Source organism: Arthrobacter sp. SE2 (genome assembly GCF_058244265.1).
Genome location: NZ_JBZAYA010000009.1, coordinates 168,835 through 211,601 on the forward strand (window position 1 = coordinate 168,835; position 42,767 = coordinate 211,601).

The window sequence follows — 42,767 nt, forward strand, 5'->3', positions numbered from 1 at the left end:
ACTGTCACTTTGCGTGCTCTGATTGATTCTCAGTTGGGGACATCGGACTTCGGTTGTCAAAGTGAGGATCAGGCATGCAGGCGACAGGAAAAGCGGGAACGGGTGGGCCGCGCGTTGAGCGTCGTTCCATTGACTTTGTCCCGGAAAATGAACGCCATGGTTCGCCTGGCCAGCAGTTCACGCTCTGGTTCGGGGCGAACATGCAGATTACGGCCATTGTCGACGGCGCCTTGGCAGTACTGTTCGGCGCGGATGCGCTGTGGGCGATCATCGGCCTCCTGGTCGGAAACCTCTTGGGCGGCGCAGTCATGGCGCTCCACGCGGCCCAGGGGCCGAAGCTCGGCTTGCCGCAGATGATTTCCAGCCGGGCGCAGTTCGGAATCTTCGGGGCGGTGATTCCCTTGGTACTGGTGGTCGTGATGTACCTCGGCTTCGCCGCAACCGGTACTGTCCTCTCCGGACAGGCAATCAGCCTCATCCTCCACACGGGCACCCCTGCCGTCGGCATGATCGTCTTCGGGGTGCTGACCATCATCGTGGCGACCCTGGGCTACAAGTACATCCACATGTTGGGCCGCATTGCGACCGTCGTCGGTATCCTCGGCTTCACTTACCTGGGCATCAGGTTGTTGGCCAGCCAGGACGTCGGTGCACTCTTGGGAGCCGGCGGTTTCGAGTTTCCGACCTTCCTGCTCGCCATTTCGCTTGGCGCCGGATGGCAGCTGACGTACGGTCCGTACGTGGCCGACTACTCCCGGTACCTGCCTTCCAAAACCCCAGCACACAAGACCTTCATGTCGGCATACTTCGGCACCGTGATTGGTTCCCAGTGGTCCATGACCCTGGGCGCGCTCTTCGCTGCCCTCGCATTGCCCAAAGGCGCACGGTTCCTGGACGGCCAAGTCGCTTTCCTCGGGAACCTGAGTGGTGGCGGACTGATCGCGGTGGTCATCTACCTGGTCATCGTGACCGGAAAACTGACCGTTAACACGCTGAACGCATATGGCGGCTACATGACCATGCTTACCTCGGTCACGGCGTTCACCCGCAAGTCTGCGGTGGCGTCATGGACCCGGTTCGCCTATGTGATCGGCTTTATCGGACTCTCGGTGCTCATCGCGGTCCTTGCTTCCCCCGACTTCATCGCCAACTTCAAGAACTTCGTCCTTCTCCTGCTGATGGTATTCATCCCCTGGAGCTCGATTAACCTCGTGGACTACTACCTGGTTTCCAAGGAAAAGGTGGACATTCCGGCCCTCTATGACCTGAACGGGCGCTACGGACGTTGGAACAAGACCGCGCTGTTCAGCTACGCGATCGGCATCGTCGTCCAGATCCCATTCCTGGCGCAGACCCTCTACACCGGACCGATGACCGACCTTCTGGGCGGGGCGGATATCTCTTGGCTCGTAGGCCTCGTGGTCACGGCAATCGTGTTCTACCCGCTGGCGAAGAGAAACTCCAACGCTCCGGCCGAGATGGTCTACCCGACTGAACCAGGCTCGGAGGCAGTAGCTCCAGTGGTCGGCTCAGTGCCGAACGCCGCAGCTGTTTAGCCTTTGCGCCGTTCCCCTTCGGACGCTCGCTCACTTTTGGGGTGTTTCCGGCGGACGCTCGCTCACATCATGTGAGCGAGCGTCCTGGCATTTGGCCATATATGTGAGCGAGCGTCTCCTGCACGTATGAAACTACGCCGGCATCAGGCCTGGGTGCCCAGCCTGCGGGAAATCTCCCTGGCGCATCTGGTCACTTCAGGAATCCACTCCCGGGCGACGTCTTCAATGCGGACCGCCCGTTCCTCGGCGGTCTCGGCGTCTTTGGCCCGGTGCCGGGTGCCTCCGCCGGGAAACGCCCGGTTCGACACCGTCAATGTCACGCTGGCCACCGGATAGCGCTGCCGGTCGAGGACGGCGACGGCAACTGAGGAAAACCCCTCGGTGACTTCGTCCTGCTCCCACGCATATCCGAGTGAACGCGCCCGAGCCAACAGATCCTGCAACGCGGGCAAGGACTGCGGGCCTTTGCTGTGGCGCTCCGCGAACGCTTCCGGTCCAGGGAAAAGCGCAGCCACCTGGGCGGGATCCATCTGGGCCATCATCGCCCTGCCGCTGGCGGTCAGATGGGCCGGAAGCCGGACCCCGGTGTCTGTGACAAGGGGGCTTTGCCGCGGAGCCCGCTCCTCGATCACGTAAACGACGTCGCGCCCGTGCATCACGGCAAGATGGGCAGTCCGGCGGGTCCGGGCAACGAGCCGGGACAGGGGGAACCGGGCAATCCGCTGGATGGGAGCTTGCCGCGAATACCCTGTCCCCAACTCATGGGCGGTCACTCCCAAGGCATACTTGCGCTCCTCGGGAAGGTGGACCAGAAAGCCGTCATCGATCAGTGAGGAGATGAGCTGATATGTCGTTGACCGGGGCAAACCAACATCGCGCGCAATGATGGACGCGCTGACCGGGCCGGCTTGGCCTGCGACGTATCTGAGAACCGCCAGCACTTGGGCCGCAGCCGGTGCCTTGGGCCGCACGGATTGACTGTACATTCTCCTAGAATACGCGGCGGAATGTCCGGTATACCGGACGTTGATGCCACGCCCCGTTCTAGGACAATCCCTCCAAGCGGGCCCGCGCCGTTTCCGCGCTCCGGCGTTCCCGGGCGGCTAGCCGGGCTGCCAGTTTGCGGTTCCGCTCGGCCAGGGTGATCGCCCACTCCGTCGAAGCGAGCTCCTGCTGCAACCCAGCCAGCTTGTCTTTGGCAGCTTTGACTTGGACGGCGAGGTGCTCGCTCCGGCCCACGGCCTCGGACCTTTCGCGCTCGGCCTGGGCGAGTTCCAGGTCAGCCTTGTCCGCGTTGCGCTCAGCCTCCACGAGCGCGGTTTGTGCCTTCTCGCGTTCGCGCTCCGAGTCGGCGCGTGCGCCCTCCGAGTCTGCCCGCCTGCGCTGCCGGCCGCCGTCGTCGGGCTCTTCGATGGTGGTACCCGCCGCGGGAAGTGCGCCGGAAATCGCCACCGCGCCCGTGAGGTCCACGGGTTCCAATCCGTTCGTGGCGAGCGAACGCACCAGCTGCCCGCTGCGGAGCGCGGCCGCAGCGCCGGGATCGGTCATGGCGGCCCTCAACGTGGCCTCGATCTCCATCGCGGCGGCGCCACTGACCTTGACGCCCAGACCTTCCGCCACTGCCCGGGCCTGCTCGACGGCGGCGCCCAGGACGCGCGGGCGCTGTTGGCCGAGCGTGCGGAGACGCCCGTGATCCTGCTGCTCCTGGGCGCTCCCGAGCGATGCCCCCAGCTCCAGGACGCCCGCGAATTCCTTGGTGCCGTGCCGGACGAGCATGTTAACGGCCCACGCCGCCGTCGAAGGCTTGGGCAACTGGGCGATCTGTTTCGCCAGTTCGGCGTGCCCCGCGGACTTGGCTTCCTTGGCCCGCGCGGTGCGGGCCGCCGTGAAGGCCGAGGGACCCAGTGTGTAAAGTTCGACGGCGATCGCGGCTAGTTCCATGGTGGAAGCGTGTGCCGTATTACTCGGCGAGGAATTCAGCGAGTGCGTCAGCCATGACTCCGGGTTCCCAGCTGTGGTTGGCGCCCGGAATGGTGGCTTTCCGGGCACTCGGGATATTGGCCACGATGGAGTCGGCCGCTTTCGGCATGATCGGGATGGTTTGCTCGCCGACGATCGAAAGGGTGGGCTGGGTGATGCCGGACCATAGCTGGGCGCGTGGCGCGGACTGGGTCCACGCGAGGGATTCGGCGTCGGCTGAAAGGCTGGGGCCCATTTCGAGCATGATGGGCCATCCTGGGCTGTTCTTGGCGCCTTCCAGCCACTCCGGCGGCATGTCCTTCATGTAGTACTCGATGGTGCTGGCCTTGTCGCCGGATGCGATCCGTTCCTGGAGCCCGGCGAAGAATTCAGCCCCGCCGGTGCCGAGTTCATCGCTCAGGGGAGTCTCCCACAGGGCCAGCTTCGTGACGGGTAGTCCTGCTGCGGCCGCTGCCAGGGAGATCGAGCCACCGGAAGAGCTCCCGAAGAGCGCAGCCTTGCCGCCTGCGATGTCGATGAGCGTGGCGAGATCGTCGAGGTTGTCCTTCAGGCTGAATGACGGGGCCTCGACGCTTTCCCCGCGGCCGCGCCTGTCGTAGTTGAGGACCGTGAACCTCTTCGCGGCCAGGAGCTTGGCCATTTCCACGGTGTTGGGGTCGAAGCCCCTGAATTGCATCGCACCGCCGACCAGGATCACGGCAGGTCCCTCGCCGTACTGGTCATACCCGATGCGGGTACCGTCTTTCGAGATCGCAAATTCGGACATCCCAGATCCTTTGATTTGGCGGACAGTAGGTTCCTAAACTCTGGGGCTCAGCCACTTGCGGGTCAAGGGGAGAGGGGCTCTGAGCAGGAGTTCTTAAGAGCTTCTTAAGTGCCGCCCGCGAGAGTGGAAGCAGGCCTCACAACGGCCTCCACACCCGAACTGGAGATTTCATGTCATCGCACGCCAAGCAGAACACTTCCGCGGAAGTCCGCACTTCCGCCGTCGTCGGTCACGGTGTGCCGTTGCTTCCACAGCCTCGGTATTGGCTCCTGTGGGGCATTGTGCTCGCCGCGGCAGTCCTTGCCATTGGCTTCAGCGTGCAGTCGGTAGCAGGCGTGACCACCAGCGAATTCGGAGTTGACCAGGAACTCAGCCGCCATCACGTGGGCGCACTGACCACCGTGGCCATGGCGCTGAACTTCCTCTTCGCCCCGGTAGCCGGAGTGTGCATTGTCCTGGTGATCGGCTTGTTCGTTTTCCTGGTTCGGAAGTCCTTCGTACCGGCGGTCATGTTTGTGCTCTTCGCATGTTCGGGCTGGGTTGCCAGCGAGGTGTTCAAACTTATCGTTGCCCGCCACCGGCCCAATCCTGCGCTTCTTTTCGACCCCCTGGCCCCGGAAACGGGTTCCAACAGCTTTCCTAGCGGACACACCGCCTTCGCCGTAGCGCTCGCCTTCGCCTTGTACTTCCTGGTCAGGGGCACACGATGGGGCGTCATCACCGCGTGGGCCGGCGCCGTCCTGGCCGTGGTGGTGGCGTGGTCCCGGATCTATATCGGAGTCCACTACCCCAGCGACGTTGTGGCGTCGTTCCTGGCCACCACCGCCATAGTCATCGTTTTGGCCGGGCTCTGGAACCGGTACGTACCACGAGTCATCGGGCGGCTGCCATTTGGCGTTGCGTCAGAAGCAACCTCGTCAGAAGCAACCGCCTCGGACGCGGCCGCAACCCAAGCACACGGATCCTGAGGAGGACCCCATGCACGTACTTTCTGCCATGCCCGCATTCCTTGATCCCACCACCCTCCTTCAGGGCTTGGGTCCCGCGGCGCTGGGCGTCGTGGCGTTGATCGTCTTCATCGAATCCGGTCTCCTTTTCCCGTTCCTGCCCGGGGACTCTTTGCTATTCACTACCGGCCTGCTTCACCAGCAACTGCAGCTCGAATTGCCGGTGTTGATCGCCGTCGTTTCCGCCGCCGCAATCGCCGGAGACCAGATCGGCTACATGCTCGGGCGCAAGTTCGGGCGGCGCTGGTTCAAGGACGATGCCAGGGTCCTGAAGACCGCGCACCTGGATACGGCCGAGGAATTCTTCAAGCGCCGCGGCGGCCCCGCGATCGTCCTGGCCCGCTTTGTCCCCATCGTGCGGACATTTGCCCCGCTGAGCGCAGGCATCGCCCGCTACAACTACAAATCCTTCACCCTGTGGAACATCGCCGGCGCCGTCATTTGGGGAACCTCCGTGACGCTCCTGGGCTCCTGGTTGGGACACTACGAGTTCATCGCGAAGAACATTGACGCCATCGCCGTGATCATGGTTTTGGTCTCCGTATTGCCGTGGGGAGTCGAGTTCCTCAAAAAACGGCGCAAGGCCAAGGTGGGCGCCACAAACGGGCACGCCGGGGAAGAATAGACAGCATGACAACAGCTGAGCGGCCGTCCCTCCTCCTGGTCGAAGACGACGCCGCTCTGGGACCGCTCATCAGCGAACTCCTCGAGCCGGACTTCTCCGTTCACCTGGCTGTCAATGGGCGTGACGGCCTCCACCTCGGCTTGACCCGGAGTTGGGATGCGATGGTCATTGACCGGGGGCTGCCCATCATGGACGGCATCGCCTTGATCAAAGCCCTTCGGGCCAAGGGGATCGCCACCCCGATCCTCATCCTGACGGCCCTCGGTGCCACCGATGAGAAGATCCGGGGCCTCGATGCGGGGGCTAACGACTACATGGGCAAACCGTTCGACGCCATGGAGTTGGCCGCCCGCTTGCGAGCCCTGACCAGGACATACGCCCAGCCGCCCACGACTCTGGGAATCGGGGATTGGGAGCTCGACGCCGCTGCCCGCTCCATGCGCTCCGTGTACAGTTCCGTGGTCACCCTGACGGCGAAGGAAGCCGGGCTCCTCGAAACCTTGGCCGGCGAACCCGAACGTGTCTTCACCCGTGAAGACCTCATCAGCACTTTGTTCCACCCCACGGACCAGCCGGGCGTGATCGACACCTACGTCCACCACCTGCGCCGTAAGATCTCCAAAACGGTGATCCGGACGGTCCACGGCCTCGGATACCAGATCGGCGACCCCCATGACTGAGAACAATTCCCATGACTGAAAACCCGGACCAGGCGACGCTCCGCAAAGCGTCGCTGAAGATCGCGGTACGGATCAGCGCGGCATGCGCGATTTTGGTTCTTTGCCTGCTGGCGGCCGCCGCGATCTACCTCTTCAACCAGGCACAGCATCCAACGCTGCCTGGACCAGGCGAAACCGACTCCGCGTACGCGTACCTGGACACAAAGGACCTCCTGAAGGCCATGATCGTTGCCGGCATTGCGGGGATCATCCTTGCCGGGGCCATCGGCTGGCTCAGCGCGCGGAGTGCCATCCGGCCCCTGGGAGAAGCGCTCGCACTGCAGCGACGCTTCGTGCAGGACGCCAGCCACGAACTGCGCACACCCCTGGCCATCCTGGATGCACGCGTCCAGCTCGCCCAGCGCGATGCCCCCGCGGACTCCAGAACCGGGGAAGCACTCGCCCGCATCCGCAACGACACCGCGACCCTCACCGGCATCGTCAACGAATTGCTTGTCGCGGCCACCGGCTCGCCCCCGGACGCCGCCGCAGAGCCGAGCGATCTCGCCAAGGTGGCGGGCGCCGTCGTCGAGAGCTTGCAACAGCTCGCGGGAGAGAAAAACGTCCGCGTCGCCCTGACGGAAAAGGACCGCCCCTTCGCGCTCATTGACAGCAATGGCTTCCGCCGTGCCCTCCTTGCCCTGGCCGACAATGCGCTGGCGCACACTCCCGCTGGTGGCCAAGTGGGGATCACGACGGCGGTGCTCGGTAACCGCGCGGTGGTCACCGTCTCGGATTCCGGGGCCGGGATCAAGGGCGTGGACCAGACCAGGATCTTTGACCGCTTCGTGAGGACACACAGCCCCGAGGGCGCACCGGGCCAGCGCAGCTTCGGAATCGGCTTGGCTTTGGTCCGTGAAATCATCACCGGCGCCCGCGGCACCGTGGAGGTTGAGCGCAGCGGTCCGCGGGGCACGGTCATGAGGATCACGCTGCCACTTGCCCCGAAAGACACGGCGCCGAGTGACATGGCGCCAGGCTCGGCATAGCTTTCTCAGGCGGCTTGGAGTTCTGTGCCGTGGGCGTACCTCAACGCTTTGGCGCGGTGTCGTAGCCGGCGGCGGTGGCGCCTGGAACGCGCAGGTTGAATTTCCGGCTCATGGGTTCCGGGCAGGGGTGGGGCTGTGGATCGGTAGGTATGTCCGGTGGGGGTGCGGATGTCGAGGGCATGCCGTGTCCCGGGGCGTGTTGTTGCTGTCCGGGTTCGTGTTGTCCAGCCGTTGAGTTCTTTGGTGTGGTTGCAGGCTTCGCACAGGCCCGCCCCGTTCGTCAGGCTCGTTGTGCCGCCGTCGTGCCAGGGGATGATGTGGTCGAAATGCCGGATCGGTGCGTCGCAGTAGGGGGTGCGGCAGGTGTCGTCGCGGGCTTGGATGAAGCGCCGCATGCCCGCCGGGTAAAGCCGCGCCCTCGAGTCGACGGCGACAAGGTCTCCGGTCCCGGGGGCGGTGAAGAGACGCCGGAGCCAGAGCTTGAAAGCCTGATCGCACTCAGGCTCGCCGGGACCGGCCTGGCCGGGTTCATTGTTGCTGCCGGATCCCCCGGCCAGAAGTGTCCTTGCCCAGCCGGCGGGGACGATGCCGTAGCCGGGGAGCCGGGCTGGCTCGGCATCGCCCTGGAAGAGGGTGCGGTCGGTCATGACGAGCTGGACCTCGACACCGCTGATCCCTGCGGGGGTCCCGGTGGTGCGTTCGACCAGGGTGTCGGCCATGATCTGGCCCCGGGACCGGGTCTCCCCTCCGGCGCGGAGGGTGTCGGCGTGCCGGGTCAGGGCCGCATGCACGGCCACGCCCTGGGCGACCGGGAGCAGGGCGGTCAGGTAGGTCATGGTGTCCGGTGCCGGGCGCAGGCTGACATGACGTTCGGCCGCCGCGTGGCTGGCGCGTTGCGTGACCGAGCGCGGGTCCCGCCGGTAGGCCGCGTTCCTGGCCGCGGCGATGATGGCCTTGTCTCCGGCGCCGTCGAAGACTCCGGTGTCGGCGGCCAACTCCTCGTCCACGGCGCAGCGGTCCTCGGCGGACAGGCAGGCTGTTTCCTTCACCAGCAGGGTGGCCCGCCATTCGTTCAGCCGCCCGGCGTCCAGGGCGGCGAGGGTGTGGGGCATTTCGGTGACGAGGGCTTTCGCGAGTCCGTGGAGCCGGGATCCGCGGGCAGGGGATTCCCGCCGGGCCAAAGCTACCTGTGCTCCGCCGCCGCGTCCCTGCTCGTCGGCCGGTACACCGGCCGCCGCGTCGGCGCTGCGCTGGGCGGTATCGAACGCGACGGCGATCCGGGCCTGCGCGGCCGCGGCCGCGGACTTCAGATCCTCAAGGGCACGCAACAGGTCAATCAACTCGGCGCTGCCGGCCGGTTCGGTGCCCACGGCGCATGGCCTGAACGAGGCAACGGTATCGATCAATTCCCGTACCCAGGCACCTGACACCGGAGCATCCGGGACCGCGCCGCCCGACGGCGCGCCTGGTCCGATCAGCTGTGTTCCCCGGTTTCCGACCATAATCAAAGCTTCGCAAAGGGGTCTGACATTATTAGGTCGAAGATCACCTGCCCGCCGAAAAACCCGGAAATCGGCAGAACTTTTTCATAGCGGACCGCTCCCGCCCAGCTCTGGCGTGCGTCGCCGAAGCAGACGAGAATGGCCTCGTGGTTCCCCCTCGTCCTGGCCGGGACAGCACCTTGATGAACCCCGCCGCCAGAAAGATTCAAAGCATCTTTCTCACGTTGACCCTTGGCAATACCCTTGCGGCCTCGTTCATTTGGGGGATCAATACCCTCTTCCTGCTGGATGCGGGACTCAGCAACCTCGAGGCCTTTGCAGCGAACGCCTTCTTCACGGCCGGGATGGTGGTCTTCGAAGTGCCGACTGGAGTGGTGGCCGATGGTTGGGGACGCCGCGTTTCGTTCCTTCTTGGCACTGTGACACTGGCCGGATCCACCTACCTCTACTTTCTGCTCTGGCAGCTTTCCGCCCCGTTCTGGTGGTGGGCCGTGGTATCGGTATTGCTCGGTCTGGGCTTCACCTTCTTCTCGGGTGCCGTGGAGGCCTGGCTCGTCGACGCGTTGCGCTTCACTGGATATGAGGGCGGCTTGGAGACGGTGCTCGGGCGCGGACAGATGGTGTCGGGTGCCGCCATGCTTGCGGGCTCAGTGGCTGGCGGGGTGATCGCGCAGGCCACCAACCTGGGAGTGCCGTTCCTGATCCGCGTCGGCGTGCTCCTCGCGATGTTCGTCGTGGCCTTCTTGCTCATGCGCGACGTCGGGTTCACCCCCGAACGCTCTGCCCATCCACTCAAGGCGACCCGCGCCGTCCTCGACGCCTCGATCGAGAACGGTTTGAAAAATCCACCCGTACGGTACGTGATGCTGGCAGCGCCGTTCAGTGCCGGCGTCGGGATCTATGTCTTCTATGCCCTGCAGCCGTACCTGCTGCAGCTCTTCGGCGACCCGCGCGCGTACTCCGTGGCCGGGCTAGCGGCGGCAATCGTGGCCGGAGCGCAGGTGGTGGGCGGATGGCTTGCACCGCGTATCCGGCGCCTCGTTCGCAAACGCACTACGGTGATGATTCTGAGTGGAGTGGTGAGCGCATCGATTCTGGTGGTTCTCGGGTTCACGAATGTCTTCTGGGTGGCCTTGGCGCTGTTGACGTTCTGGGCCATGGTCGACTCGGCGGCCACACCGGTACGGCAGGCCTACGTGAACGACATGATCCCGTCGAAGCAGCGGGCAACAGTGCTGAGCCTCGACTCGCTGATGGGATCAAGCGGTGGAGTGGTGGTGCAGCCGCTGCTCGGCCGGGCCGCCGATGTGTACGGCTACTCCGCCTCGCTCGCGATCAGCGGCGTTATCGAGTTGATCGCAGTGCCGTTCCTCCTGGCGAGTCGTCGGCAGGGCTCTTTGGCAGATCAGGCCAACGCCGCGATCGTCACATCCGAAACGGAACCCCGGCAGTCATAAGAATTGACCTACGGAAGCCGCGAAGCCCGGAGGAACGTGGCCTCGCCGGCCTTGTCAGGAACAAGCGGTACGGGACTAATTAGCACAGCTGGGCCACGATGCAGGGTGCCATCCGAAAGCGGTTGGCAGCGCACGCCCCCACGCCCGCGCATGGCGGCGTGTGCGCCCGGAGCCAGGACCTGGTCCATCCACGCGCAAGGGTGGGCCGGACGTCCGCCGCGGAACCCGACAACGCCGCCCCGCGATTCCAAGGCAAATTCTTCGCCCAGCAGGGGAGCCAGGTGGGCGCCCCCGAGGACGACATTTCGCCGCGTGAGCAGCGGGTCAAAGGGCGCGACGCCCAACTCAGCGGCCATCGTTTCGAGCGACTCGATGGCTATCAGGGTGACCGCTGCATCCATGTGCGCGGCCTTGCCGAAGAACCGGTCACCGACGATGCCCTTGCCGCTTACGACGTCGACCTGCTCGGCATCCGTGGTGGGCACCTCGGCGGCACCATCGCGTGCGCGGCCGAAGTAGGCGTGGCCGGATGACACGAGAAGATGCAGGATCTCCACGTCGTATCTGTAGCTTGCGGTCATGCCATAAGGCTATGCCTGTCCCGGAGTCAGCAACCCCGGGCGCTCAGGGAAATAGGAATGCCACGAGTACGTTTAGGAGTCAAAACATGCTCCCCCCATCACCCCACCGGCGACAAACCCGACGAGTAGAACGCTTCCGATTGAACCAAGCTTCGATTTGTTTGACATGGTTCACCCCTCAACGAAGTAGGCGTTTCATAATCAAATTATGCATAAGAAGCAAATTAGGGCAAGGGATTGTGCGAAACAGGTCGAGGGAATCGTTTGGTTATTCCCAAGTGGGAATAACCGATTACGTTTCTCTCGTATGTATCAATACTCAATCCATAGTCCGTCGCCACTCAATTTATGACTTTTGACCACTCAATTTCAGGTATCCATCACTCAATAGGAGCAAAAACTCTTGACATTAATGCGATTCTTATGATCGAGGATGTAGCCGGGGACTGAGCTGCGAAGGTGACCGAGGCGGCGGTTGACCGCCTCGGTCGGCCTCCTAGGCATGAACGGTTGTCGTCACGCCTACAGCGTCAGTAGGGTTCGATCCACTCAGCTCCAGAACTCGGAGAGCTGCCCGGCAAGGGCTCTGCCTTGCTCGTAACCCGCCTGGGCCGCGGGCGGACGCAGCGACAGATCCATGGCATTGGCCCCGAACATGTGCTCGGAGTTGCTGCCCGGGAAAATCGTTTCGACTCGGCTGCCGCCTGCGCGTAGTTCGTCGACCTGCGTCGCCAGATGCGTGCCCCACTCCAGTGGTTGCAAAGATCTGCCACCGAAGGGGGAGAGCACCAGAACCCGTCCGTATCCGGCTGCCAGATCGGCGTTCTCGGCGTTGGAGCGGTAACCGCCGTCGAGGTACCGCTTGTCTCCGATCCTGTAGGGCAAGCCGCTGGAACAGCTGGCTGCGATGGCGTCCACCAAGTCGACCCCGCTATGGCGGTCGAACGTGACCGATTCTCCGGTACGGGCATCGACCGCCGTGATGAGCACCGCTCGTTCCGGCCAGTGCTGGTTGGGTAGCCGGGTGGCGACGGTACTGCGCCATTGTGTTGACCAGGAGCCATCCGACGCCGCATCCATTTCGAGCGCTGCCTCGCCCAGTCGCCGGCGCATGTCGGCCGCGTTCTGGGCATCGGCGATGATCTTGTTGATCCGCTCCAGATGGTTCATCACCGGCCTGGCCGGTGCGCGTCCCTGTCCGGACCCGACCGGAAGGGACCGTTGCTGTGGGGCAGCGTCAAGGATGTTGGCGAATAGCTCGGTTGGGGTCGCGCCAGCAATCTGCGCCGCGGCCGTCGATCCGGCCGAGGTGCCGATGGTCAGGTCGGCGTCGGTCACATCGAGCCCGGCATCAAAGAGGCCGGCCATGACGCCGATCAGCCAGGCATTGCCTGTCGATCCGCCGCCGCCGAGGACCAGCGCCTGCTCGGGGGAGTGCAAAGGTAAAAAAGGTGTTGTGTTCATGGGAGTCGCCTTTCGCGAATTGCCTGTTTGGCGCTCCCGGTGGCGACTAAGTCAGTCGCGCGATCGTGGACTGCAGGGGAGCACCCATTGCGGATACTGCGTTCATGGGACTCACCTCCTGCTGATAGATCACGATCGCCGCAACGCTAGCACGCCCGCGACGCGGTGCGCAATCGTCGTCGGCACGTCAGTTCCAATGAATCCGCAGTAGGCCGCTTTCCCGAAATCTCACTGTTCGACGTAACCTTTTGGCCCGTCGCGGACAATACAGTGCATGGGGAACGTTGAATCTGATGAGCGGCCGCTCTGGGCGGAAAGCCTACAGGGCAACGGCGACGCTTTTGGGAAATTGTTCGACCGATACCGTGAGAGAGTCTTCCGTCACGCCTATCGGTTGACTGCCGACCGTCACGATGCTGAAGATGTTCTTGCCGCAGCGTTCCTGGAATTGTGGCGGAAGAGGCACCGGGTGCGCATCGTCGATGGTTCAGTTCTTCCATGGCTGCTTGTGACCACTACCAACGCGGCCAGGAACACGGCGAGATCTACCGCTCGGTACCGAAAGCTCTTGGCGTCAATCGAGCGAACACCGGAGCCCGCTGAGTCCAGTGAGGCGGCGTACTTGCAGAAGACCATCTCCGGGGATGCAGCCAAAGCCTTGGGAACGCTCGGCAAAGTCGATTTGCAACTGGTCAGTCTGGTGATTTTCGAGGGGTACTCGGTTGTTGCCGCTGCAGGGATCCTGAAAATGACTCCTGGGACCGCCAAAGTTCGGATGCACCGGGCGCGTCAGCGGATGAAAAGTGCGATCACCGGACCAGTTGATGCGAAATCCATTCCAGCTTTCGAAGGAGGCAAACGATGAACGGACTCCCTCTGGACGAGACGTTCAGCAAAGCATTGCGTGCAGAACTGGTTTGCCGAGTGCGGACTGCATCCCCCGTCCGCTCGCGGAAACGAATGCGGCGGCTGTGGATCGGGGGAGTCGCGTTGGCTGGCGCAGGAGTCCTGGGCGGCGTCGGTGCTGCGGCCGCCGGATTCCTCACAATTCCCGGCGGCGACCGCATCACCACGCTCGCCCCTGCCGTGACCGAAACGCACACCGGAACGGCATCCGTGACACTTGGCGTTCCACCGGTCGGAGCCAATGCAGTTGGGCTGGAGCTAACCTGCCTGACGCCGGGAAGATTTGAATACGAAGACGGAGCAAGCAGCACTTGCGCGGCCCCCGACGTCGGAACAAGCGCCAGCCGGTCCGGCTACACGATCAAGCTCATTCCCGGCCAACGCAGCGTGACGATCAAGACAGCTCCGGCAAACAGTTGGCGCCTCACAGCCAAATACATTAAGCGGGAAGCAACAGCGTGGGGCGTGAACCTTGGCGGGAATACGTTCGGTGCTGAGAACCAGAACGGCAGTCCTGACCTTGTTGCCGTGATGGCAAGCAATGGTCAGTCCGGGTACGCCTACAAAACGGACCTCGACGAAGCCGACGGGACGGCGGCAATGAAGACCTTCAAGAGCCCGGAGGATGCACTCGCCTGGCAAGAGGCCCGACGCGGAAAGTCATTTCCCGTACCTGTTTACGAGTCCGACGGCAAGACCATCATCGGGGAATTCGTGATCAGGTGAAGGCATCCATCGGGTCCCATGGCGGCGTCGGCATCAGGCGGATTCCCTAACCCTCCACAGGGAAGGCCACGCCTTCGCCCACCACTCGGAGGCACAGTTCCGTGCCGGGCCTGGTAATGGAAGCGTTCCAGTGGCGGATGGTGATGACCTCGCCGCCTCCCGGGTAGGTCCGGGTTGCACCCTCGGTGGCAACGCGCGGAGCGAGCTTGATCCGCACCGTGGTCTCGGGGCCGAAGTAGTCGGTGTCGACAACCACACCGCGGATGGGACCGTCGGGAGCGATCCGGATCTGTTCCGGGCGGAGCATCAATTGCACGAGGCCCTGCGCCGGGGGACGGCGTACGGGTATGCCGCCCAGGGAACACGTGGCCAGGGAGCCTTCCATCCACGCGTCCAGGATGACGGCATCACCGAGGAATTCGGCCGTTGCCCGGTCTGCGGGACGCGTGTACACAACGAACGGATTGCCGATCTGCGCCAGCTTGCCGCCGCGCATGATCGCCACCTGATCCGCGAAGGACAGGGCCTCGGCTTGATCGTGCGTCACCAGGATGGTGGTGACTCCGGCTTCGTTCAGGACCTTCGCCACGGCCCGCCGGGTGGCGACGCGGAGGCCGGCGTCGAGCGCGGAGAAGGGCTCGTCGAGCAGCATGAGTTGCGGTTCGCGGGCCAGGGCGCGGGCGAGTGCCACCCGTTGCTGCTGGCCTCCCGAGAGCTGGTGGGGCCGCCTCTTGGCCATGTCCGCATCGAGGGAAACCATGTCGAGCAGCTCCTGGACGCGCGTCTTCACGGCGCGGCGGCCGCCGTCGAGCGCTGATTTGTCCAGCCCGAACGCGATGTTCTGCCCCACCGTCAGGTGCGGGAAGAGCGCGCCGTCCTGGGCAACATAGCCGACGTGCCGCTTGTGGGCGGGCACCCAGATCCCGTTTCCGGCTACCGTGTTTCCGCTGAGGCTGATGGATCCGGTGTCCGGGTGTTCGAAGCCGGCGATGAGGCGCAACAAAGTGGTCTTGCCGGAACCGGAAGGCCCGACGATGGCGGTTGTTCCGCCCTTGGCCACGGAGAGGTTCACGCCCTTCAGCACGGCCTGGGATCCGAAGTTCTTGGTGACCTCGGCGATGTCCAGGTGCGTGTTGGTGGTGGGAGCCACCGAAGCCGCTACGCGGGGTGACGGAAGCCTTGAGGGGGATTGTTCGGTCACTGTCCGGCTACTTTCTTGGACTGTTGGAAAAGCAAGTAGGTCATGGGGGCAGACAACAGGATCATGAGCAGGGCGTAGGGTGCCGCGCCCGAATAGTCGATCTCGCTGCTCTTGCTCCAGAATTCGGTGGCCAGGGTGTGCGTGCCGTTCGGGGATAGCAGCAGTGTTGCCGTCAGCTCGTTGACGATGGCGAGGAACACCAGCGCGGCACCGCCGGCGGCGGCCGGAGCGGTGAGGCGCAGCGTCACTTTCAGGAAGGACACCAGCGGGGCCTTGCCGAGCGATTGCGCGGCCTCGTCGAGTTCCTTTGGAGCCTGGGCCAGTCCGGAGCGGATGTTGACCAGGGCCCGCGGCAGGAACAGCAGCACATAGGCAGCAATCAGGACCCCGGAGGTCTGGTACACGCCCGGGACCATTCGGATGCTCACGGTCACAAAGGCCAGGCCCACCACGATGCCGGGAAGGGAGCTGGTGACGTAATTGGAGAGTTCAAGCATCTTGCTGAACCAACTCGGGTGCCGCACGGCCAGATAGGCCATGGGGAAGCCGACGACGATTGTCGCCGCGGCGCCTACAATGCCATAAGCGAGGGTCTGGAGCAGCGCCGGAAGGAATTCGTCGGCTGACCAGACGCGGGCGCCACCGGCCACCACCCAGCGCAGGACAAAAAAGATCGGCAATCCGAAGGCCAAAACGGTGAGGGCAAGCAGGGCGAGCTGGGACGGAATCTGGTAGTGGTGCAGGGGAAGCTTGGTTGGCTTGGCCTGGGCGCCGGAACCGATGCGGGCGTAGCGCGCGTTACCGCGGCTCCTGACTTCGGCCAAGAGCAGGATGAGGCAGAAGAAGACCAGGACGCTTGCCAACATGTTTCCGGCTGTGCCGTTGAACGTGGATTGGAACTGGGTCATGATCGCGGTGGTGAACGTGTCGAAGCGGATCATCGCGAACGCGCCGTATTCAGCCAGCAGGTGCAGCGACACCAGGAGCGCGCCACCAGTCATGGCGATCCGTAGTTGTGGCAGGACAACCCGGAAGAAGATGGCCCATGGCCCCAAACCGAGGGAGGCCGCGGACTGCTCAATCGCGGGGTCGAGACGCCCCAGCGTCGCCGCCGCGGGAATGTAGACGAGCGGGAAATAGGACAGGGTGGCGATGAGTACGCCGGACCAGATGCCCTCCAGCGAGGGGACTGCGGTCACCCACGCATAGCTGTTGACGAACGCCGGGATGGCCAGCGGGGCTGCCAGGGCCACGGCCCACCAGCGATGCCCCCGCAGCTTGGTCCGCTCCACGAGCCACGCGCCACCGACTCCCAACACCAGGCATATGGGGACCGTGAAGACCACCAGCATGACGGTGTTGAGGAGCAGTTCGCCAACGCGCGGCCGGAAGATGAGCCCGACGGCGGTGTCCCACCCGGTCGCGGCCGTCATGTAAGCGACGTACCCGAGCGGGATGAGCGAAAACAGTGCGATCAGCACGGCCAGGAGAGATATTGCAGAAACGCCGAAAGGCGGGCGGGGGCGCTTGCCCCTGCCCGCCGTCGTCGTGCTCGCCGAAGCCTCGGGAACTTCCGGGGAGATGCGGGCCGATAGATCAGTGGTCACAGAATTACAGCAGTCCTGCCTTGGTCATCAGGTCGGTGACCTTTGCGGAGTTCAATTTGGCCGGATCCACTGTGGGAGCTTGCAGATCCTTGATGGGAACGAGTTTAGCGTTCGAGTCCACGTTGGAAGCGATGGCGTATTCGTAGGAGGTGCCGTTCTTGAGGACTTCCTGGCCCTGCTTGCCGGTAATGAACTTGATGAAGGCCTGGGCAGCTGCGGAGTTCTTGGAGGATTTCAGCACGCCGCCGCCGGAGACGGACAGGAAGGCGCCCGGGTCCTGGTTCTTGAAGAAGTACGGGGTGACCTTGTTGGAGTTCTCGCCGGTCTTGGCCTGATCGCCGTAGTAGTAATAGTGGTAGATCAACGCGGCGTCGACTTCGCCGGCGTTGACTGCCTTCATGGCAGTGCTGTTGCCCTTGTATGCCTTGAAGTTGTCCTTCATGCCCTTGAGCCACTCCGTGGTGGCGGCCTCGCCCTTTTGCTCAAGGAGTGCCGCAACGATGGCCTGGAAGTCAGCGCCCGACGGCGAAGCGGCCCACCGGCCCTTCCACTCCGGCTTGGCCAGGTCCAGCATCGACTTGGGCAGCTTGTCGTCGCTGATCTTCGTCTTGTCGTACACCAGGACGGTGGAGCGGGCGGCGATGCCTGTCCACTTGTTCGTGGACGGACGGTACGCGGCCGGGACCTGGTCCACTGTGGCCTTGTCGATGTCGGCGAAGAGGCCGGCGTTCTCAACCTGGGCCATGGCGGGGGAGTTCTCCGTGAGGAAGACGTCGGCCGGGGACGCCGCGCCTTCCTGGACGATCTGGTTGGAGAGCTCGGTGTCGGAACCCTGGCGGATGGTGACCTTGACGCCGGTCTGCTTGGTGAACGCGTCCACCCACTCTTTGGTCAGGGTGTCGTGCTGGGCGTTGTAGACGGTGATTTCGCCGGCCACTTTAGTGTCGGCGGAAGCGGAAGCGGAGTCTGTGGCTGCGGAGGAGGCGGTGCCGTTGCCGCAAGCAGTCAGGCTGAGGGCTGCAGTGGCGGCGAGTGCGATGCCGGCCAGCGCATTTGCGCGGATCTTCATGAGGGCTTCTTTCTGCGAGCAAATCCGAGGGAGCCCGGGGGAAGGAAATGCGGGCTCACAGCTTGAAACTTTAGGTTAGCCATACCTAAATTTCCATCCAGAACGCCCCATCGTGACCGGAATCACATGTATTACGCAAGATTTACGTGACCTAATGCGCGAGTGGGGATGTGTCGTCGTTTGAGCGAGTGCCTTGCGGCAGTCGATAAGCTGGCTCCATGCCCGGTCTCGCCGAATTCCTGCCGACCTTCCTCGGCGTCGGCATCCTGATGGTGGCCACGTTGGCACTGCTCTTGGTGTTCCGGACCCCGCACCCTTTCGCGCCTGCACTAGCCATCCTCCGCGGAGCCTTTCAGCTTGCCGCGATCAGCTTTGTGCTGGGCGGTGTGATCACCAGCCCGCTGTGGGTGGCCGTCGCACTTCTCGTGATGTTCGCAGTAGCCGCGATGAGTGCCACGCGACGCATTGGCTGGAGCCTGCCCCATTTGGGCCTGGTCAGCGGCTCTATGGCTGCTGGCATCGGAATAACGCTCGCCGTCATTTTCGCGACGGGAGCCATCGCGTTCACCCCCCGCTACGCGCTCGCGATCGGCGGGATCGTCATTGGCAACGGCATGACCATCGCGGTCCTGGCCGGCCGGCGCTTCAAGGAATCCGTTTACGAGCACTGGGAGGAAGTTGAGGGTTGGCTCGCGCTCGGCGCCACCCCGAGGCAGGCAACCCTTGATCTTGCCCGGCGGACCGTGTATTCGGCCCTGATCCCGTCAACCGATCAAACCAAGACGACAGGACTTGTCACCCTGCCCGGCGCCTTCGTCGGGGCCATCTTTGGTGGGGTTTCTCCCTTTGAGGCAGGCCGCTTCCAGATAGTAGTGCTCGCGGCAATCATGGCGGCAGGTTCCATTACCGCCGTCATGATCATCGGAATCCTCGCTCCGGTACGCGTGCGTCCGGCCACACTGCGCTGACACTGCCTAACGGGAGCCTGCCGCCGGCCGACAGTAGGAACTGAACCGCCATCCTACAAGCGCCCCCCTACCTAAAGCAGAAACGGCCCATGATCGTTGTCACCCGCCTGAACGGCACCCGCTTTGCCGTGAATCCGGACATCATTGAACGGATCCACGAAAGCCCGGACACCCATCTGGTGACGCTCGACGGCGCTACGTACGTTGTGCGGGAAAGCCTCGCGGAGGTCGTGGAACTGATTGCGAATTACCGGGCCTATATTCTTCGGCGGGCACAGGATCTCCCCACCGTGACGGGCTATCCCTTGAGCCTCGTGCGCACACCGGACCCGGACGGAAGGTAAGCCATGGATCCCTCAACAATAATCGGCCTGTTCCTGGCCTTCGGCTCGGTGGTCGCCATGGTGACCCTCGAAGACGCCAACCTCATGGCCCTCTTGCTTCCCGCGCCCATGGTCCTGGTTTTCGGAGCCACCCTGGCCGTAGGCCTGGCCGGGAACACGTTCCGCGATACCGTGCGGGCGTTCAAGGACCTCCCCAAGGCGTTCAAGGGAAAGACGGACAAGCCGCAGGACAGCATCGACCAGCTGATCGGCTTTGCCGAGAAGGCGCGGAGCGAGGGTCTTCTCTCGCTTGAAGAGGCGGCTGTGGACGAGAAAGATCCGTTCGTGGCCCGGGCCCTCCAGAACATCGCCGACGGCACCGATGCCGAAGAATTGCGCATCCTCATGGAGGACGAGATCGATTCCAAGATGCGCAGCGACCACGTCTCCGCCAAATTCTTCGCGAGCTTGGGCGGCTACGCGCCGACCATCGGCATTATCGGCACCGTGGTATCGCTGACTCACGTCCTTGAAAACCTCTCCTCGCCCGATCATCTGGGACCAATGATCGCCTCCGCTTTCGTGGCCACCCTCTGGGGTTTGTTGTCCGCGAACTTCATCTGGCTGCCGTTCGGCTCGCGGCTCAAGCGACTGTCCGAGCTCGAAATCGAACGCATGACCCTCCTGATGGAGGGCATGCTGGCGGTGCAGAACGGTACCCAGCCCCTCCTGCTCGCCGAACGGCTCCGCGCCATGGTTCCCCCGGACCGGCTCGGCAAGGCGAAATCCGCAAAGAAGAGCGACGACGACGAAGCCCGCCCCGGCAAATTCGCTTCGTCCAAGGCCGCATGAGGTCCCGGCGCCGCCGCGGTTCACCTCCGGCGGAAGAACACGTCGACGAACGCTGGATGGCTTCCTACATGGACATGGTCACGGTGCTCATGTGCATGTTCATCGTGCTCTTCGCAATGTCCACCGTGGACCAGGCCAAATTCGACAAACTCCGCAATTCGCTCGCCACGGGGTTCGGCACGGTGGTCAGCCAGAAGGTGGACACCGCCACCGGGACCGTCGTTCCGCCGGAATACACCAGCGCCGACGCCCAGGGATTCTCCAACTTGGACCTCGCACTCAAGGAAGCGGCCCGGCTCACCGCTTTGCGCGACGACATGAAGTCCAAGCTCGACGCCGCGGGGCTGGGGGCCAATGTGCAGTTCCAGATCAACGAACGCGGACTCACCGTGAAGCTCGTAGGATCGCAGACCTTCTTCGAACCCGACCGGCCGGAACTCACGCCCCGCGCGAGCCAGGTCCTTGGAATGATCGCCCCGACCATGGCGAAGGCGGCCCTTGAAATCATGGTGGAAGGGCACGCAGCCAACGGAGTCACCTCATACCCCTCCACGTGGGAGCTTTCTTCTGCGCGCTCCGTCAACGTCCTCAGGTACCTCGTCGACCATGGAGGCATTTCGGCTGGGCACATCGGCGCCGTTGCGTTCGGATCCGCCAGGCAGGTCAACGATGATTCCACCGAGGCGCTGATGGAACTCAACCGCAGGGTCGACGTCGTCGTCCTCTCGGACCAGCCCGAAGTGGTCCGCGCCCTGATCCCCGAGGCGCTCAAGGCGAGGGCCGGCGGCCAATAGCGGCCGGTGTGCTTGTCGCGGCCGGTCACGGGACGGCGTCGGGCACCATGGAAGTGACGAACGTGCCGAGGTACGCTCATGGCATGACCCCGGAAGACATCGCCCGGCTCACGTACTTGCGCAAGGCCCGCGACCTTATCGACCGCGAGTACGCCAAGCCCCTCGACGTACCCACCATGGCCAGCCATGCGTTCATGTCGCCGGCGCACTTCTCGCGGCAGTTCCGGGTCGCCTATGGCGAGACCCCCTACAACTACCTCATGACCCGCCGGATAGAGCGCGCGATGGCGCTCCTGCGCGGCGGAATGAGCGTGACCGACGCATGCATGGAAGTCGGTTGTACGTCACTTGGCTCATTCAGCTCGCGGTTCACTGAGCTCGTCGGGGTGCCGCCGAGCACATACCGCGCCCGCGAGCACCTGGCCGTGGCTGCCATGCCCGCGTGCGTGGCGAAGATCCGCACGCGGCCCAGCCGGAACGAAGCGAACAAGCGCCGGGAAGCGCTTGCGGTCGCCGCAGACTGACTCAGGCCGTAGCCGGCCACCACACAGCAGAGGTTCCGCCCCAGTGGGGCGGGACCTCTGCTGCGTCCGGGACGTCCACTAACCCAGGCAGGGCGCCACCGGAAATACGGGTCACATTTGATTTGCGGAAGTTACATGCCGTCACTGCCGCATTTGAGGATTATTCTGGAGCCATGCCAAATATTCGAGTATCTGAAGCAGCCCGATTCCTGGGCGTCAGCGACGACACCGTCCGGCGCTGGACCGAGAACGGCATCCTGACCCCGGTCAAGGATGATTCAGGCCGGCTAGCCGTGGATGGGCTGGAACTTGCCCACGTCGCGCGGGACCAGGCCCAGCTGCCCGAGGATCCAACCCGGGTGGGCCGCTCGGCGCGCAACCGCTTTGTCGGCCTGGTCACTGGCATCACGGCCGACAAGGTCATGGCACAAGTGGAACTGCAATGCGGTCCCTTCCGTGTCGTTTCCCTCATGAGCAGCGAGGCGGTCCGCGAGCTCGGGCTCGAACTCGGCTCGGTCGCCACAGCCGTGGTCAAGGCCACCACAGTCATCATCGAAACACCCCAAGGAAAGAGCACCATATGAGGATCATCCCCAAACCTTTCGCCGCGGTGCTCGTTGCCGGCGCCCTCGCGGCCAGCATGACCGGATGCGGTTCAAGCACTCCCGCCGGCACCGCAAACAGCGGATCCGCCAGCGCAAGCGAAACACCAAAGCTCTCCGGTACGGTGACGGTCTACGCGGCTGCCTCGCTGAAAGCAACGTTCACCAAGCTGGCCAGCGAATTCGAAGCTGCGAACCCGGGTACAAAAGTGGCACTGAGCTTCGCCGGGTCTTCTGACCTCGTCACCCAGATCACCCAGGGCGCTCCGGCGGACGTCTTTGCCTCGGCCGACACGAAGAACATGGGCAAGCTTTCCGACGCTAAGCTGCTTGACGGAACGGCCAAGAACTTCGCCACCAACGTCCTGACCATCGCCGTCCCGCCGTCCAACCCGGCGTCGATCAGTTCCTTCGCGGACCTCGCCAAGCCGGGTGTCAAGGTGGTCGTCTGCGCCAGCCAGGTACCCTGCGGCTCCGCCGCCCAAACCATCGAAAAGGCCACTGGCACAACCCTGAAGCCCGTCAGTGAAGAGTCTTCCGTGACTGACGTCCTGGGCAAGGTCGCCTCAGGGGAGGCCGACGCCGGACTCGTCTACGTCACCGACGTCAAGGGCGCGGGGGACAAGGTCAAGGGCATCACTTTCCCGGAGTCGGACAAGGCCGTCAACACCTACCCGATCGGTACCGTCGGCACCAGCAAGAACAAGGACCTGGCTGCCGCGTTCATCGCGTTGGTGACGGGAAACGAAGGCAAGAAGGTGCTCGGCAACGCCGGCTTCGGAACGCCTTAACCCACCGGAAAGAAGCGAGCAGGATTCGAGAAGCGCAGCTCAACGCCCCGGACTAACGTCGTTGCCATGACTATTTCACTGCAGTACTCACATATCACTGTCAACGATCCCGACGAAGCCCTCACCTTCTACCGGGACGCCCTCGGCCTCGACGTGCTCAACGACGTCGCGCAAGGCGGATTCCGGTGGGTGACGCTCGGCAGCGCGGACCAGCCGGGTGTTGAAATCGTGCTTTCCGAACCGCACGCTGGCCGGTCCAAGGCCGACGGCGACTCCCTTCAGGAGCTGCTCACCAAGGGCGTCCTGGGGCCGATCGTCTTCCGCTCCGACGACGTCGACACGCTCTTCGAGAAGGTCCGGGCTTCCGGCGCGGAGGTCATGCAGGAGCCGATCGACCAGCCGTGGGGTCCCCGCGATTGCGCCTTCCGCGATCCTTCGGGCAACATGGTGAGGATCAACCAGGCGCCGGCCGCGTAGCTTGCGCCTGAGTTCCTGGGTGTGGCCCCGGGCCACACCCAGGAAGTCACCGAAAAACTAGTCCCTTACGCCCGCACTTTCCTTGCCGATAGTGGCAACCGTGAGTGAACAGGAAGATCAATCGGCGGTACGGCAGCGCACCGTGGACGTCTATGACTTCCGCAGGCCCACCACCTTGCCGCGCCAGCACAGCCGTGTCCTGGAAGTCGCCTTCGAGACGTTCGCCCGCCAATGGGGGACACAGCTCACGGCCAAGGTCCGCGTGAAGTCCACCGCGACCCTGGAACAGCTCATCATGCAGAGCTACGACGAATATGCCGCTTCCCTCCCTTCGGTCACCTCGATGGTCCTGTGCCGCATTGAGGGCAGCGAGTCGCGCCTGGTCATGCAGTTTCCTGCCACGGCGGCATTGTCCTGGGTCACCCGAATGTTGGGTGGGGCCAGCGAGACGGCGGTCCCGGATCGTAAGTTCACCCAGATCGAGCAGGCCCTCATCAGCCGCATGGTGGAAGACGGACTGGAGGACCTGAGCTATTCGCTTGGCGCCCTGCTGACCACCCCTGTGCGCATGGACGTTATCCAGTACAACTCCCAGTTCGCCCAAGCTGCGGCTCCGGCAGAGCTCATGATCGTGGCCTCCTTCACCGTGAAGGTGGGCGAAAGCCTTGCCGCAGCCAGCCTCGCGATTCCCGCCGACATCCTCCTTTCCGGGCTCGGTGACGTGAATCCCACTGTCCACAGCCGCGACGCCGAGGCACTGGTCCGCGCCCAGGTCACCCAGGTGCCGGTGGACGTCGCCATCCAGTTGAGCCCCACTCCGGTGACGCCCGCGCAGATCCTGGGCCTCGCCGTCGGGGACGTCATTCCGCTGCCGCACCTGGAGAACCGGCCGTTCGACGTCGCCATCAACGGCACCCGCCTGGCCACCGCAGCACCGGCCCGCAACGGCTCCCGTGCAGCCGCCGTCATCGTCACAATCGAGGAGAACCAGCGATGAGCATCACCCTGACCCTGCACGAGTCCGCGGCCGAGCGTTTGGCGATGCAGCTGCCCACTCCTGCCACGCTGCACGTCTCAGGCATCGTCCCGCCCCAAGCCGCTGCGCCATATGCACCCCTCGCAATCACGGCCACTTTCGTGGGCGCCGTGACCGCGGACTTCGCGCTCATCCTCACGGACCGTTCCTTCCTGGCCGCTGCCGGCGGCACCCAGCAAGGACACTCCGCGGTTGTGTCGGCCATTGACGTCCTGCGTCCGGCGATGGAACAAGCAGCCGAGGCGTTCGACGCCGGCGTGCTGGGGGAGTTGCGCGAAGAAGACGCCGCCGGGCTGCTGTCCGACTCCGAAACCGCTGTTTTTGAATTGCGCCAATCTCCCGCGTCCGGCGGCGGGCAGGCATTCGGCTGGTTCGCCGTCAGGGTCCGCGAACACGGGACCGTGCAGGACGCGGCTGCCGCACGGAACGCCCAGGCGGGTGCCGTTTCGTCACGCCTTGGATTGATCAGCAACGTCGAAATGGCGCTCACCGTGGAAATCGGCCGCACCCGCATGTCCGTGCGCGACGCCCTCGCCCTGGAACCGGGCAAAGTGATCGAACTGGACCGCTCGGCCGGTGCGCCTGCGGACGTCCTCCTCAACGGACGGCTGATCGCCCACGGTGAAGTGGTCGTCGTGGACCAGGACTATGCAGTGCGCATTACCCGCATCCTGGACGTCGCCGAGGGAATCTACTAGATGGATTCGCTCATCCTCGGGCTGCGCGTGCTCGTGGCCTTGGGTGCGGTGCTGGGGCTCATTTGGGTCCTGCAGCGCCGCCTTCTCAAAGGAAAGGCCAAGGGCCGACGCCGGGCCAACACCACGCTGACGGTGGTCAGTCGGCAGAGTGTCGGACAAAAGGCCTCCGTAGTGGTGGTCGACGCTGGCGACAAGCGCTTCCTTTTGGGTGTCACCGAGCACGCCATCAACGTCCTGCACAGCAGCGACGTCCCCGTGGAGGTTCCGGAGACCGCTCCTGCGCCCGAGAGTTTCGCCGACATCTTCCGCGACGCCGGTGGCGCGTCACTTGCGGACAACGGGCCACAAGCCGGTGCATTTCAAGGCAGTGCACCCCAAACCGCTGCACTCCAAGGCAGTAGACTCACACGCCGCAGCGAGATCCACCGCCGCAGCGAACTGGACAAACCACAACCAATGCACGGTTCCATCCTTGCCGGTTCCACCTGGCGGCAGGCCGCCGAGGCCATCAGGGGACGCCGGAATTGATTCTGACCCTTGGGCCTGCCGATGCCCGCCGCACCGGCAGGACATTGCTTGCAGTGCGCAGGACGCTTCCCGCCGTGCTCTGCATTCTATTGCTGACGGCGTTTTTCCTGTGGTTGGGCGCGTCCGCTGGCCACGCGGCACCGGTCACCCCCACACCACCAACGGCGCCCGTACTTCCCACCGCGCCGGCGCAGCCGTCGAACGGCAACGTCAGCATCAACATCAATGGGCTGGACGGAAAGCCGTCCACTGCGGTAGTGACCCTGATCGGGATCACGCTGCTCTCCGTCGCTCCTGCCCTGCTTCTCATGATGACCTCTTTCACCAAGATCTTCGTGGTGCTGGCCATGACCCGAAACGCCTTGTCCCTCCCGTCCATCCCGCCCAACCAGGTACTGGCCGGGCTGGCGCTCTTCTTGTCCCTGTTCGTGATGTGGCCCGTGATCTCGGAGATCAACAACGTCGGGATCCAGCCCTACCTGAACGGAACGCTGGACTTCAACGGAGCCGTTTCGGCCGGATCCGCGCCGCTCCAGCACTTCATGGTGTCCCACACCCGGCAAGAAGACATTGCCCTCATGACCCGCGCGGCCAAACTGGACAATCCGGCCAATCCGCAATCGGTTCCGCTGCAGACCCTTATCCCGGCGTTCATGATCTCCGAGCTCCGGGCAGCGTTCATCATCGGTTTCGTCATTTTCATCCCGTTCCTGGTGATCGACCTTGTGGTCTCGGCCGCGCTGATGTCCATGGGCATGATGATGCTTCCGCCGGTGATGATCTCGCTGCCCTTCAAGATCCTGCTTTTCATCCTCGTGGACGGCTGGGGATTGGTGATCACCGCCCTGATCCAGAGCTATTCGAGCGGCTGATGAATACCAACGCAGTCCTGGACATTTGCCTTCAGGCCCTGATCCTCGCGGCCAAGCTGGCCGCGCCGGCCTTGGTGACCGCGCTCGTGGTGGGCCTCGCCATTTCCCTCCTGCAGTCCATCACCCAGCTTCAGGAAGCCACTCTCTCCTTCGTGCCCAAGGCAGTCGCCGTGGCGGTGGCCTTGGTGGTGTGCGGGCACTGGATGATCACTGAGGCCGTCTCCTTCACCAATGAGCTCTTTGCCCGGATACCCGCGCTGATCGGCGGAGCGTGAAGTGGAGCTGCCCTTCAACCAGTCCTGGCTTGAGGTCCTGTTGCTGGCCTCCGTCCGGATGACGGCGTTCCTGGTGGTGGCCCCGCCCTTCTCGCACCAAGCAATTCCGCTGCGCATCAAAGGCATGCTGGGCATCGGTTTGGGGCTGGCCGTTTCCCAACGTCTCTCCGATGGCTACACCTCCAAAGACACCGCTGGTTTCATCACGGCCGTGGTCCTTGAGCTCGTGACCGGACTGGTCCTTGGCTTCCTCGTTCTGCTCGTCTTCGCGGCCATCCAATCGGCCGGCAGCCTGATAGACCTCTTCAGCGGTTTCCAGATGGCCCAGGGCTTCGATCCCCAGATGATGATCAACGGCGCCCAATTCACCCGGTTGATGCAGATGGCCGCCCTGGCACTGCTTTTCGCCTCGGACGGCTACCAGCTGGTGATCGGCGGCCTGACCGGGAGTTTCACGGCGTTGCCGCTGGCCGGGGGAGTGGATCTGGCACAGCCTGTACACGCGATGATTTCCGCGGTCACGGGGATGTTCCTTTGCGCAGTGCAAATCGCCGGGCCGCTCCTGGTGGTGCTGGTACTAGCCGATATCGGGCTGGGGCTCCTCACCCGGGTGGCGCCCGCCCTGAATGCCTTCGCCCTGGGCTTCCCGCTCAAGGTCTTGATCACCTTGGGGCTCGCAGGGTTCCTGTTCCTGGCACTGCCGCGCCTCGTTGCCATGCTCGCCGAGCAGGCGGCGAACACACTGATGGGGGTGGGCTGATGTCGGATTCACAGGAGAAAACCGAGCAAGCCACTGACAAGCGGATGCGGGAAGTCCGGTCCAAAGGGCAGCTTTCCCGCTCGCAGGACCTCACAGCCTGGCTCGCCGTCGGATCCGCGGCAGCCATGATCCCGTCCACTATCGAGCGTGCCTCCAACGCTGCGGCGGACCAACTGTTCACCGTCCGCGGAGTCATCGCGAACCCCGATCCTGCCAAAGCCGTCGCGGCGCTCGAAGCCGGGTTCGGTTCCCTCGCCCAGGTGCTGGGGCCCTTGTTCGTGGTGGTCATGGTGGTAGTGCTGGCTGGATCCGCGCTGCAGGGCGGCATCCACTTCAAAAAGTTCCGCGCTGAGTTCGAACACTTCAACCTTCTCAGCGGCCTCAAGCGGATCTTCGGCGCCCAGGCACTGTGGGGCGGCCTGAAAGCGCTCCTGAAGACCTCCGTCGTCGGGCTTGTCCTCTACGCCGTTGTGCAGGGGCTCATCCCGGTGCTGCTCACCGCCGGGGGACTGCCGGTGTCCGGCATCCTTTCGGCAGCGGCCGGAGGCATAGGTTCGTTGATCCAGTTCGCCGTACTGGCGGGCCTTGTCCTTGCTGCCGCGGACATCTTCGTGGTCATGCGCCGCAACCGCAAGAAGACGCGCATGTCCAAGAAGGAAATCAAGGACGAAAACAAGAACAGCGACGGCGATCCTCTCATCAAGTCCCAGCGGCGCTCGCGCCAGTTGAGCATGAGCCGGAACCGCATGATCGGCGCGATCGCGGACGCCGACGTCGTGATCGTCAACCCGACGCACGTCGCCGTAGCACTGAAGTACGACGCCGGCAAAGCGGCACCACGCGTCGTGGCCAAGGGAGCGGGGGTGATCGCTGCCCGTATCAGGGAAGAGGCGGAGGCGAAGTCGGTCCCGATGGTCCAGGACATCCCTCTGGCGAGGGCGCTGCACTCGGCCTGCGAATTGGGCCAGGAAATCCCTGTCGAGCTCTACCGGGCCGTGGCTGGAGTCCTGGCGTTCGTCATGTCGCTCAAGGCCAGGGGAGCGGCACGCGGAATGCACCGCTTGCCGGGCGTGGCGGGAACCACGGCCGGAGCGCCCGCATGAGCCGGCACCGCAGCCCCCGAACCGCACGCAGCAACCACCCCACTCCGGACAGGACACAGCAATGAACAGATTCGCCAGGCTCACCGTGCCGGTGGGAATCGTGGGCATCGTACTGCTGCTGGTGGTTCCCGTGCCTGCGCCGCTGCTGGACTTCCTGATCGTCTGCAACATCCTGCTGGCCCTGTTGATCCTGCTCACCAGCATGTTCGTCAAGAAGCCCCTGGACTTCTCCGTCTTCCCGTCCTTGTTGCTCGTGGCCACGCTGTTCCGGCTAGGGCTCAACGTCGCGTCCACCCGGCTCGTGCTGGGGCAGGGATTCGCCGGACAAGTGATCGACGCTTTCGGCAAGGTCACCGTGGGTGGCTCCATGATCATCGGCGCCGTGGTGTTCCTGATCCTGGTGGTCATCCAGTTCGTGGTGGTCACCAAGGGCGCCGAACGCGTCGCCGAGGTGGGGGCAAGGTTCACGCTGGACGCCATGCCGGGCAAGCAGATGGCCATCGACGCCGACCTCAACGCCGGCCTTATCACTGACGCCCAGGCCCGCAAGCGCCGCGCAGAGGTGTCCGCGGAGGCCGACTTCTACGGCGCCATGGACGGTGCCTCGAAGTTCGTCAAGGGCGATGCGATCGCGGGCATCATCATTATCATCATCAACTTCGTTGGCGGCATTGCCATCGGCGTGCTGCAGCGCGGCATGAACGTGGGCGACGCGCTGAACTCCTACGGACTGCTGACCATGGGCGACGGGCTCGTCACCCAGATCCCTGCCCTCCTCATGGCCGTGTCCACGGGCATGATCGTCACCCGGTCCAACGCCGAAGAAGACATGGGCCGGACGGCCTCCTCTCAGCTCATGCAGTCGCCCAACGCCTTGCTTATCGCAGGATTGGCCGCAGTGGCCATGGCACTCATCCCCGGCATGCCCATCGTGCCCTTCCTGCTGGTGGGCGCTGCCCTGCTGTTCGGCTCGCGCCGCCTCGCGGCGCAGCAGAAGCAGCAGAGTGAGGCGGAGGACGCCCAGGAAGCAGCCACCCTGAGCTCCGAAGAAGACCCCAACGAGCGGCTCATGCAGGACATGCGGGTCCACCCCGTCGAGATCCTGTTGGCTCCGGACCTGGTCGACATGGTCTCGGGCGCCTCGGACGACCTCCTGGCCCGCGTCCGCTCCTTGCGCCACAAGATCGCCATGGAGTTGGGGATCGTGATTCCGCCCGTCCGCACGCGCGACAACGTCGAGTTGCCGCCGGCCACCTATGCCATCCGCATTGCCGGAGTGGAAGCCGGACGTGGCACGGCGCCGTCGGGCAAGTTGCTTGCCCTCGGCGATTACCTTGACGCACTGCCGGGCACCTCCACGGTGGAGCCGGTCTTCGGGCTGGCCGGAAAATGGATTCCCAGCGAGATGCGCCACAGCGCCGAAATGACGGGGGCAACTGTGATCGACCGGGTTTCCGTGCTGGTGACCCACTTGTCGTCGATCGTGTCCGCCAACGCCGCAAGGCTCCTCACCCGCGAGGACGTCAGGGTGCTGACGGAGGGCGTGCGCAAGCAGAGCCCCGCCGCCGTCGAGGAACTCATTCCCGGGCTCATGTCCTTGGCCGAGGTGCAGCGGGTGCTGCAGGGACTCCTCGAAGAACAGGTCCCCATCAACGATCTTCCCCGCATTTACGAAGCCCTTGCCCTCCGTGCCAAGGTTTCCACCGAGCCCGAGGCTTTGGTGGAAACCGCCCGGCAATCCCTGGGGCCCGCGCTTGCAGCCAAGTTCCTGGATGGCACGGTGCTCAATGTGATCATGATCGATCCGCTCCTGGAACAGTCCATGCTCGAAGACATGCGCCCGGCCGAAGGGGGTACCCAGATCGTCATGAGCCAAGCCCGACTGGATGCCGTCCTGGCCTCTGTGCAGTCTTCGGTTGAGGCCGCGGCAAATGCAGGACGGCAAGCTGTCCTGGTGTGCGCCCCGGCGTTGCGGCCCGCGGTCCGGCGGCTCGTGGCTGCTCCCGACGGCGGTGTTCCCGTGTTGTCCTACCGCGAAGTGACGTCCGCGAACCTCCAGATCGAAACCGTGGGGGTGGTCCGCCATGCCGAAGCAATACAAGCTTAAGGGCACGTCCCTGGAGGCCATCCGGGTGAAAGCCGAGCAGCAGTACGGCCCCGGAGCGCGGATCGTCTCCGCCGAGAAAGTCACTAATCCGGGGATCGCCGGGCTCTTCGCAGCCAATCGCTACGAGGCCACCATCGAAGTTCAGGCAGAGGGTTCCACCCAACTAGCTAGCAATAGTTGTCGTTTTGAGGGCTCAGAACGACAACAACTGCGAGCTAGTTGGGATGCCCAGGTTGCTGGGGAGGCGCACGCGTTGCAGGGGCCCGCGATCGCCGCGCTCCTGGAGCAAGCCGACGCGGCCGAGATGGACCTGCACCGGCCCGAGGCAGCTATTTCAACCGCCTCCCCGGATTTCGCGGGGATATTGGAGCAGTTGGGGAAGGAGTTCCAGGCGCCGGTCTCTGGACCGCAAACGCAAGGGATGCTGACCGCGTTGCCAGCCGCCGCCGTCGGGCACGCCGTTCCTATGCCCGTACCGGTGCCACTTGCCGGCGGCGGTAACCTCATCATCCTGCTTGGCCTCGGCGACGACGCCTTGGGACCAGCGCTGGAAATGTCCATCGCCGAGGGCGGTTCCGATGTCCGGACAGCCGGAGCGCTGACTGCCTTCGGGCACCTCCACGTGGCGGGGCGCCAGGGCGCGACGGCGGCGCGCGCCCAAGCTGTGCTCACCGGCCAAACCGTGCTGGTGGCGTATGGACTCGGCAGGCAAGGCGAAACCCTGAGGCACGCGGCGGGCATCGCAGCCCTCGCCGCAGACCAGTTGTGGCTGGTTGTTGACGCTGGGCGGAAAGCGGAAGACACGGCAGCTTGGGTCCGCGCCCTTTCCGCCGCTCTCGCCGCCGAACGTGTCCGTGTCGACGCCCTCGATGTTTTCGGCGCGTCGGAAACGGGAAGTCCCGAGACAGTCAACGGGCTCGGCCTTCCCATCGGGTGGGTGGACGGCAAGCCCGCCCGCGTTGCCGTGCTCGGAAAGGTAGATTGAGAGCATGCTGGTACTGACACGCAAGCCGGGCGAACAGATCATGATTGGTGAGGACATTGTCATCACCGTCATGGAAGGCCGCGGCGACGGCGTGCGGATCGGGATCGAGGCGCCCCGCGGGGTGTCCATTCAGCGTCGCGAAGTGGTTGAGGCGATCGCCGCGGCCAACCTCGCTGCTGCCCAGGCCGGCCCCGAAGCCGAGGAACTCGTTGCCGGGCTGCGTCCGCCTGTTCGGAAACCGAAGGCGGATTAGGCGCGCCAGGTGGGGAATGTTGGCTCAGACACCCAAGTTGTCCACAAGAATGCGATCTGACTGATTGCGATGAAGATTCGGACGATTGACGAGCGGGACATGAACTTGATCTGTGTCGATCCGTCTTTTCGAGTGATAGACGTCTGGCTCCACCCCAACAGTGGCGCTTGGGACAAATCGCAGGGTTTCGATATTTCGTCTGCCAGCCTCTTGGAAGTCCTTGAGTGGGCAAAATTGGACAGGCAATCGTGCAACTTTTCGGAGGTTGACGCCTTCGATGCAAACCCGAACTCGGGACAGCCAAGCTTTATTCTCTTGCACACTGTCGTCCACCGGTAGCCGTCCCTAGTCCAAGCCCAGGAACTCCTTGAGGAGCGGCAGTGAGCAATCCCTCGTCACGGCCAGGGCCCGTTCGATATTGGCGTTTTCCGCAAGCAGCATCACGTCATCCACGGTGCCAGCACACGCGACCGCTCCCGGCGCCGCCGGGGCTGCGTCGCCGGGCTGAGCGGAGCCAAGCGGCGGGTTCCGGGCCCCTTGCAGCCCCATCTGGAGAGCCTCGACGTTGGCGGCCGCGGTTGTTTCCACTTGCTTGAGCACCAAGACCAGCTCACGGTGGTGTTCCTGAAGCAGTTCCGGCCAGATTACGGGCGGGGCCACTGAAGCGATCATCGGCAGCGTGGCATTGGCCGACAAGCGCCATTCAATAGCCACGGCCGACGACTCGATGTTCCGGGCAAGGGTGTCGAACCGAAGGTTTTCCAGGACCTTTTCCACGTCAGCGGCAGTGAATTTCAACCAATGCCAGTTGCCTGCCCGAACGTGCAGCAACTGGGTTTCGAGCCGGTACAACAGCAGTTCCAGCTGTCTCCGCTCACGCCACAGCGTCGCCGAAAGCTCATCCGCCCCCACGGTTCCCCATTCCCCGGTTTGGCCTGCGAACATGAATCCGAGGCCTCTTTTGTATCTTTTTCATGAGCGTACACGCATTGTTATTTTTCAGATGGTATGTTCACTGAATACATGTCTGTTCCGTGTAATCTTCGGCACGCTGCATCGTCTCAGCAGCTCGCCCATGAAGCCCCTGGAATCAGGCTTGGCAACTCAATAAACAAGTCTCATGGGGGGACTAATTTTGAATCGCGAAGAACGCAACGAGCTGGTGCTGCAGCACTTGCCGCTCGTTGGCTATTTGGTGTCGGAGCTCTGCGCGAGAGCTTCTCATTTGTCGCGCGACGATTTCGCATCGGTAGGGTCCGTGGCGTTGATAACGTCCGCCGATTCCTTCGATCCGAACCTCGGAGTCCCCTTCGGCGCATTTGCGCGCCGCCGGATCGTCGGAGCCTTTGCGGACGAGATGCGGGCCAGCGACTGGGCCACGCGATCTGCGCGCAAACGCATCAAGGAAACCATGTCGGTCCAGGAGACGCTGTCCGGCGTCCTTGGCCGCACGCCTTCGGTGGCCGAAACCGCATCAGCCCTGGGTGTCGAACGCAGCGTGGTGGAAGCCGCCCTGGCCGATGCCGCACGGACGCTGTCGCCACTGGACGACGTCGTCGTGGACACTGTTGCCGCGGACACCATCTCCCCGGAGCACTCAGTCCTGGCCGATGAGCGCCTCAAGTACCTTCGCGCCGCCGTCGCAGCCCTGCCGGAAAAGATGCGGTACGTCGTCGAGGAGATCTACTTCGGGGGGCGGACCGTCAAGGAACTGGCCGAGGAACTCGGTTCCACGCACGCTGCGGTCTCACAACAGCGCGCCGAGGGCATCCGCCTCATGCGCGATGGGCTGTCCGCGCATTACGCGGACGATCCCGGGCAATCCTTCGAGCCCCAATCGCGCATTACTGCCCGACGCCGGCACGACTACCTCTCGACGCTTGCCACCGCTACCTTGGGCGGAATTACCCGTAGTTTCAGTTCGCCTGATGCTGCCTTGAACCGGGCTGTCTAGACTCAGCGACTCCTGTGCGGAGCCTCAATTACTCGCCCCACCGCAGGTTGAATAGTGCAAAGATCTCAACAATTGCCGGATCCTCTGGCGTGAGTGAATGGGTCTCAAGGTGACTCAGTTGAGGGCTGACGTGGTTTGGCTCGTCCGGTCGTTCGTAGATGGCCCAAAGAGTGTTGTCATCGCCCAGACGAGAATTGAAACTTATGCCGTTGAAATCGCCTAGACCCCAAACGAACTTTGAGACCGCCTGGGTGATGGGGCGCGCCTTCTGGTCCTTCAGCGTGGCTGCGTCGAAGTCGTCAAATCCTTGCTCGGCTGCCATTTGCTTGAAAACAGGACGCAGTGCGGCAATAGACGCCATTGACGTGATGACGCAGAAGTGGCCGGACAACGTGGCCCTGGAGGCGATCCGGGGCTCCAGCCAGCTGTAACTGACAGTCCCGGCAGGGCAGGTGGGATACATTGCGGCATCGAGCGGATCTTCTTGGATTTCGGCCAGTTCTGTGGACGTCCCTATCGAGGGGCGAAGACCTGCCAGGATTTCGGCGAGACATGCCTGGAGAGTAGCGCCGGCATACATCGTTCGGAATTCTCCGTCCGGGTCGTCCCATCTACCCTGGAACCGTCCATGTTCGGCCCAGCTCCAGTCGGACCATGCCCAGGGCTCTGGACGGAAACCGACGCGCCAAACCCTGCGTTCGATGAATTCTCCCTCCAGCAAGCCTCCAATCATGCTGCTGATGGGGATGAAAACGCCCTCGCGGCGGCTAACACCCTGATCCTGGATTCTTCAGGAGGCCCCTCCCGCAGCACCATGGCAGGGGAATGATCCTCCAGGTAGGGGTTCATCCCTTGGAACCAGGCCTGGATGACTGTGGCGGAGTCTACCTCGCGAAGCGTACCGGCGATCTGATAGGCATCGCGGAGCCTCTGCTCTACGGCAGCCGAGGGCTTGCGTGGATCTTCTGGGTCAGCCCATTGTCGGACTGCACGCGTTTCCTTGACTGATCCAAGGTAAGCAACAAGTCGGGCCCCGAGAATGTCCCTGAGGGCCTGAATCAGTTCAGGCACCTCCATGTTCATGGCGTCGAAGTGGGCGCGCAGGCCAATGCGCGGCCCTGCTGGATTGCTCATTCCACCATAATCGCGCCGAAGCGAAATAAAAACAAGGGGATCACACGTCTTTTCCAGTGATATCACAAACAAATCACACTGCAAATCGCAGGCTCGATCCGCGCCGACTGCCTACTTTGCGGTCGGCACGCGGCGGAGCACGACGGCGGCAAGGACTGCCGCTCCGGCCATCAGTATCAGCCCGATCGCTGCCGTGATGTGGACGCCCGATTCAAAGGCGGCACGCGCGGCGGTGGCCAGGGCGTCACCCAATGGCTGGGGCAGTGCGGCCGCGGTGTCCACGGCTCCGGCGAGCGTCTCCCGCGAGCGTTCGGCTGCATGGCCGGACAATTCGCCTGGAAGCAGCAAGTGGTGTTGGTAGGACGCTGTCAGGATGGAGCCAAGGACGGCTGTGCCCAGCAATGAACCGAGCTCGTAACCCGTTTCGGAGATCGCCGATGCAGCGCCCGCCTTGTCGGCAGGAACCGCGCCGAGGATCAGGTCGTTGGAGATGGTCTCCGCCGAGCCAACCCCTATGGCCAGCAGTAGGAGTGCCGTCAAAAGGTACCCCGGACCCTGGCTGTGGTTGCCCAGGGCGGCCACGAGGTATCCCACTGCGCTCAGCGCCAAGCCCGATGCCACCACCAGGCCCGGGCGGATCCGCTTGACCAGCGGAACCACCACCAGGCCCGCCACGATGGTGGCCAGCAATGCCGGAACCATCGAGATCCCCGCCTGCATGGGGGATTGGCCTTCCACGAGCTGCAAGTGCTGCGCGAAGAAGTAAATGAAGCCGGTCATTGAGAACAGGGACAAGACGTTGGCCGTGATGGCCGTGCTGAAGACCTTGTTCCGGAAAAGCCGTACGTCCAACATGGGCGATGCCAAAGAGCCTTGCCTCCGGACGAAGACGATTCCCATGGCCAGGCCGAACGCCATGAAGGCCGCGGGTCCAGGGCCAAAACCGTGCACGGCGGCCTCTTTGATGCCATAAACCACGGGGGCCATGGTCAGGATGGACAGCACGACGCTGGGAACGTCCGGCTTGCCCGGGTTGTGATCCTTGGACTCGGGAATGAGGGAGGGGCCAAAGGCGAGCAGGGGCAGCAACAATGGCACCGCAACCAGGAACACGGCACCCCACCAGAAGTGCTCCACGAGCCAGCCGCCGAAGATCGGCCCGAGGGCGGCGCCGCCGGAGAATCCTGCGGCCCACACTGCCACGGCGAGCCGGCGGCGGTTCGGGTCCGGGAAGATGTTGCGGATCAAGGACAACGTGGACGGCATGAGCATGGCTCCGAAGACGCCCATGCTGGCACGTCCGGCGATGAGCCATTCCGCCGACGGCGCGAAGGCGGTGGCCGCGGAAACGGCGGCGAAGCCCGTGCTGCCGATCAACAGCAAGCGGCGGCGGCCGATCCGGTCTCCCAGGTTTCCCATGGACACCAACAGGGCTGCGAGAACCAGCGGGTACGCATCGACGACCCACAGAAGCTGCACGCCCCCGACTTCCAGCGAACGGGCGATTTGCGGCAGGGCAAATGTCAGCGCCGTATTGTCCACAGCCACCAGCAGCACGGGGAACATCAGGAGTGCCAGGGCAGCCCAATCGCGCCACGGGGCGGATTGGATCGAAGGGGTGCGGGGGTGCTGGGTTGTGGACGGGCTGAACATGAAAATAACTGTACCGTCTGGACGGTATAGTTTCAATCTGACTCATCGAACTGCCGCATCGAACTAAGGGATGATGGACACCATGCCGCGAAAACCTATTGCCCGGGACGCTGTCCTGGATGCCTTTGAAGCCCTGTTGATCGAGGTGGGGGAGCGGGCTGCCACCCTGGATGCCGTCGCCAAGCGCGCAGGCGTCTCCAAGGGCGGCCTGCTCTACCATTTCCCCAACAAGGAAGCCATGATCAGCTCCTTGCTCGAACGCATGGACGGGCTGGCCGCGTTGGACATCGAAGCAATGAAGGCAGCGCCCGAAGGTGCGGCCGCATTCTTCATCAAGTCTTCACTGTGGGCGGATACCCCTTTGGACAGGGTGTTCGTGGCAGCCACGCGGCTCGCGGAAGTAGCCCATGAAGAAACCCGCAGGCGTTTCGCCGGGATCCAGCAACAATGGCTCGATGTGCTCGCCGAAGAAGTGGGGCCCGAGATGGCCAAAGCGGTCCGGTACATGGGCGATGGACTTTACTTCAACGCAATGCTTGAAGGCGGCGCCGGTGATACGGAAGTCAAGGCCAGCGCGAGGAGCGCCGACGTCGGTGCGCTGCTGGCCGCCGTCGAACGCCTCCGTAACTGAGGGTTGGCCCAACTAATCCCCACCGCCACCCTCGCCTCGCAAGTCCCCACCGGCTCCCAGCCTTCGCAAGCTCAGGCAGGGGCCCTCGCCGTTGGGGCCCCACGGCCAGGGAACCCTGGCGGCGTGGGCCCACGCAGTTGTTGTCGTTTAGGGGCTCCAAAACGACATTTAGTGCGAGCTAGTTGGGAAAGCCGGGCGGGGTCGGTGACCACATTTGCAGACGCGGGCAGTCCATAGGACAATTGAGAGTTGTGGCAGCCGTCACCGGCAACCACGATCTGATTCACATAACTGAATACGCCTTTGATCTGCGGCGGGAGAGTCCTGCAGGCATGTGATGCAGGCGCCGTAGGAGCAAATCCTCCCCAGGAATCTCTCAGGCCCACGCACCGCCGCGGCAAGGCAACTCTGGAAAGCAGCACGCTGACGCGTGCTCACCGACGGTGCAAGCGGAACAGTGCCACGAGCACGGTTTCGCGGAAACTCTCAGGTCCAATACAGAGTGGGGAGGAACCCGATTAGCTGTGGCGTACCCTGCGCCGCCTTATTAATGGAGTTCCTTCGTGACGGTTAGTTCAACCTCCACTACGTTCGTTGACCGGCATATCGGCGCCCGCCGCCAGGCCGACATTGACATCATGCTCAAGTCTGTTGGCTACGACAGTGTCGATTCGCTCGTAGACACCGCGGTTCCCAATGACATCCGCCAGGACGTCGCACTGACGCTCCAGAATGCCCTCAGCGAGGTGGAGGTTCTGGCTGAGCTTCGCAAGCTGGCGGCCAAGAACAAGACGGCTGTGCAGATGATCGGCCAGGGCTATTACGACACCGTCACTCCGCCGGTGATTCGCCGCAACATCCTCGAATCCCCGGCCTGGTACACGGCCTACACGCCGTACCAGCCGGAAATCTCCCAGGGCCGCCTCGAAGCCCTGCTGAATTTCCAGACCATGGTCCAGGACCTCGTGGGGCTGCCCATCGCCAACGCCTCCCTCCTGGACGAAGCCACCGCCGTCGCCGAAGCAGTCCTCATGATGCGCCGGGCCAACAAGAACAAGACGGCCCACGACGGCAAGACGGTCCTCGACGCCGACTGCCTCCCGCAGACCATCGCCATCGTGAAGGGCCGCGCCGAGGCGCTGGGCTTCGAGGTGGAGATCGCGGACCTGTCCCAGGGCCTGCCCGACGGCGAGATCAACGGCATCGTGCTGCAGCAGCCGGGCGTTTCGGGCCGGGTGTTCGACCACTCCGCCGTGATTGCCGCCGCCAAGGAACGCGGTGCCCTCGTCACCGTCGCCGCGGACCTCCTCGCCCTCACCCTGATCACGCCTCCGGGCGAGCAGGGTGCCGACATCGCTGTCGGCTCCACCCAGCGCTTCGGCGTTCCGCTGTTCTTCGGCGGCCCGCACGCCGCGTACATGGCGGTCCAGAAGGGCCTCGAGCGCTCCATGCCGGGCCGCTTGGTGGGCGTTTCCAAGGACGACGCCGGCACTCCCGCCTACCGCCTCGCCCTCCAGACCCGCGAGCAGCACATCCGCCGCGAGAAGGCGACGTCCAACATCTGCACCGCGCAGGCACTCTTGGCCATCGTTTCCTCGATGTATGCCGTCTACCACGGACCCGATGGCCTGAAGGCGATCGCCGAGACCGCCCACAACCACGCCCGGACCCTGGCTGCGTCCTTGAAGGCCGCGGGCCTTGAGGTTCTGCACGGCAGCTTCTTCGACACCGTCACCGTCCGCGTCCCGGGCAAGGCTGCCGAAATCGTTGCAACCGCCGAGGCCAAGGGCATCAACCTGCGCGGCATCGACGCGGACACTGTCGGCGTCTCCGTTGATGAAACCACGACAAAAGAAATCGTCGGCGGCGTCCTTGATGCTTTTGGTGTCGTCGCCGCCTTCGGTGCCACTGTGTCCGGTGACGGCGAGGGCTTCGCCCTGGAGGCCGCCGTCGAGCGAACTTCGGACTACCTGCAGCACCCGGTGTTCAACACGCACCGTTCCGAGACGCAGCTGCTGCGCTACATCCGCAAGCTTTCGGACCGTGACCTGGCGCTGGACCGCACTATGATCCCGTTGGGTTCGTGCACCATGAAGTTGAACGCGACCGCCGAGATGGAAGCCATCTCCTGGCCGGAATTCGCCTCGATCCACCCGTTCGCCCCGGATTCCCAGACCGAGGGCTGGCGCGAACTGATCGAAGATCTGGAATCTGACCTGACCGAGATCACCGGTTATGACCAGGTCTCCATCCAGCCCAACGCCGGTTCCCAGGGCGAACTCGCGGGTCTGCTGGCCATCCGCGGCTACCACCACTCCCGCGGCGATCTCCAGCGCAACGTCTGCCTCATCCCGGCTTCTGCCCACGGCACCAACGCTGCCTCGGCAGTGCTGGCCGGCATGAAGGTGGTCGTGGTGGCCACGGCTGCCGACGGCACGATCGACCACACGGACCTGCAGGCCAAGATCGAGGCCAACAAGGACGTCCTCTCGGCCATCATGATCACCTACCCCTCCACGCACGGCGTGTACGACGCCGACGTCCGCGAAATCTGCGACTCCGTGCACGCAGCCGGCGGCCAGGTGTACGTTGACGGCGCCAACCTTAACGCGCTCGTGGGCCTGGCCCAGCCGGGCAAGTTCGGCGGCGACGTGTCCCACCTGAACCTGCACAAGACCTTCTGCATCCCGCACGGCGGCGGCGGACCGGGCGTTGGCCCGGTCGCGGCCAAAGCACACCTGGCACCCTTCATGCCCGGCGATGCCAACAAGGCAGCGCACGAAGACGGCGCTTCTTTGCCACGGACTGGCGTGGCCATCTCCGCCTCGCGTTACGGCTCCGCGGGTGTGTTGCCGATTTCCTGGGCCTACGTGAAGCTCATGGGCGGCGAAGGCCTCACCGAAGCCACCAAGTCCGCGCTGCTTGCCGCGAACTACATCGCCTCGCGCCTCAACGAGTACTTCCCCGTTCTCTACACCGGTGAAGGCGGACTCGTGGCCCACGAGTGCATCCTGGACCTGCGCGAACTGACGGCCAAGACAGGCGTCACCGCGGAGGACGTCGCCAAGCGACTCATCGACTACGGCTTCCACGCTCCCACCCTGGCGTTCCCGGTGGCCGGCACCCTGATGGTGGAGCCCACCGAATCCGAGGACCTCGGGGAGATCGACCGCTTCATCGAAGCCATGATCACCATCCGCAAGGAAATCGACCAGGTTGCCCACGGCGACTTCACGGTGGAGAACAGCCCGCTGCGCCACGCACCGCACACCGCGGCCGCCGTCGTCTCCTCGGACTGGAACCGTGAATACTCCCGCGAGCAGGCCGTCTTCCCTGTCCACCACCTCAAGCAGGACAAGTACTTCCCGCCCGTCGGCCGCATCGACGGCGCCGCCGGCGACCGCAACCTGGTCTGCTCCTGCCCTCCGATCGAAGCCTTCGAGAACTAAGGACTGACGCAATGACTGAGAACTACACTGCGCTCTACGAAGAGCACAAGAAGCTCGACGCTTCCTTCACCGATTTCGGTGGCTGGCAGATGCCCCTGAAGTACTCCTCCGAACTGGCCGAGCACCACGCAGTCCGCCAGTCCGCAGGCCTGTTCGACCTCTCCCACATGGGCGAAGTCTGGGTCACCGGTCCGGAAGCCGCTGCCTTCCTCGACTACGCCCTAGTCGGGAAGATCTCCGCGATCGCGGTAGGCAAGGCCAAATACTCGCTGATCTGCCAGGAAGACGGCGGCATCATCGATGACCTCATCACGTACCGTCGTGGCGATTCCAAGTTCCTGGTGGTTCCGAACGCGGGCAACGCCAAGGTTGTTGCCGAGGCACTGGCGCAGCGGGCTGCTAACTTCGACGTCATCGTCAAGGACGCCTCCGCGGCAACCTCCCTGATCGCCGTCCAGGGTCCCAAAGCGGAAGAAATCCTCCTCCGCTTGGTCCCGACGGAACAGCATTCGCTGGTCACCGAACTCAAGTACTACGCCGCCGTCGAGGTGCCCTTCACCTTTGCCGGGAAGACCACGGAACTGCTGCTCGCCCGCACCGGCTACACAGGTGAGGACGGCTTCGAAATCTTCGTAGACAACGATGCCGCTGCCGCCCTGTGGCAAGCAATCGCGGCAGTTGCCCAGGACGGCGAGCTGATCCCCGCGGGCCTGGCTTCGCGTGACTCCCTCCGCCTCGAGGCAGGCATGCCGCTCTACGGCAACGAGCTCTCCCGTGAAGGGAACCCCTTCTCGGCAGGCCTTGGCCCCGTGGTTTCGCTCGCCAAGGAAAGCGACTTCGTGGGCCGTGCTGCCCTCGAAGCACTGAAGGCCGATGGCGCCGGTTCCACCAGCGGCCGGAAGCTGGTTGGCCTCAAGGGCCTGGGCCGCCGCGCCGGCCGCAGCCACTACCCGGTCCTCAAGGACGGCGTAGTGGTCGGCGAAGTCACCTCCGGCCAGCCCAGCCCGACCCTCGGCTACCCTGTGGCATTGGCGTATGTCGACGTCGAACACGCTGAGGCCGGCACGGCGCTGGACGTAGACCTGCGCGGCAAGCCCGAGCGGTTCGAAGTTGTCGCACTGCCGTTCTACAAGCGGGTCAAGTAGGTCGTCTCGCCTTGAGCCCGTCGGGTCCGACATCCTCTGCATGCTCGGTCGCGAAGACGCCCGCTGAGCGGACGTGTCGCTCCCTTAGACGCATGCTGCCGGATGCCGGCACCCGAAGGGGCCGTCCCCGTCACCTTTGGTTATCGAACAGAAGGGCGAACCGTATGAACCTCGGCTCACCCTTGGTGCCTCTTTTGCGAACTTGGCACCTGTCGCGTTCGATCGCCCTAGGTTTTTGGAAGATGAGCTACCTCCCGCAGGTTGGCCAACGGGAACCACAGGTCACCTACTAAAACCGAAAGGGCCAGCGTTCTTTTCCGGAACTGTTGGCCCCGAAAACCGAACAAGCCTCTAGCGGTGGGGGAGCGGCATCCGGCAGCGTGCGTCAAAGCGACGAAGGAGCAGCACGCCGAGGATGGCGGCCCCCGCCGCGTAACCTGACCACAACCGTTTTTTAGACCAATGCAAAGGAAAAAACATGGCAAAAGTTGCACCTGAACTCCAGTACTCCGACGAGCACGAGTGGGTTGCCCGCGAGGCCGGCAACGCCGGATCGAACATTGTGTCCGTCGGCATCTCCGCCGTGGCCACCGATGCCCTCGGCGACATCGTGTATGTTGACTTGCCCGGGGTTGGTTCCGCTGTGACTGCGGGGGAGACCTGCGGCGAGGTGGAGTCCACCAAGTCCGTCTCGGACC

The 42,767-nt window shown here is 63.9% G+C and carries 44 protein-coding genes and 2 riboswitches; of the genes, 31 read left to right on the forward strand and 13 right to left on the reverse strand.

What is annotated here, in order from left to right:
* The first annotated feature begins 74 nt into the window (after positions 1–74).
* Complete coding sequence (locus AC4CS3_RS14290; RefSeq protein WP_490784013.1) at positions 75–1,556, forward strand: purine-cytosine permease family protein; 1,482 nt, start codon at positions 75–77, stop codon at positions 1,554–1,556.
* A gap of 143 nt (positions 1,557–1,699) precedes the next feature.
* On the opposite strand, the gene AC4CS3_RS14295 is transcribed toward AC4CS3_RS14290, so the two are convergent.
* The 3 genes from AC4CS3_RS14295 to AC4CS3_RS14305 are packed head-to-tail and all read right to left on the reverse strand — an operon-like array spanning position 1,700 to position 4,302.
* Complete coding sequence (locus AC4CS3_RS14295; RefSeq protein WP_437772524.1) at positions 1,700–2,542, reverse strand: IclR family transcriptional regulator; 843 nt, start codon at positions 2,540–2,542, stop codon at positions 1,700–1,702.
* Positions 2,543–2,600: 58 nt separating this feature from the next.
* A complete protein-coding gene (locus AC4CS3_RS14300; RefSeq protein WP_490784014.1) occupies positions 2,601–3,497 on the reverse strand; it encodes a hypothetical protein in 897 nt (298 codons plus the stop codon).
* 19 nt (positions 3,498–3,516) lie between these two features.
* Positions 3,517–4,302: an alpha/beta fold hydrolase gene (locus tag AC4CS3_RS14305; RefSeq protein ID WP_490784015.1), complete on the reverse strand. Its 786-nt coding sequence runs from the start codon at positions 4,300–4,302 to the stop codon at positions 3,517–3,519.
* Between the two features lie 170 nt (positions 4,303–4,472).
* Between AC4CS3_RS14305 and AC4CS3_RS14310 the strand changes: the two genes are divergently transcribed.
* The 4 genes from AC4CS3_RS14310 to AC4CS3_RS14325 are packed head-to-tail and all read left to right on the forward strand — an operon-like array spanning position 4,473 to position 7,642.
* Positions 4,473–5,270: a phosphatase PAP2 family protein gene (locus AC4CS3_RS14310; RefSeq protein WP_490784016.1), complete on the forward strand. Its 798-nt coding sequence runs from the start codon at positions 4,473–4,475 to the stop codon at positions 5,268–5,270.
* A gap of 10 nt (positions 5,271–5,280) precedes the next feature.
* Positions 5,281–5,934 carry a DedA family protein gene (locus tag AC4CS3_RS14315; protein WP_490784017.1) on the forward strand — a complete coding sequence of 218 codons (654 nt, stop codon included), beginning with the start codon at positions 5,281–5,283 and terminating at the stop codon, positions 5,932–5,934.
* Between the two features lie 5 nt (positions 5,935–5,939).
* On the forward strand, positions 5,940–6,614 hold the full coding sequence (locus AC4CS3_RS14320) for a response regulator transcription factor (RefSeq protein WP_490784018.1): 675 nt from the start codon (positions 5,940–5,942) through the stop codon (positions 6,612–6,614).
* Positions 6,615–6,625: 11 nt separating this feature from the next.
* Positions 6,626–7,642, forward strand: coding sequence for a sensor histidine kinase (locus AC4CS3_RS14325; RefSeq protein WP_490784019.1), 1,017 nt, complete (start codon positions 6,626–6,628; stop codon positions 7,640–7,642).
* Between the two features lie 5 nt (positions 7,643–7,647).
* Here the strand turns inward: AC4CS3_RS14325 and AC4CS3_RS14330 are convergent, their stop codons facing one another.
* Positions 7,648–9,144 carry an HNH endonuclease gene (locus AC4CS3_RS14330; protein ID WP_490784020.1) on the reverse strand — a complete coding sequence of 499 codons (1,497 nt, stop codon included), beginning with the start codon at positions 9,142–9,144 and terminating at the stop codon, positions 7,648–7,650.
* A 182-nt stretch (positions 9,145–9,326) separates the two neighbouring features.
* Between AC4CS3_RS14330 and AC4CS3_RS14335 the strand changes: the two genes are divergently transcribed.
* Positions 9,327–10,601, forward strand: coding sequence for an MFS transporter (locus tag AC4CS3_RS14335; RefSeq protein WP_490784054.1), 1,275 nt, complete (start codon positions 9,327–9,329; stop codon positions 10,599–10,601).
* Positions 10,602–10,609: 8 nt separating this feature from the next.
* Here AC4CS3_RS14335 and AC4CS3_RS14340 read toward each other — a convergent pair whose 3' ends face one another.
* Together AC4CS3_RS14340 and AC4CS3_RS14345 are read right to left on the reverse strand one after the other, a co-directional pair.
* Positions 10,610–11,182 carry an MOSC domain-containing protein gene (locus AC4CS3_RS14340; protein ID WP_490784021.1) on the reverse strand — a complete coding sequence of 191 codons (573 nt, stop codon included), beginning with the start codon at positions 11,180–11,182 and terminating at the stop codon, positions 10,610–10,612.
* Between the two features lie 549 nt (positions 11,183–11,731).
* On the reverse strand, positions 11,732–12,646 hold the full coding sequence (locus tag AC4CS3_RS14345; RefSeq protein ID WP_490784022.1) for a patatin-like phospholipase family protein: 915 nt from the start codon (positions 12,644–12,646) through the stop codon (positions 11,732–11,734).
* Positions 12,647–12,920: 274 nt separating this feature from the next.
* Here AC4CS3_RS14345 and AC4CS3_RS14350 point away from each other — a divergent pair, with 274 nt between their 5' ends.
* Entirely contained in the window at positions 12,921–13,511 is a 591-nt protein-coding gene (locus tag AC4CS3_RS14350) for an RNA polymerase sigma factor (protein WP_490784023.1), read from the forward strand.
* Positions 13,508–14,278: a peptidase M56 family protein gene (locus tag AC4CS3_RS14355; protein ID WP_490784024.1), complete on the forward strand. Its 771-nt coding sequence runs from the start codon at positions 13,508–13,510 to the stop codon at positions 14,276–14,278. Before AC4CS3_RS14350 ends, AC4CS3_RS14355 begins: the two co-directional genes overlap by 4 nt.
* 46 nt (positions 14,279–14,324) lie before the next feature.
* On the opposite strand, the gene AC4CS3_RS14360 is transcribed toward AC4CS3_RS14355, so the two are convergent.
* The 3 genes from AC4CS3_RS14360 to AC4CS3_RS14370 are packed head-to-tail and all read right to left on the reverse strand — an operon-like array spanning position 14,325 to position 18,155.
* Positions 14,325–15,479 (reverse strand): ABC transporter ATP-binding protein, encoded by a 1,155-nt coding sequence (locus tag AC4CS3_RS14360; RefSeq protein WP_490784025.1) that lies wholly within the window; start codon positions 15,477–15,479, stop codon positions 14,325–14,327.
* Complete coding sequence (locus AC4CS3_RS14365; protein WP_490784026.1) at positions 15,476–17,086, reverse strand: ABC transporter permease; 1,611 nt, start codon at positions 17,084–17,086, stop codon at positions 15,476–15,478. The genes AC4CS3_RS14360 and AC4CS3_RS14365 overlap by 4 nt, the downstream gene beginning before the upstream one ends.
* A gap of 4 nt (positions 17,087–17,090) precedes the next feature.
* Positions 17,091–18,155 carry an iron ABC transporter substrate-binding protein gene (locus AC4CS3_RS14370; RefSeq protein ID WP_490784027.1) on the reverse strand — a complete coding sequence of 355 codons (1,065 nt, stop codon included), beginning with the start codon at positions 18,153–18,155 and terminating at the stop codon, positions 17,091–17,093.
* A gap of 218 nt (positions 18,156–18,373) precedes the next feature.
* Here AC4CS3_RS14370 and AC4CS3_RS14375 point away from each other — a divergent pair, with 218 nt between their 5' ends.
* The 18 genes from AC4CS3_RS14375 (at position 18,374) to AC4CS3_RS14460 (ending at position 32,103) form a co-directional block, all read left to right on the forward strand.
* Positions 18,374–19,123, forward strand: a complete 750-nt coding sequence (locus AC4CS3_RS14375; protein WP_490784028.1) for an ABC transporter permease — start codon at positions 18,374–18,376, stop codon at positions 19,121–19,123.
* An 89-nt stretch (positions 19,124–19,212) separates the two neighbouring features.
* A complete protein-coding gene (locus tag AC4CS3_RS14380) occupies positions 19,213–19,467 on the forward strand; it encodes a flagellar FlbD family protein (protein WP_269994903.1) in 255 nt (84 codons plus the stop codon).
* Between the two features lie 3 nt (positions 19,468–19,470).
* On the forward strand, positions 19,471–20,298 hold the full coding sequence (locus AC4CS3_RS14385; protein ID WP_490784029.1) for a motility protein A: 828 nt from the start codon (positions 19,471–19,473) through the stop codon (positions 20,296–20,298).
* Positions 20,295–21,092: an OmpA/MotB family protein gene (locus AC4CS3_RS14390; protein WP_490784030.1), complete on the forward strand. Its 798-nt coding sequence runs from the start codon at positions 20,295–20,297 to the stop codon at positions 21,090–21,092. Before AC4CS3_RS14385 ends, AC4CS3_RS14390 begins: the two co-directional genes overlap by 4 nt.
* A gap of 83 nt (positions 21,093–21,175) precedes the next feature.
* Positions 21,176–21,616, forward strand: coding sequence for a helix-turn-helix transcriptional regulator (locus tag AC4CS3_RS14395; RefSeq protein ID WP_490784031.1), 441 nt, complete (start codon positions 21,176–21,178; stop codon positions 21,614–21,616).
* 173 nt (positions 21,617–21,789) lie between these two features.
* Positions 21,790–22,200 (forward strand): TOBE domain-containing protein, encoded by a 411-nt coding sequence (locus tag AC4CS3_RS14400; protein WP_059388228.1) that lies wholly within the window; start codon positions 21,790–21,792, stop codon positions 22,198–22,200.
* Entirely contained in the window at positions 22,197–23,009 is an 813-nt protein-coding gene (gene modA / locus AC4CS3_RS14405; RefSeq protein WP_490784032.1) for a molybdate ABC transporter substrate-binding protein, read from the forward strand. Before AC4CS3_RS14400 ends, modA begins: the two co-directional genes overlap by 4 nt.
* Positions 23,010–23,075: 66 nt before the next feature.
* A complete protein-coding gene (locus AC4CS3_RS14410) occupies positions 23,076–23,486 on the forward strand; it encodes a VOC family protein (RefSeq protein ID WP_490784033.1) in 411 nt (136 codons plus the stop codon).
* A gap of 100 nt (positions 23,487–23,586) precedes the next feature.
* On the forward strand, positions 23,587–24,483 hold the full coding sequence (locus AC4CS3_RS14415) for a flagellar motor switch protein FliM (RefSeq protein ID WP_490784034.1): 897 nt from the start codon (positions 23,587–23,589) through the stop codon (positions 24,481–24,483).
* Positions 24,480–25,220 carry a flagellar motor switch protein FliN gene (gene fliN / locus AC4CS3_RS14420; protein WP_490784035.1) on the forward strand — a complete coding sequence of 247 codons (741 nt, stop codon included), beginning with the start codon at positions 24,480–24,482 and terminating at the stop codon, positions 25,218–25,220. Before AC4CS3_RS14415 ends, fliN begins: the two co-directional genes overlap by 4 nt.
* Positions 25,221–25,748, forward strand: coding sequence for a flagellar biosynthetic protein FliO (fliO, locus tag AC4CS3_RS14425; protein WP_490784036.1), 528 nt, complete (start codon positions 25,221–25,223; stop codon positions 25,746–25,748). It begins immediately after the preceding gene.
* Positions 25,749–25,750: 2 nt separating this feature from the next.
* Complete coding sequence (fliP, locus tag AC4CS3_RS14430; RefSeq protein WP_490784055.1) at positions 25,751–26,620, forward strand: flagellar type III secretion system pore protein FliP; 870 nt, start codon at positions 25,751–25,753, stop codon at positions 26,618–26,620.
* On the forward strand, positions 26,620–26,895 hold the full coding sequence (gene fliQ / locus AC4CS3_RS14435) for a flagellar biosynthesis protein FliQ (protein WP_490784037.1): 276 nt from the start codon (positions 26,620–26,622) through the stop codon (positions 26,893–26,895). Before fliP ends, fliQ begins: the two co-directional genes overlap by 1 nt.
* A gap of 1 nt (position 26,896) precedes the next feature.
* A complete protein-coding gene (locus tag AC4CS3_RS14440) occupies positions 26,897–27,655 on the forward strand; it encodes a flagellar biosynthetic protein FliR (RefSeq protein WP_490784038.1) in 759 nt (252 codons plus the stop codon).
* Positions 27,655–28,758, forward strand: coding sequence for an EscU/YscU/HrcU family type III secretion system export apparatus switch protein (locus tag AC4CS3_RS14445; protein WP_490784039.1), 1,104 nt, complete (start codon positions 27,655–27,657; stop codon positions 28,756–28,758). The genes AC4CS3_RS14440 and AC4CS3_RS14445 overlap by 1 nt, the downstream gene beginning before the upstream one ends.
* A gap of 61 nt (positions 28,759–28,819) precedes the next feature.
* Positions 28,820–30,865, forward strand: coding sequence for a flagellar biosynthesis protein FlhA (locus AC4CS3_RS14450; RefSeq protein WP_490784040.1), 2,046 nt, complete (start codon positions 28,820–28,822; stop codon positions 30,863–30,865).
* Positions 30,843–31,850 carry a hypothetical protein gene (locus tag AC4CS3_RS14455; protein WP_490784041.1) on the forward strand — a complete coding sequence of 336 codons (1,008 nt, stop codon included), beginning with the start codon at positions 30,843–30,845 and terminating at the stop codon, positions 31,848–31,850. Before AC4CS3_RS14450 ends, AC4CS3_RS14455 begins: the two co-directional genes overlap by 23 nt.
* Positions 31,851–31,854: 4 nt before the next feature.
* A complete protein-coding gene (locus AC4CS3_RS14460; protein ID WP_236815615.1) occupies positions 31,855–32,103 on the forward strand; it encodes a carbon storage regulator in 249 nt (82 codons plus the stop codon).
* A gap of 345 nt (positions 32,104–32,448) precedes the next feature.
* Here AC4CS3_RS14460 and AC4CS3_RS14465 read toward each other — a convergent pair whose 3' ends face one another.
* Positions 32,449–33,048: a hypothetical protein gene (locus AC4CS3_RS14465; protein ID WP_490784042.1), complete on the reverse strand. Its 600-nt coding sequence runs from the start codon at positions 33,046–33,048 to the stop codon at positions 32,449–32,451.
* A 175-nt stretch (positions 33,049–33,223) separates the two neighbouring features.
* Here AC4CS3_RS14465 and AC4CS3_RS14470 point away from each other — a divergent pair, with 175 nt between their 5' ends.
* Entirely contained in the window at positions 33,224–34,057 is an 834-nt protein-coding gene (locus AC4CS3_RS14470; RefSeq protein ID WP_490784043.1) for a sigma-70 family RNA polymerase sigma factor, read from the forward strand.
* A 28-nt stretch (positions 34,058–34,085) separates the two neighbouring features.
* Here the strand turns inward: AC4CS3_RS14470 and AC4CS3_RS14475 are convergent, their stop codons facing one another.
* The 3 genes from AC4CS3_RS14475 to AC4CS3_RS14485 all read right to left on the reverse strand — a co-directional run bounded on the left by AC4CS3_RS14475 (position 34,086) and on the right by AC4CS3_RS14485 (position 36,844).
* Positions 34,086–34,790, reverse strand: a complete 705-nt coding sequence (locus AC4CS3_RS14475; protein WP_490784044.1) for an RES family NAD+ phosphorylase — start codon at positions 34,788–34,790, stop codon at positions 34,086–34,088.
* Positions 34,787–35,191 carry a hypothetical protein gene (locus tag AC4CS3_RS14480; protein ID WP_441412466.1) on the reverse strand — a complete coding sequence of 135 codons (405 nt, stop codon included), beginning with the start codon at positions 35,189–35,191 and terminating at the stop codon, positions 34,787–34,789. The genes AC4CS3_RS14475 and AC4CS3_RS14480 overlap by 4 nt, the downstream gene beginning before the upstream one ends.
* A gap of 111 nt (positions 35,192–35,302) precedes the next feature.
* Positions 35,303–36,844: an MFS transporter gene (locus AC4CS3_RS14485; RefSeq protein WP_490784045.1), complete on the reverse strand. Its 1,542-nt coding sequence runs from the start codon at positions 36,842–36,844 to the stop codon at positions 35,303–35,305.
* Positions 36,845–36,926: 82 nt separating this feature from the next.
* Between AC4CS3_RS14485 and AC4CS3_RS14490 the strand changes: the two genes are divergently transcribed.
* The 4 genes from AC4CS3_RS14490 to AC4CS3_RS14505 all read left to right on the forward strand — a co-directional run.
* Complete coding sequence (locus tag AC4CS3_RS14490; RefSeq protein WP_441412464.1) at positions 36,927–37,475, forward strand: TetR/AcrR family transcriptional regulator; 549 nt, start codon at positions 36,927–36,929, stop codon at positions 37,473–37,475.
* A gap of 304 nt (positions 37,476–37,779) precedes the next feature.
* Positions 37,780–37,877, forward strand: a riboswitch (glycine riboswitch).
* Position 37,878: 1 nt separating this feature from the next.
* A riboswitch (glycine riboswitch) is annotated at positions 37,879–37,986 on the forward strand.
* 52 nt (positions 37,987–38,038) lie between these two features.
* Positions 38,039–40,924: an aminomethyl-transferring glycine dehydrogenase gene (gene gcvP, locus AC4CS3_RS14495; protein ID WP_490784046.1), complete on the forward strand. Its 2,886-nt coding sequence runs from the start codon at positions 38,039–38,041 to the stop codon at positions 40,922–40,924.
* 11 nt (positions 40,925–40,935) lie between these two features.
* The gene (gene gcvT / locus AC4CS3_RS14500; RefSeq protein ID WP_490784047.1) at positions 40,936–42,069 is read left to right on the forward strand and encodes a glycine cleavage system aminomethyltransferase GcvT; all 1,134 of its coding nucleotides are present in this window, start codon (positions 40,936–40,938) and stop codon (positions 42,067–42,069) included.
* Positions 42,070–42,547: 478 nt separating this feature from the next.
* Positions 42,548–42,767, forward strand: a 220-nt coding sequence (locus AC4CS3_RS14505; RefSeq protein ID WP_490784048.1) for a glycine cleavage system protein H, incomplete at its 3' end; no start/stop codon positions are given.

Coding starts and splice junctions, on each gene's coding strand:
- AC4CS3_RS14290 (WP_490784013.1), top strand. CDS start 75: ATGCAGGCGACAGGAAAAGCGGGAACGGGTGGGCCGCGCGTTGAGCGT.
- AC4CS3_RS14295 (WP_437772524.1), bottom strand. CDS start 2,542: ATGTACAGTCAATCCGTGCGGCCCAAGGCACCGGCTGCGGCCCAAGTG.
- AC4CS3_RS14300 (WP_490784014.1), bottom strand. CDS start 3,497: ATGGAACTAGCCGCGATCGCCGTCGAACTTTACACACTGGGTCCCTCG.
- AC4CS3_RS14305 (WP_490784015.1), bottom strand. CDS start 4,302: ATGTCCGAATTTGCGATCTCGAAAGACGGTACCCGCATCGGGTATGAC.
- AC4CS3_RS14310 (WP_490784016.1), top strand. CDS start 4,473: ATGTCATCGCACGCCAAGCAGAACACTTCCGCGGAAGTCCGCACTTCC.
- AC4CS3_RS14315 (WP_490784017.1), top strand. CDS start 5,281: ATGCACGTACTTTCTGCCATGCCCGCATTCCTTGATCCCACCACCCTC.
- AC4CS3_RS14320 (WP_490784018.1), top strand. CDS start 5,940: ATGACAACAGCTGAGCGGCCGTCCCTCCTCCTGGTCGAAGACGACGCC.
- AC4CS3_RS14325 (WP_490784019.1), top strand. CDS start 6,626: ATGACTGAAAACCCGGACCAGGCGACGCTCCGCAAAGCGTCGCTGAAG.
- AC4CS3_RS14330 (WP_490784020.1), bottom strand. CDS start 9,144: ATGGTCGGAAACCGGGGAACACAGCTGATCGGACCAGGCGCGCCGTCG.
- AC4CS3_RS14335 (WP_490784054.1), top strand. CDS start 9,327: ATGAACCCCGCCGCCAGAAAGATTCAAAGCATCTTTCTCACGTTGACC.
- AC4CS3_RS14340 (WP_490784021.1), bottom strand. CDS start 11,182: ATGACCGCAAGCTACAGATACGACGTGGAGATCCTGCATCTTCTCGTG.
- AC4CS3_RS14345 (WP_490784022.1), bottom strand. CDS start 12,646: ATGAACACAACACCTTTTTTACCTTTGCACTCCCCCGAGCAGGCGCTG.
- AC4CS3_RS14350 (WP_490784023.1), top strand. CDS start 12,921: ATGGGGAACGTTGAATCTGATGAGCGGCCGCTCTGGGCGGAAAGCCTA.
- AC4CS3_RS14355 (WP_490784024.1), top strand. CDS start 13,508: ATGAACGGACTCCCTCTGGACGAGACGTTCAGCAAAGCATTGCGTGCA.
- AC4CS3_RS14370 (WP_490784027.1), bottom strand. CDS start 18,155: ATGAAGATCCGCGCAAATGCGCTGGCCGGCATCGCACTCGCCGCCACT.
- AC4CS3_RS14375 (WP_490784028.1), top strand. CDS start 18,374: ATGCCCGGTCTCGCCGAATTCCTGCCGACCTTCCTCGGCGTCGGCATC.
- AC4CS3_RS14380 (WP_269994903.1), top strand. CDS start 19,213: ATGATCGTTGTCACCCGCCTGAACGGCACCCGCTTTGCCGTGAATCCG.
- AC4CS3_RS14385 (WP_490784029.1), top strand. CDS start 19,471: ATGGATCCCTCAACAATAATCGGCCTGTTCCTGGCCTTCGGCTCGGTG.
- AC4CS3_RS14390 (WP_490784030.1), top strand. CDS start 20,295: ATGAGGTCCCGGCGCCGCCGCGGTTCACCTCCGGCGGAAGAACACGTC.
- AC4CS3_RS14395 (WP_490784031.1), top strand. CDS start 21,176: ATGACCCCGGAAGACATCGCCCGGCTCACGTACTTGCGCAAGGCCCGC.
- AC4CS3_RS14400 (WP_059388228.1), top strand. CDS start 21,790: ATGCCAAATATTCGAGTATCTGAAGCAGCCCGATTCCTGGGCGTCAGC.
- modA (WP_490784032.1), top strand. CDS start 22,197: ATGAGGATCATCCCCAAACCTTTCGCCGCGGTGCTCGTTGCCGGCGCC.
- AC4CS3_RS14410 (WP_490784033.1), top strand. CDS start 23,076: ATGACTATTTCACTGCAGTACTCACATATCACTGTCAACGATCCCGAC.
- fliN (WP_490784035.1), top strand. CDS start 24,480: ATGAGCATCACCCTGACCCTGCACGAGTCCGCGGCCGAGCGTTTGGCG.
- fliO (WP_490784036.1), top strand. CDS start 25,221: ATGGATTCGCTCATCCTCGGGCTGCGCGTGCTCGTGGCCTTGGGTGCG.
- fliQ (WP_490784037.1), top strand. CDS start 26,620: ATGAATACCAACGCAGTCCTGGACATTTGCCTTCAGGCCCTGATCCTC.
- AC4CS3_RS14445 (WP_490784039.1), top strand. CDS start 27,655: ATGTCGGATTCACAGGAGAAAACCGAGCAAGCCACTGACAAGCGGATG.
- AC4CS3_RS14450 (WP_490784040.1), top strand. CDS start 28,820: ATGAACAGATTCGCCAGGCTCACCGTGCCGGTGGGAATCGTGGGCATC.
- AC4CS3_RS14455 (WP_490784041.1), top strand. CDS start 30,843: ATGCCGAAGCAATACAAGCTTAAGGGCACGTCCCTGGAGGCCATCCGG.
- AC4CS3_RS14460 (WP_236815615.1), top strand. CDS start 31,855: ATGCTGGTACTGACACGCAAGCCGGGCGAACAGATCATGATTGGTGAG.
- AC4CS3_RS14465 (WP_490784042.1), bottom strand. CDS start 33,048: ATGTTCGCAGGCCAAACCGGGGAATGGGGAACCGTGGGGGCGGATGAG.
- AC4CS3_RS14470 (WP_490784043.1), top strand. CDS start 33,224: ATGGGGGGACTAATTTTGAATCGCGAAGAACGCAACGAGCTGGTGCTG.
- AC4CS3_RS14475 (WP_490784044.1), bottom strand. CDS start 34,790: ATGATTGGAGGCTTGCTGGAGGGAGAATTCATCGAACGCAGGGTTTGG.
- AC4CS3_RS14480 (WP_441412466.1), bottom strand. CDS start 35,191: ATGAGCAATCCAGCAGGGCCGCGCATTGGCCTGCGCGCCCACTTCGAC.
- AC4CS3_RS14485 (WP_490784045.1), bottom strand. CDS start 36,844: ATGTTCAGCCCGTCCACAACCCAGCACCCCCGCACCCCTTCGATCCAA.
- AC4CS3_RS14490 (WP_441412464.1), top strand. CDS start 36,927: ATGCCGCGAAAACCTATTGCCCGGGACGCTGTCCTGGATGCCTTTGAA.
- gcvT (WP_490784047.1), top strand. CDS start 40,936: ATGACTGAGAACTACACTGCGCTCTACGAAGAGCACAAGAAGCTCGAC.